This is a genomic window from Pseudomonas sp. BW7P1, from assembly GCF_024981055.1.
Lineage (GTDB): Bacteria > Pseudomonadota > Gammaproteobacteria > Pseudomonadales > Pseudomonadaceae > Aquipseudomonas > Aquipseudomonas bananamidigenes.
Map to the genome: position 1 here is coordinate 5,451,780 of NZ_CP103374.1, position 56,781 is coordinate 5,508,560.

Annotated in this window: 52 protein-coding genes (2 of these 52 running past the window's edge); 24 read left to right on the forward strand and 28 right to left on the reverse strand. The window is 61.1% G+C overall.

The window, feature by feature from the left end; translation table 11 throughout:
* Positions 1 to 939, forward strand: partial view of a methyltransferase gene (locus NWV16_RS24575; RefSeq protein ID WP_260521088.1) — the 3' portion only. The gene continues 186 nt to the left of window position 1, outside the view; 939 of the gene's 1,125 nt are visible here — the last part of the coding sequence; the start codon falls outside the window, past its left edge; the stop codon is at positions 937 to 939.
* A 67-nt stretch (positions 940 to 1,006) separates the two neighbouring features.
* Here the strand turns inward: NWV16_RS24575 and NWV16_RS24580 are convergent, their stop codons facing one another.
* From NWV16_RS24580 to NWV16_RS24590, 3 genes are read right to left on the reverse strand one after another with little or no spacing between them, the layout of a single operon-like run.
* Entirely contained in the window at positions 1,007 to 1,174 is a 168-nt protein-coding gene (locus tag NWV16_RS24580; protein WP_260521089.1) for a DUF2474 domain-containing protein, read from the reverse strand.
* 57 nt (positions 1,175 to 1,231) lie between these two features.
* Positions 1,232 to 2,239 carry a cytochrome d ubiquinol oxidase subunit II gene (gene cydB / locus NWV16_RS24585; RefSeq protein ID WP_065257537.1) on the reverse strand — a complete coding sequence of 336 codons (1,008 nt, stop codon included), beginning with the start codon at positions 2,237 to 2,239 and terminating at the stop codon, positions 1,232 to 1,234.
* Positions 2,240 to 2,242: 3 nt separating this feature from the next.
* Entirely contained in the window at positions 2,243 to 3,679 is a 1,437-nt protein-coding gene (locus NWV16_RS24590; protein WP_260521090.1) for a cytochrome ubiquinol oxidase subunit I, read from the reverse strand.
* Between the two features lie 399 nt (positions 3,680 to 4,078).
* On the opposite strand from NWV16_RS24590, the gene NWV16_RS24595 reads away from it, so the two are divergent.
* Positions 4,079 to 5,317, forward strand: a complete 1,239-nt coding sequence (locus tag NWV16_RS24595) for an MFS transporter (protein WP_260521091.1) — start codon at positions 4,079 to 4,081, stop codon at positions 5,315 to 5,317.
* 50 nt (positions 5,318 to 5,367) lie between these two features.
* Here NWV16_RS24595 and NWV16_RS24600 read toward each other — a convergent pair whose 3' ends face one another.
* Positions 5,368 to 5,817, reverse strand: coding sequence for a YolA family protein (locus NWV16_RS24600; RefSeq protein WP_260521092.1), 450 nt, complete (start codon positions 5,815 to 5,817; stop codon positions 5,368 to 5,370).
* A 220-nt stretch (positions 5,818 to 6,037) separates the two neighbouring features.
* Here NWV16_RS24600 and NWV16_RS24605 point away from each other — a divergent pair, with 220 nt between their 5' ends.
* Positions 6,038 to 7,333, forward strand: coding sequence for an NCS2 family permease (locus tag NWV16_RS24605; protein ID WP_065257543.1), 1,296 nt, complete (start codon positions 6,038 to 6,040; stop codon positions 7,331 to 7,333).
* Complete coding sequence (gene trmA, locus NWV16_RS24610) at positions 7,330 to 8,409, forward strand: tRNA (uridine(54)-C5)-methyltransferase TrmA (protein WP_260521093.1); 1,080 nt, start codon at positions 7,330 to 7,332, stop codon at positions 8,407 to 8,409. The genes NWV16_RS24605 and trmA overlap by 4 nt, the downstream gene beginning before the upstream one ends.
* Positions 8,410 to 8,465: 56 nt before the next feature.
* Here the strand turns inward: trmA and NWV16_RS24615 are convergent, their stop codons facing one another.
* A complete protein-coding gene (locus tag NWV16_RS24615) occupies positions 8,466 to 8,912 on the reverse strand; it encodes a DUF2442 domain-containing protein (RefSeq protein ID WP_260521094.1) in 447 nt (148 codons plus the stop codon).
* Complete coding sequence (locus NWV16_RS24620; RefSeq protein WP_260521095.1) at positions 8,909 to 9,337, reverse strand: DUF4160 domain-containing protein; 429 nt, start codon at positions 9,335 to 9,337, stop codon at positions 8,909 to 8,911. The genes NWV16_RS24615 and NWV16_RS24620 overlap by 4 nt, the downstream gene beginning before the upstream one ends.
* A 203-nt stretch (positions 9,338 to 9,540) precedes the next feature.
* Between NWV16_RS24620 and NWV16_RS24625 the strand changes: the two genes are divergently transcribed.
* The 3 genes from NWV16_RS24625 to NWV16_RS24635 all read left to right on the forward strand — a co-directional run bounded on the left by NWV16_RS24625 (position 9,541) and on the right by NWV16_RS24635 (position 11,884).
* Positions 9,541 to 10,452, forward strand: coding sequence for a LysR family transcriptional regulator (locus NWV16_RS24625; protein WP_260521096.1), 912 nt, complete (start codon positions 9,541 to 9,543; stop codon positions 10,450 to 10,452).
* Between the two features lie 131 nt (positions 10,453 to 10,583).
* The gene (aroQ, locus tag NWV16_RS24630) at positions 10,584 to 11,024 is read left to right on the forward strand and encodes a type II 3-dehydroquinate dehydratase (RefSeq protein WP_260521097.1); all 441 of its coding nucleotides are present in this window, start codon (positions 10,584 to 10,586) and stop codon (positions 11,022 to 11,024) included.
* 5 nt (positions 11,025 to 11,029) lie between these two features.
* Positions 11,030 to 11,884: a shikimate dehydrogenase gene (locus NWV16_RS24635; protein WP_260521098.1), complete on the forward strand. Its 855-nt coding sequence runs from the start codon at positions 11,030 to 11,032 to the stop codon at positions 11,882 to 11,884.
* A gap of 23 nt (positions 11,885 to 11,907) precedes the next feature.
* Here NWV16_RS24635 and NWV16_RS24640 read toward each other — a convergent pair whose 3' ends face one another.
* Both NWV16_RS24640 and quiC read right to left on the reverse strand, forming a co-directional pair.
* Positions 11,908 to 12,585 (reverse strand): TetR family transcriptional regulator, encoded by a 678-nt coding sequence (locus NWV16_RS24640; RefSeq protein WP_260521099.1) that lies wholly within the window; start codon positions 12,583 to 12,585, stop codon positions 11,908 to 11,910.
* Positions 12,586 to 12,687: 102 nt separating this feature from the next.
* Positions 12,688 to 14,589: a 3-dehydroshikimate dehydratase QuiC gene (gene quiC, locus NWV16_RS24645; RefSeq protein ID WP_260521100.1), complete on the reverse strand. Its 1,902-nt coding sequence runs from the start codon at positions 14,587 to 14,589 to the stop codon at positions 12,688 to 12,690.
* Positions 14,590 to 14,861: 272 nt separating this feature from the next.
* On the opposite strand from quiC, the gene NWV16_RS24650 reads away from it, so the two are divergent.
* Complete coding sequence (locus tag NWV16_RS24650) at positions 14,862 to 16,199, forward strand: MFS transporter (RefSeq protein WP_260521101.1); 1,338 nt, start codon at positions 14,862 to 14,864, stop codon at positions 16,197 to 16,199.
* A gap of 42 nt (positions 16,200 to 16,241) precedes the next feature.
* On the opposite strand, the gene NWV16_RS24655 is transcribed toward NWV16_RS24650, so the two are convergent.
* Positions 16,242 to 17,120: a DMT family transporter gene (locus NWV16_RS24655; protein ID WP_260521102.1), complete on the reverse strand. Its 879-nt coding sequence runs from the start codon at positions 17,118 to 17,120 to the stop codon at positions 16,242 to 16,244.
* A gap of 262 nt (positions 17,121 to 17,382) precedes the next feature.
* Between NWV16_RS24655 and NWV16_RS24660 the strand changes: the two genes are divergently transcribed.
* Together NWV16_RS24660 and NWV16_RS24665 are read left to right on the forward strand one after the other, a co-directional pair.
* The gene (locus NWV16_RS24660; RefSeq protein ID WP_260521103.1) at positions 17,383 to 18,270 is read left to right on the forward strand and encodes a neutral zinc metallopeptidase; all 888 of its coding nucleotides are present in this window, start codon (positions 17,383 to 17,385) and stop codon (positions 18,268 to 18,270) included.
* Positions 18,271 to 19,224, forward strand: coding sequence for an alpha/beta hydrolase (locus NWV16_RS24665; RefSeq protein ID WP_260521104.1), 954 nt, complete (start codon positions 18,271 to 18,273; stop codon positions 19,222 to 19,224).
* Positions 19,225 to 19,365: 141 nt separating this feature from the next.
* Here NWV16_RS24665 and NWV16_RS24670 read toward each other — a convergent pair whose 3' ends face one another.
* The 3 genes from NWV16_RS24670 to NWV16_RS24680 all read right to left on the reverse strand — a co-directional run bounded on the left by NWV16_RS24670 (position 19,366) and on the right by NWV16_RS24680 (position 21,499).
* A complete protein-coding gene (locus NWV16_RS24670) occupies positions 19,366 to 19,959 on the reverse strand; it encodes an HAD family hydrolase (protein ID WP_260521105.1) in 594 nt (197 codons plus the stop codon).
* Complete coding sequence (tesB, locus tag NWV16_RS24675) at positions 19,956 to 20,825, reverse strand: acyl-CoA thioesterase II (protein ID WP_260521106.1); 870 nt, start codon at positions 20,823 to 20,825, stop codon at positions 19,956 to 19,958. Before tesB ends, NWV16_RS24670 begins: the two co-directional genes overlap by 4 nt.
* A 104-nt stretch (positions 20,826 to 20,929) precedes the next feature.
* Complete coding sequence (locus tag NWV16_RS24680; RefSeq protein ID WP_065257558.1) at positions 20,930 to 21,499, reverse strand: GNAT family N-acetyltransferase; 570 nt, start codon at positions 21,497 to 21,499, stop codon at positions 20,930 to 20,932.
* Positions 21,500 to 21,581: 82 nt separating this feature from the next.
* On the opposite strand from NWV16_RS24680, the gene NWV16_RS24685 reads away from it, so the two are divergent.
* Positions 21,582 to 22,502 carry a histone deacetylase gene (locus NWV16_RS24685; protein WP_260521107.1) on the forward strand — a complete coding sequence of 307 codons (921 nt, stop codon included), beginning with the start codon at positions 21,582 to 21,584 and terminating at the stop codon, positions 22,500 to 22,502.
* Between the two features lie 175 nt (positions 22,503 to 22,677).
* The gene (locus NWV16_RS24690) at positions 22,678 to 23,919 is read left to right on the forward strand and encodes a TIGR03862 family flavoprotein (RefSeq protein WP_260521108.1); all 1,242 of its coding nucleotides are present in this window, start codon (positions 22,678 to 22,680) and stop codon (positions 23,917 to 23,919) included.
* 38 nt (positions 23,920 to 23,957) lie between these two features.
* On the opposite strand, the gene NWV16_RS24695 is transcribed toward NWV16_RS24690, so the two are convergent.
* Positions 23,958 to 25,295: a DEAD/DEAH box helicase gene (locus NWV16_RS24695; protein ID WP_065261933.1), complete on the reverse strand. Its 1,338-nt coding sequence runs from the start codon at positions 25,293 to 25,295 to the stop codon at positions 23,958 to 23,960.
* 52 nt (positions 25,296 to 25,347) lie between these two features.
* Positions 25,348 to 26,283, reverse strand: coding sequence for a drug/metabolite exporter YedA (yedA, locus tag NWV16_RS24700; RefSeq protein ID WP_260521109.1), 936 nt, complete (start codon positions 26,281 to 26,283; stop codon positions 25,348 to 25,350).
* A gap of 163 nt (positions 26,284 to 26,446) precedes the next feature.
* Between yedA and NWV16_RS24705 the strand changes: the two genes are divergently transcribed.
* Positions 26,447 to 26,923, forward strand: a complete 477-nt coding sequence (locus NWV16_RS24705) for an Lrp/AsnC family transcriptional regulator (protein ID WP_260521110.1) — start codon at positions 26,447 to 26,449, stop codon at positions 26,921 to 26,923.
* Between the two features lie 112 nt (positions 26,924 to 27,035).
* Positions 27,036 to 29,972 (forward strand): P-loop NTPase fold protein, encoded by a 2,937-nt coding sequence (locus NWV16_RS24710; RefSeq protein WP_260521111.1) that lies wholly within the window; start codon positions 27,036 to 27,038, stop codon positions 29,970 to 29,972.
* A 21-nt stretch (positions 29,973 to 29,993) separates the two neighbouring features.
* On the opposite strand, the gene NWV16_RS24715 is transcribed toward NWV16_RS24710, so the two are convergent.
* The 3 genes from NWV16_RS24715 to NWV16_RS24725 all read right to left on the reverse strand — a co-directional run bounded on the left by NWV16_RS24715 (position 29,994) and on the right by NWV16_RS24725 (position 32,078).
* On the reverse strand, positions 29,994 to 30,605 hold the full coding sequence (locus NWV16_RS24715) for a PolC-type DNA polymerase III (RefSeq protein ID WP_260521112.1): 612 nt from the start codon (positions 30,603 to 30,605) through the stop codon (positions 29,994 to 29,996).
* A 17-nt stretch (positions 30,606 to 30,622) separates the two neighbouring features.
* On the reverse strand, positions 30,623 to 31,102 hold the full coding sequence (locus tag NWV16_RS24720; protein ID WP_065259621.1) for an NYN domain-containing protein: 480 nt from the start codon (positions 31,100 to 31,102) through the stop codon (positions 30,623 to 30,625).
* A gap of 217 nt (positions 31,103 to 31,319) precedes the next feature.
* Entirely contained in the window at positions 31,320 to 32,078 is a 759-nt protein-coding gene (locus tag NWV16_RS24725; protein WP_260521113.1) for a DUF2076 domain-containing protein, read from the reverse strand.
* Between the two features lie 178 nt (positions 32,079 to 32,256).
* Between NWV16_RS24725 and NWV16_RS24730 the strand changes: the two genes are divergently transcribed.
* Positions 32,257 to 32,931, forward strand: a complete 675-nt coding sequence (locus NWV16_RS24730; RefSeq protein WP_260521114.1) for a YciC family protein — start codon at positions 32,257 to 32,259, stop codon at positions 32,929 to 32,931.
* Between the two features lie 74 nt (positions 32,932 to 33,005).
* A complete protein-coding gene (locus NWV16_RS24735) occupies positions 33,006 to 34,082 on the forward strand; it encodes an endonuclease/exonuclease/phosphatase family protein (RefSeq protein WP_260521115.1) in 1,077 nt (358 codons plus the stop codon).
* A gap of 2 nt (positions 34,083 to 34,084) precedes the next feature.
* On the opposite strand, the gene NWV16_RS24740 is transcribed toward NWV16_RS24735, so the two are convergent.
* The 5 genes from NWV16_RS24740 to NWV16_RS24760 form a co-directional block, all read right to left on the reverse strand.
* Positions 34,085 to 34,921 (reverse strand): ABC transporter ATP-binding protein, encoded by an 837-nt coding sequence (locus NWV16_RS24740; protein ID WP_065259617.1) that lies wholly within the window; start codon positions 34,919 to 34,921, stop codon positions 34,085 to 34,087.
* A complete protein-coding gene (locus NWV16_RS24745; RefSeq protein ID WP_260521116.1) occupies positions 34,909 to 35,712 on the reverse strand; it encodes an ABC transporter permease in 804 nt (267 codons plus the stop codon). The genes NWV16_RS24740 and NWV16_RS24745 overlap by 13 nt, the downstream gene beginning before the upstream one ends.
* A 10-nt stretch (positions 35,713 to 35,722) precedes the next feature.
* Positions 35,723 to 36,700, reverse strand: coding sequence for an ABC transporter substrate-binding protein (locus NWV16_RS24750; protein ID WP_260521117.1), 978 nt, complete (start codon positions 36,698 to 36,700; stop codon positions 35,723 to 35,725).
* Between the two features lie 389 nt (positions 36,701 to 37,089).
* Positions 37,090 to 38,460: an aspartate aminotransferase family protein gene (locus tag NWV16_RS24755; protein ID WP_260521118.1), complete on the reverse strand. Its 1,371-nt coding sequence runs from the start codon at positions 38,458 to 38,460 to the stop codon at positions 37,090 to 37,092.
* Between the two features lie 32 nt (positions 38,461 to 38,492).
* Positions 38,493 to 39,986: an aldehyde dehydrogenase gene (locus NWV16_RS24760; protein ID WP_260521119.1), complete on the reverse strand. Its 1,494-nt coding sequence runs from the start codon at positions 39,984 to 39,986 to the stop codon at positions 38,493 to 38,495.
* 238 nt (positions 39,987 to 40,224) lie between these two features.
* Here NWV16_RS24760 and NWV16_RS24765 point away from each other — a divergent pair, with 238 nt between their 5' ends.
* Positions 40,225 to 41,139 (forward strand): LysR family transcriptional regulator, encoded by a 915-nt coding sequence (locus NWV16_RS24765; RefSeq protein WP_007958716.1) that lies wholly within the window; start codon positions 40,225 to 40,227, stop codon positions 41,137 to 41,139.
* A gap of 3 nt (positions 41,140 to 41,142) precedes the next feature.
* Here the strand turns inward: NWV16_RS24765 and hrpB are convergent, their stop codons facing one another.
* Positions 41,143 to 43,662, reverse strand: coding sequence for an ATP-dependent helicase HrpB (gene hrpB / locus NWV16_RS24770; RefSeq protein ID WP_260521120.1), 2,520 nt, complete (start codon positions 43,660 to 43,662; stop codon positions 41,143 to 41,145).
* Positions 43,663 to 43,772: 110 nt separating this feature from the next.
* Between hrpB and NWV16_RS24775 the strand changes: the two genes are divergently transcribed.
* On the forward strand, positions 43,773 to 44,192 hold the full coding sequence (locus NWV16_RS24775; RefSeq protein WP_260521121.1) for a polyribonucleotide nucleotidyltransferase: 420 nt from the start codon (positions 43,773 to 43,775) through the stop codon (positions 44,190 to 44,192).
* 15 nt (positions 44,193 to 44,207) lie between these two features.
* Positions 44,208 to 45,104, forward strand: a complete 897-nt coding sequence (locus NWV16_RS24780; RefSeq protein WP_260521122.1) for a cation diffusion facilitator family transporter — start codon at positions 44,208 to 44,210, stop codon at positions 45,102 to 45,104.
* Here the strand turns inward: NWV16_RS24780 and NWV16_RS24785 are convergent.
* On the reverse strand, positions 45,098 to 46,147 hold the full coding sequence (locus NWV16_RS24785; protein ID WP_260521123.1) for a DUF6515 family protein: 1,050 nt from the start codon (positions 46,145 to 46,147) through the stop codon (positions 45,098 to 45,100). The two genes, NWV16_RS24780 and NWV16_RS24785, sit on opposite strands and share 7 nt — an antisense overlap.
* 455 nt (positions 46,148 to 46,602) lie before the next feature.
* Here NWV16_RS24785 and NWV16_RS24790 point away from each other — a divergent pair, with 455 nt between their 5' ends.
* Both NWV16_RS24790 and NWV16_RS24795 read left to right on the forward strand, forming a co-directional pair.
* Positions 46,603 to 47,082: an Lrp/AsnC family transcriptional regulator gene (locus NWV16_RS24790; RefSeq protein WP_008081091.1), complete on the forward strand. Its 480-nt coding sequence runs from the start codon at positions 46,603 to 46,605 to the stop codon at positions 47,080 to 47,082.
* A 157-nt stretch (positions 47,083 to 47,239) separates the two neighbouring features.
* Complete coding sequence (locus tag NWV16_RS24795; protein ID WP_003228500.1) at positions 47,240 to 47,449, forward strand: DUF2788 domain-containing protein; 210 nt, start codon at positions 47,240 to 47,242, stop codon at positions 47,447 to 47,449.
* Here the strand turns inward: NWV16_RS24795 and NWV16_RS24800 are convergent.
* The 4 genes from NWV16_RS24800 to NWV16_RS24815 form a co-directional block, all read right to left on the reverse strand.
* Positions 47,444 to 48,010 (reverse strand): pseudouridine synthase, encoded by a 567-nt coding sequence (locus NWV16_RS24800; RefSeq protein WP_260523583.1) that lies wholly within the window; start codon positions 48,008 to 48,010, stop codon positions 47,444 to 47,446. The genes NWV16_RS24795 and NWV16_RS24800 overlap by 6 nt on opposite strands.
* A 141-nt stretch (positions 48,011 to 48,151) precedes the next feature.
* On the reverse strand, positions 48,152 to 49,651 hold the full coding sequence (gene amn, locus NWV16_RS24805; protein WP_260521124.1) for an AMP nucleosidase: 1,500 nt from the start codon (positions 49,649 to 49,651) through the stop codon (positions 48,152 to 48,154).
* A 191-nt stretch (positions 49,652 to 49,842) separates the two neighbouring features.
* Positions 49,843 to 51,492 carry an acyl-CoA dehydrogenase family protein gene (locus NWV16_RS24810; RefSeq protein ID WP_260521125.1) on the reverse strand — a complete coding sequence of 550 codons (1,650 nt, stop codon included), beginning with the start codon at positions 51,490 to 51,492 and terminating at the stop codon, positions 49,843 to 49,845.
* A gap of 95 nt (positions 51,493 to 51,587) precedes the next feature.
* Positions 51,588 to 53,936 (reverse strand): hybrid sensor histidine kinase/response regulator, encoded by a 2,349-nt coding sequence (locus tag NWV16_RS24815; protein ID WP_260521126.1) that lies wholly within the window; start codon positions 53,934 to 53,936, stop codon positions 51,588 to 51,590.
* A 303-nt stretch (positions 53,937 to 54,239) separates the two neighbouring features.
* Between NWV16_RS24815 and NWV16_RS24820 the strand changes: the two genes are divergently transcribed.
* The 3 genes in view from NWV16_RS24820 to hemL are tightly spaced (at most 18 nt apart) and all read left to right on the forward strand, a layout consistent with a single transcriptional unit that may run on beyond the window.
* On the forward strand, positions 54,240 to 55,037 hold the full coding sequence (locus NWV16_RS24820; RefSeq protein ID WP_260521127.1) for a hydroxymethylpyrimidine/phosphomethylpyrimidine kinase: 798 nt from the start codon (positions 54,240 to 54,242) through the stop codon (positions 55,035 to 55,037).
* 18 nt (positions 55,038 to 55,055) lie between these two features.
* A complete protein-coding gene (gene thiE, locus NWV16_RS24825; protein ID WP_065259606.1) occupies positions 55,056 to 55,679 on the forward strand; it encodes a thiamine phosphate synthase in 624 nt (207 codons plus the stop codon).
* A gap of 10 nt (positions 55,680 to 55,689) precedes the next feature.
* A protein-coding gene (gene hemL / locus NWV16_RS24830) for a glutamate-1-semialdehyde 2,1-aminomutase (protein ID WP_260521128.1) crosses the window boundary here: on the forward strand, positions 55,690 to 56,781 show its 5' portion. 192 nt of this gene lie beyond the right edge of the window; 1,092 of the gene's 1,284 nt are visible here — the first part of the coding sequence; it begins with the start codon at positions 55,690 to 55,692; its stop codon lies beyond the right edge, outside the window.

Consider the following 56,781-nt stretch of genomic DNA (forward strand, 5'->3'; position numbering starts at 1 on the left):
CTTTTGGGCAAAGTGCAGGTCAGCACCAGCGGCGATTCCTTTCTGGCGTTTCAAGGCCTGGAAAAAAACTTGCTGCGCAACGGCCACACATTCGATGCACTGCGCGGCACGCCGGCCAGCGAACCGCTGGTCGGGCCGTTCGACCGGGTGCTGATCCGTGTTCCGAAAACCCTGGCGCTGCTGGAAGAACAACTGATTCGTCTGCAAGGGCAATTGGCACCTGGCGCACAAGTGGTGGCCGCCGCCATGATCAAACACCTGCCCCGCGCTGCCGGTGATCTGCTGGAGCGTTACATCGGACCGGTTCAGGCGTCACTGGCGGTGAAAAAGGCCCGATTGCTGATTTCCACTCCCGAAGCCAAGACTCCCGCGCTTTCGCCCTACCCCAGCCGTTATCGCCTCGAACAACCGGCCATCGAACTGCTCAATCACGCCAACGTGTTCTGCCGTGAAGGGCTGGACATCGGCACCCGTGCCTTCCTCCCGCACTTGCCAACAAGCCTCGGCGCGGCGCGAGTCGCCGACCTCGGTTGCGGCAACGGCGTGCTGGCCATCGCCAGTGCCCTGCAAAACCCCGATGCGCATTACACGCTGGTGGACGAATCGTTCATGGCGGTGCAATCAGCCGCGCAGAACTGGCGCGCAGCATTGGGTGAACGAGAAGTCATCGTGCGCGCCGGCGATGGCCTGGCCGGACAGGAAGCGCAATCCCTGGACGTCGTGCTGTGCAATCCGCCGTTCCATCAACAACAGGTGGTCGGGGACTTCCTCGCCTGGCGCATGTTTCAGCAAGCCCGCGAAGCACTGGTGGTGGGCGGTGCGCTGTACATCGTCGGCAACCGGCACCTGGGTTATCACAGCAAACTGGCGCGCCTGTTCCGGGGTGTCGAGCAGGTCGCGGCCACACCGAAATTTGTCATCCTCAAGGCGCGCAAATAATCCGGACAAAAAACCCTCCGCTCGGAGGGTCAGAAATCCGTGCCGCATGGCGACGGGGTGGGAAGTTTCAGTGCGTGGTCAAGCCCGCGGCGTTCATGAACAGGCGCATCAGGCTGGCGACAATGAACAGCGCGCCGACACTGCCGATCCAGATCATCGCCAGCCAGCCGAGCCGCTGCCACAGCGGCTTTTTTTCGGCTTCGTCAATGTCATGCAGGGAATGTTTGCCGGTCATGATTTCATCCTCCGGTTGAGGGAGATGGCGCCGCAGCTGGCGCCATCCTGATCGTCCCTAGTGATAGCCGTCCTCGTGGGTGACCTTGCCGCGGAACACGTAGTAGCTCCAGAAGGTGTACCCCAGGATGAACGGAATGATGAACAGCGTACCGACCAGCATGAAACCCTGGCTCTGCGGCGGTGCGGCGGCGTCCCAGATCGAGATCGACGGGGGCACGATATTCGGCCACAGGCTGATGCCCAGGCCGCTGTAGCCGAGGAAGATCAGCACCAGGGTCAGCAGGAACGGCATGTAATTGGCATTGCGTGCCACCGCGCGGATCAGACCGTACATCGTTACCAGCACCAGAATCGGTACCGGCATGAACCAGAACAGATTCGGCATGCTGAACCAGCGTGTCGCGATTTCCGGATGGGCCAGCGGTGTCCACAGGCTGACGACACCGATCACCGCCAGCAACACGAAGGCCAGCGGACGCGCCAGATCATGCATCTGCTCCTGCAGCTTGCCTTCGGTCTTCATGATCAGCCAGGTGCAACCGAGCAAGGCGTAAGCCACCACCAGCGCGGCGCCGCAAAACACCGTGAACGGTGTCAGCCAGTCCAGTGAACCGCCCGCGTATTGCCGGTTGACCACCGGCAGCCCGTCAATGAACGCACCCAGCGCCACCCCCTGGAAGAATGTCGCCGCCACCGAGCCACCGATGAACGCCTTGTCCCACAGGTGACGCTTGGCGTCTTTGGCCTTGAAGCGGAACTCGAACGCCACGCCACGGAAAATCAGCCCGATCAGCATGAAGATCAACGGCAGGTACAACGCCGACAGCACCACCGAATAGGCCAGCGGGAACGCGCCGAACAATGCCGCGCCGCCCAGTACCAGCCAGGTTTCATTGCCGTCCCACACCGGGGCCACGGTGTTCATCATGACGTCGCGATCCGTCTTGCCGGGGATGAAGGGGAAGAGAATCCCGATCCCCAGGTCGAAGCCGTCCATGACCACGTACATCATGATGCCGAAGATGATGATCACGGCCCAGATCAGCGGAAGATCAATACCCATGGTTCAAATCTCCTTGGTCAGGGTGCGGTCGTGTTCGGCGCCTTCGTCATCGGCAGCAGACAACGGACGGGCCGGTGTACGTTTCTGGCCGGGACCTCCGTCGTTGGTTTCCTTGCCTTCGTCGGTCTTCGGCCCTTTGCGCACCAGACGCATCATGTAGCCCAGTCCCGCACCGAACAGCGCGAAATACACCACCACGAACATGATCAGCGTGATGCTCATCTGCATGAAACTGTGGTTGGACGACGCATCCGCCGTACGCATCAGCCCGTAGACCACCCAGGGCTGACGGCCGATTTCGGTGGTGAACCAGCCGGCCAGGATCGCGATCAGCCCGGACGGCCCCATCCACAACGCCAGGTACAGGAACGGCCGCGAGGTGTAGAGCGTGTCGCGCTTGCGCAGCCACAGGCTCCAGAGTCCGGTGAAGATCATCAGGAAACCGAGGCCGACCATGATCCGGAACGACCAGAACACGATGGTCGAATTCGGCCGGTCCTCAGGTGGGAACTCCTTGAGCGCCGGTACCTGTTTGTCCAGCGAGTGGGTCAGGATCAGGCTGCCGAGATACGGGATCTCCACGGCATATCTGGTTTTCTCTTCCTTCATGTCAGGCCAGCCGAACAGGATCAGCGGCGTCGCTTCATTGCCGACGTTTTCCCAGTGGCCTTCGATTGCAGCGATTTTCGCCGGTTGGTGTTCGAGGGTGTTGAGGCCGTGGAAATCACCGATCACTGCCTGGATCGGTGCAACGACCAACGCCATCCACATCGCCATCGACAGCATGGTGCGAATGGCCGGGTTGTCCTTGCCGCGCAGCAGGTGCCACGCCGCCGACGAGCCGACGAAGAACGCCGTCGCGACGAACGCGGCAGTCGCCATGTGCATCAGGCGATAAGGGAATGACGGGTTGAAGACAATGGCCAGCCAGTCGGTCGGGATCACCTGGCCGTTGACGATCTCGAACCCCTGCGGTGTCTGCATCCAGCTGTTGGACGCCAGGATCCAGAACGTCGAGATCAATGTACCGATGGCCACCATGACCGTGGAAAAGAAGTGCAGCTTGCGCCCGACCTTGTTCCAGCCGAACAGCATCACCCCGAGGAAACCGGCTTCGAGGAAGAACGCCGTGAGCACCTCATAGGTCAGCAAAGGCCCGGTGACTGAACCGGCAAAATCCGAGAAACGGCTCCAGTTGGTGCCGAACTGATAGGCCATGACCAGCCCCGAGACCACGCCCATGCCGAAGTTGACGGCAAAGATCTTCGACCAGAAATGGTAGAGATCGCGGTACGTGTCGTTGCCGGTTTTCAGCCACAGACCTTCCAGCACCGCAAGATAGCTCGCAAGACCGATGGTGATCGCCGGAAACAGGATGTGGAACGAGATGGTGAACGCAAACTGGATTCGGGCGAGATCGAGTGCCTCTAAACCGAACATAAGCTTTCCTCTGTCAGATAACGGTTCCAGGGCTGGCGACCTTGAACCACTGCCCCCACGGGTATGGAGTGCGGCGAACTCGGATTCGTTCTTCTTTTTACAGGCATCGCGACGCAGGGAGTCTGCCGACGGGTCACGGATCAGTTCCGCGAAGGGTCTTGATCTGGATCAATCAACGTAGAAAGAGTAGTCCCATTTCCGACGAGAAACCGCGTGGTCTATTGCCGCGTGACAAGTTGCCTCACAGTCCCGGCAACGCTCTGAAATACATCCCTGGCCGGTTCGATGTCCTGACGGCGGAAATTCGATGTCTGGCTAACTAAATTTTTCATCATGGCAACTCCCTGTTACAGACTGGTGATAATCTCGCGGTTCCCCTCGATCAAGACCGGCCCGCAGATGCCCAGCCAAGAGCCCTTGCTGTTACGTCACCACCGTCCATTTCTCGCGTTCTGGCTGGCCCGGATCTTCACCGCCAGCGGTTTTCAGATGCTCACCGTGGCGATTGGCTGGAACCTCTATCAACTGACTGGCAACGTGCTCGACCTGGGCCTGGTCGGGCTGGTGGAATTCGCGCCGCGGGTGCTGTTCATGCTGCACACCGGGCATGTCGCCGACCGCTACGATCGACGCAAGGTCGCTGCAATCTGCCAGTCGCTGCAGGCATTGATCGCGCTGTCTCTGGCCATTGGCAGCGCCACCGATCATGTCACCCGGGAAATGATTTTTATCCTGGCGTTCCTGCTCGGCGCCGCGCGCTCGTTCGAGATGCCGACCACTCAGGCATTGCTCCCAAGTATTGTGCCCGGCGCCCTCTTCCCACGGGCAGTCGCCGCCGCGCAGTCAGCACAGCAATCGGCAACCATCGTCGCCCCGGCGCTTGGCGGTCTGCTTTATGCCTTCGGCAGCGTCTGGGTGTATGGCCCGACCGTGGTGCTTTATGTGATTGCCTGCACGCTGATGCTCAACCTGCCTGCCCGACAGACTCCGCTGAACAAGGGCAAGGCGACCCTGGACTCACTGCTGGCGGGAATTCGCTTCATCCGTAGCCGCCCGGACATCCTCGGGGCGATTTCACTGGATCTGTTCGCCGTACTGCTCGGCGGGGCTACCGCACTGTTGCCGGTGTTCGCCAAGGACATTCTGTTGACCGGACCGTGGGGGCTGGGTTTGCTGCGTTCGGCGCCGGCGGTGGGCGCGTTGATGATGTCGCTGTTCCTGGCACGCTTCGCCGTCGAGCGCAATGTAGGTCGGGTGATGTTCACCGCCGTCGGCGTATTCGGCGTCGCCACCATCGCCTTCGGCCTGTCGACGTCGTTCTGGTTCTCATTGGCGGTGCTGGTGGTGCTCGGCGCGGCGGACATGATCAGCATGGTGATCCGCGCCTCGTTCGTGCAACTGGAAACCCCGGACGAAATGCGCGGCCGGGTCAGCGCGGTGAACGGCCTGTTCATCGGTGCGTCGAACCAGTTGGGCGAGTTCGAATCCGGCCTCACCGCCCACTGGTTCGGCACCGTGCCGGCGGTAGTGATGGGTGGCATCGGCACGCTGGTGGTGACCGGGACCTGGATCAAACTGTTCCCGACCCTGGCCAGTCGCGACCGGATGCATGTGCCGATGGACGAGGTGAAGGCCTGACGTCGCCTGCACAGACAGGATGTCAGGCACAAGCCCGCCGGCCTCTTTCGTTATTTGATGTAAAGCTGCGTCGACAATGTATTGCGCGGGGCGTTGATCGACGTGTTGCTGAACGTGAACGTGCCCTCCTGGCGACCTGCCAGATCGAAGGTATACAGAGAGCCGACGGTTTTGCTGCCGGGCGTGCACTCGGTCAGGTTGCCGTTATCGAAGGCGCACACCGGGCTTCGCGTACCGTTCACTTCAAACCCGTCCAGTGCCGCCCGAGGCTGGCTCTGGCCATAGCCGATTTCCAGCACGTAGACCTTGATGCCCGGGCCGCCGTGATCGCAACGGGTCTGCACCTGACCATCGGTAATGTCCTCGAGACCGCAGGACGATGACTGCACCTTGATGACTTTCACTTCGCTCAGCGGCGGTGCCGAGGCGGCAAGTGCAGCGCTTGTTGTGCTCATCAGCAGTGCGATCAGCCCGCAGGCCTTCATCCAACCCTTGTTCATGCCATCCATCCCCGAAAAAACAGCGCGCAGTATGGCGCACTTGGTCGTGGTGCAAAACTTCGCCGACGATCGACGCCAACATCCGCCATATTCCTCACGCTGCTGGTATGATGCGCGGCTTTTTCCGGCCCACCACAATTTCCCAGACGCCTGGTACGGTCTGTGCTTTGCTGTTGAGGTCGATACATTCACGGCGCCACGCGCGCCACGGGGAGCAGACATGCTGGAAAGGCTGTTTCAACTCAAGGCACACAACACCAACGTGCGGACCGAGATTCTGGCGGGCGTCACGACCTTCCTGGCCATGGCCTACATTCTGTTCGTCAACCCGAGCATCCTCGGCGAGACCGGCATGGACAAGGGCGCGGTGTTCGTCGCCACGTGTCTGGCGGCCGCCATCGGCTCCACGGTCATGGGCCTGATCGCCAACTACCCGATCGCCCTCGCGCCGGGCATGGGTCTGAACGCCTTCTTCACTTACACCGTCGTGCTGCACATGGGCCACACCTGGCAAGTGGCGCTGGGTGCCGTGTTCATCTCGGCCGTGTGTTTCTTCCTGCTGTCGATCTTCCGCATCCGTGAGTGGATCATCAACAGCATCCCGCTGCCGCTGCGTTCGGCGATTGCCGCCGGTATCGGCCTGTTCCTGGCGCTGATCGCCCTGCACAACGCCGGTATCGTGGTCGGCAACCCGGCCACCATGGTCGGCCTCGGTGACCTGAAACAACCGGCACCGATTCTCGCCACCCTCGGCTTCGCGCTGATCGTAGCCCTTGAAGCCCTGAAAGTGCGCGGCGCGGTACTGATCGGCATTCTCGCCGTGACCATCGTTTCGATCGTGATGGGCTTCACCCCGTTCGGCGGCGTGACCTCGATGCCACCTTCGCTGGCCCCGACCTTCCTGCAACTGGACATCAAGGGCGCACTGGACATCGGCCTGGTCAGCGTGATTTTCGCTTTCCTGTTCGTCGATCTGTTCGACAATTCCGGCACCCTGATCGGCGTCGCCAAGCGTGCCGGCCTGATGGGCAAGGACGGCCACATGCCGAAGATGGGCCGTGCGCTGATCGCCGACAGTACCGCTGCGATGGCCGGCTCGCTGCTGGGCACCTCGACCACCACCAGCTACATCGAATCCGCCGCCGGCGTAAGCGCCGGGGGCCGTACCGGCCTGACCGCGATCGTCGTGGCGATCCTGTTCCTGCTGGCGCTGTTCTTCTCGCCGCTGGCCGCCAGCGTACCGGCCTTCGCCACCGCGCCGGCGCTGCTGTTCGTCGCCGTGCTGATGACGTCGGGCCTGGCGGAAATAGACTGGGAAGACATCACCGTTGCCGCGCCGGTCGTGGTCACCGCCCTGGCAATGCCTTTCACCTATTCCATCGCCAACGGCATCGCCTTTGGTTTCATCGCCTGGACTGCAATCAAACTGCTGTCCGGCCGCGCCCGTGAGCTGAACCCGGCGCTGGTAATCCTGTCGATTCTGTTCGTGATCAAGCTGGGTTGGTTCAACGCATGACTTTTGATTCCCAGGCCTACGCCGCACAACTTGAAGACAAGGTAACGCGCCTGCGTGACCTGCTGGCCCCGTTCGATGCACCGGAACCGGCGGTGTTCGACTCGCCGCTGCAGAACTTCCGCCTGCGCGCCGAGTTCCGCCTGTGGCGCGAGGCCGGTGAACGGCATTACGCGATGTTCTCCCAGGACGACAAGCGCACGCCGATCCTGATCGAGGAATTCCCGATCGCCAGCCTGCGTATCAATCAGTTGATGCCGCAATTGAAAGCAGCCTGGCAGGCCAGTGCGGCGCTGAGCCACAAGCTGTTCCAGGTGGAGTTTCTGACCACCCTGGCCGGCGACGCGATGATCACCCTGTGCTATCACCGTCCGCTGGACGAGCACTGGCACGCGGCGGCCACCCAACTGGCGGCGGACCTGGGCGTCAGCATCATCGGTCGCTCCAAGGGTAAGCGCGAAGTGCTCGGCCTCGATTATGTGGTCGAGAAACTGGAAGTCGGCGGACGCACCTTCAGCTATCGCCAGCCGGAAGGCGCGTTCACTCAGCCCAACGGTACCGTGAACCAGAAGATGCTCAACTGGGCATACGAAGCCTTGGGCGATCGCAGCGACGATCTGCTGGAGTTGTACTGCGGCAACGGCAACTTCACCCTGCCGCTGGCGACGCGGGTGCGCAAAGTGCTGGCCACGGAAATCAGCAAGACTTCGGTCAACGCTGCGTTAAGCAATCTGGCCGAAAACGCTGTGGATAACGTCGCCCTGGTGCGCCTGTCCGCCGAAGAGCTGACCGAAGCCCTGAACGAAGTGCGGCCGTTCCGTCGCCTGCACGGTATCGATCTGAAGAGCTACGAGTTCGGCAGCGTGTTCGTCGACCCGCCACGGGCCGGCATGGACCCGGACACCTGCGAACTGACCCGTCGCTTCGATAACATCCTGTACATCTCCTGCAACCCGGAGACGCTGGCGGCCAACATCGCGCAACTGCACGACACCCACCGCATCACCCGCTGTGCGCTGTTCGACCAGTTCCCGTGGACTCACCACATGGAGTCCGGTGTGCTGCTGACCCGGCGTTGATCTGCAGGTGCCAGAAACAAGAAAGCCGTCCTGACCGACGGCTTTTTTGTACCTGCTCACGGCACGGGATCGATCTTGCGCGGGCGCCCGCCCTTCCTGCCGTTGGCCCGTGCCGCTTCAGCCTTCGCAGTGCTGCTCTGACGTCCGTTGCGTGAGGCGATCACCGATGCAGCCATCGACATCAAGGGCTGACTGGCCGAGATCATGCCGGCGATGGATATCTGCAGATCCTTGCCTTCATGACAAAGGGCGGTACCGGCAAAACCGATTTTCAGCTGTGCAAAGTCATCCGGTTCGAAGTCATCGAACTCGGTATAAAGACTCACAGGCAACAGTAAGCCACTGCCGTCTTCGAAGTGGATCGCAATGCATGGTTTCTGAAACGTTACCGCTACGGCTTGCAAGCTGCTGCGACGACGCAGCCCTCCGCGATCGACAGCTTCATCGAGACGTTTTTCCGTGACCGGTCGATCAGCATGCAAACCGGCTTTTACTGTTTTCATAGTTCGATCTCCACACCTTCCCGAGCACCGACCAGGGCCAGCAGGGTTTTGTTTTCTTCCGGTTCGTAATACGCCGATCCGATTCTGAAAGTCGCACCGGTGACTTCGCGCATGACGGCCACTTCGTTCGAGTCCCCGTCCCACCATTGGTGATCGAGACAGGCGGTCTGCAGACGGGTCCACCAGATTCGACGGGCCCGCCGCAGATGATCCGTTTCGCGCAGCGACTGACGAAGCCCCTCAAGCACTACAATCGGTGGCCGACGCGACAGGGGCACCACATCCCACAGCTCCACGCCGTTGTGCCAGAAGCTGAATTTGAAGCGGGCACTCCATGCACCTGAATCTACGTGCGCATGGGGCGGACAATGTTCATCACGCAACATGATCACCACAGACAGCCCTTTGTAACTGCATACCTTCATGCTAACCCATCCGTTAGGTTCAAGAGTTTCAACATTTGCCATTCCCTGGCAAATCCGATTGCCGGCGCCGACGCTTGCGGTGGTCGCTACCTTTCGAGCCTAGTGCGGGCACGGCTCAAGCCACGGGAAAAATGGTAAGCAGTTCTTTCGCAATGTCCGCGCATTTGCTACACACGAAGACTCATTCCCCGGTGTAATCAATCATGCAGCGACACTTCGACGATCTTCAGCTGGGCAGCATCGAGTTGTTTTGTCTGGCGGCCGAGTGCGGCAGTTTCACCGCTGCAGCGCAGGCGGCTTCGGTGACGCCTGCCGCGGTCAGCCGCTCGGTGTCGCGCATGGAGGAACGCCTGGGGGTGCGATTGTTCGCGCGAACCACCCGCAGCGTGAAATTGACCGACAGTGGCCGGCGCTACTACGAAGAATGCCGTCAGGCATTGGCTCAATTGGTGGAGGCGCAACGGGAGGTCATGGGCCGGCAGCAGGAACCGTCCGGCACCCTGCGCATCAGTATTCCCACGACCTATGCCCACCATCGGATCCTGCCGATGTTGCCGGCCTTTCATGCGCGTTTTCCGCAAGTGAAGGTCGACATGCACATCAGTAACCGCAACATCGACTTCGTCGGTGAGGGTTACGACATGGCGATCCGCGTGCGGGCGATTCCCGATTCGGGTCTGATCGCCCGGCATCTGGAAGACGCAGCGTTGGCGGTGGTTGCCAGTCCCGACTACCTCAAACGCGCCGGCATGCCGCAGACCCTCGAAGACCTCGGGCAGCACGAGTGCATTCAGTATGAATTGCCCAGCAACGGGCGGCGGATCACCTGGCTGTTCTATGACGAAGACGCGCCACGGGAAATCCTCGCCGAGGGAAATTTCTGTTGCTCCGATGACGTGCTCGGTGGCGTGACCCTGGCCAGACACGGCGCCGGTCTGTTCCAGACTTATCGCTTCATCGTCGAGAAAGAACTGGCCGACGGTTCGCTGGTGGAAGTGCTCAAACCCTACAGCGGACGTTCGCGACCGTTCACGTTGCTGTATCCCCAAAACCGCCATATGCCGCTGCGCGTCCGGGCGTTCATCGATTTTCTGGTCGAGCAGTTGCCGCAGTAACGTCCGATCACCGCACACAAAACAGGACTGTCGATGTCGAGCAATTGATTAAAGTAACCATCTAGTACAATTTAGCTCCACAAGCCGAAATCCTCGGCCCAAGCCAACAACAATAAGTGGAGTTTTCCCCCATGCCCCCTATCGTTCTGGTGCTCAACGGCCCGAACCTGAACCTGCTCGGCACCCGTGAACCGGCGACCTACGGTCACGAAACCCTGGCCGACATTTCTGCCCTGTGCGGGCGCGCCGCCGAAGAATTCGGCCTGGCCGTGGAGTTTCGTCAGACCAACCATGAAGGCGAACTGCTCGACTGGATTCACGGCGCCCGCCAACGCTGCGCCGGCATCATCATCAACCCGGCGGCCTGGACACATACCTCGGTAGCGATCCGCGATACCCTGGTCGCCAGTGAATTACCGGTCATCGAAGTGCATCTTTCCAACGTCCACGCACGCGAGCCGTTCCGTCATCACTCGTTCGTGTCGGCCATCGCCACGGCCGTCATGTGCGGCTTCGGCAGCCACGGCTATCGCCTGGCCCTGGAGCATTTCAGCCAGCGGTTGAAGGGGTGAACCGCATGAACCGCAAAAACGTGATACTCGCCGGGCTGATCGGCGCCGGCATTCAGGCCTCCCGCACCCCGGCACTGCATGAACATGAGGGTGACGAACAGGGGCTGCGTTACCTGTACCGTTTGATCGACCTCGATCAACTGCAACTGGACAGCCGTGCCCTGCCCGATCTGCTGCTGGCCGCCGAGCGCATGAACTACACCGGGCTGAACATCACCTTTCCGTGCAAGCAGGCCATTATCCCGCTGCTCGATGCATTGTCTCCGGAAGCCCGAGGCATCGGTGCCGTGAACACGGTGGTGCTCAAGGACGGCCAACGCGTCGGCCACAACACCGATTGCCTGGGTTTCGCCGAGGGTTTTCGTCGTGGCCTGCCAGACGTCGCCCGCGAGCGTGTGGTCCAGATGGGTGCCGGTGGCGCCGGCGCGGCGGTGGCTCACGCCTTGTTGAGCGAAGGCGTGCAGCAATTGAGCATTTTTGATGTGGATGCGGAGCGCGCCGAAAGCCTGGTCAACAACCTCAATCAGCATTTCGGCACTGGTCGCGCCTTGGCCGGGCATGATCTGGCAAGCACGCTGAGCCACGCTGACGGGCTGGTGAACACCACACCAGTGGGCATGGCCAAGCTTCCGGGCACACCGGTACCGGCGGCGTTGCTGCGCAAGGACCTGTGGGTGGCGGAGATCGTGTATTTCCCGCTGGAAACCGAATTGCTGCGCAACGCCCGTGCTCTGGGCTGTCGTACCCTGGATGGCGGCAGCATGGCAGTGTTTCAGGCGGTGAAGGCGTTTGAACTGTTCAGTGGCGTGGCGCCGGATGCGCAGCGAATGCTGGCACATTTTCAAAGCATGAACGGATAGGGGGCAACGCCCCCCATTAGCGCTCAGGCTTGCAGATAGCGCAGCACCGACTCGCAAATCATCTCGCGATGGCGCTGCTTGATGGATTCGTCCGGCAGGTCGATCTGAAAGATCTCACCGAACGTGTGGCGGTTCGACACACGATAGAAGCAGAACGAACTGATCAGCAGATGCACATCCAGCGCATCGAGCCCGGCGCGGAAGACGCCTTCAGCGGCCCCCCGCGCCAGGATCTCCCCAAGCGAATCCAGAATCGTGTTGTTCATTGCCTTGATCGCATCGGAACGCTTCACGTACTCGGCGTTGTGGATGTTTTCGATGCAGACGATACGCACGAAATCGACATTGCGGTCGTGATGATCGAAGGTGAATTCCACCAGGCGCCGGATCGCCTCTACCGGCGGCAGTTCGGCCAGATGCAGGCGGTTCTCGGTGCTGCGAATATCGCCGTAGAGCTTCTCCAGCACCTCGACGTACAGCTGCTCCTTGCTGCCGAAGTAGTAATAAATCATGCGCTTGGAGGTGTGGATACGTTCGGCGATCGCATCGACACGAGCACCGGACAGACCTTGCTGCACGAACTCGACGATCGCTTCCTGAAGGATGTTCTCGCGGGTTTTTTCCGGGTTGTTCTTGCGACTCTTGCGCGGCTCTACCACTGGTACGACGGGGGCTGCGGAAAGTTCTGAAGTCATTGTCATTGCGGGCTCACGGCCATCACTGCACAGGCAGGCGATTATGGGCCGCGCGGCACAGTGAAGGAAGCCGCGAGGCCCGTGTTTAATCCCGCGTTTACGAATTTCCTACAACTTCGCCTGGCGAACGGCGCCACTGCGTGCTTTGGCCATCGCCGCCAGCCGCACCGCCACGTTGGCCGCGCCATAGCCGGCGTAACCACTCTTGCGCTGGATGATCTCGAAGAAGAAACGCCCTTCGAACGGCTCGGTATAAACGTGAAACAACTCGCCGCCCTGAGCATCGCGGTCATAGAGCACGTTGTAGTAAGCCAGTTCACTGAGAAACTCGTCATCGAAATCGAAACGCGCCGCGAGGTCATCGTAATAGTTGAGCGGAATATCCAGCAGCAGCACGCCCGCCTCTTTCGCGTGGCGGACCTGAGCAAAAATGTCATCACAGTCGAAGGCGATGTGATGCACCCCGGAGCCGCGATAACTCGACAAGGCGTGTGAGATTGCGGTGTTGCGGTTTTCGGAAATGTTCAGCGGCAGACGAATCGAGCTGTCACGACTGCGCAGCGCCCGGCTCTTCACCAGACCGTATGGATCGGGCAACACCACTTCGTCATCGGCCTCGAAATCCAGCAGGCTCTTGTAGAACAACACCCAACTGTCGAGGCTGTCCGCCGGCAGCGCCATGGCCATGTGGTCGATGCGCTTGAGTCCGCACCGGTTCACCACGCCCGGCAGCAGATTGAAGTCGGTGCCATAGACATCCGCGTCCTCATCCACCAGATAAATCAGGCTGCCATCCGGCGCACGCACAGCTGCCAGCTCCAATTCATTGGGACCGACCAGTCCGCGATAGGGCTGACCTTTATAGGCGACGGCGCGGGCCAGGGCACTGGCACTGTCCTTGACCCGCACGGCGATGGCGCACAGCGAAGGGCCGTGGGCTTCGAAGAAACTGTGACCGAAGGAATAAGGCTCCGAGTTGAGAATCAGGTTGATATCGCCCTGACGCAGCAGGCTGACGCTCTTGGAGCGATGCTGCCCGGCCTTGACGAAGCCCAACCGTTCCAGCCAGTTCGACAGCTTGGCACCGAGTGCTTCATCGACGGCGAACTCCAGAAACTCGATGCCGTTGTATTCGCTGGCCTTCGGTGTCTCGAAGAGGATTTCACGGTTATCCACCGGGCGGATGTCCTGCTCCAGACGTTGCCGGGTTTTCTCTTCCAGATACAGCAGCGAACGCAAACCGTCGGCGGCGTTGGCCCGAGGTGGCGCGGCGCGGAAGCCGTCGTTGAAGATCTCCAGCGACAGCGGCCCGGTGTAACCACTTTGAATGATCGGTGAGAGAAACCCCGCCAGATCGAATTCGCCCTGTCCGGGGAAGCAACGGAAATGCCGGCTCCACTCCAGCACGTCCATCGCCAGGATCGGCGCGTCAGCCATTTGCACGAAAAAGATCTTGTCACCGGGAATCTCGGCAATCGCCCGTGGATCGCCCTTGAGCGACAGTGTGTGAAAGCTGTCGAGCAATACGCCGAGGCTTGGGTGATCGGCTTGGCGCACGATGTCCCAGACCTGTTGATAAGTATTGACGTGCCGACCCCACGCCAGCGCTTCATAGCCGATGCGCAGGCCGCGAGCACCGGCGCGCTCGGCCAGCAGTCGCAAGTCATCGATCAGGATCTGCCGATCGCCGATGCTGTCGGGGGAAGCATTGCTGCACACCAGCACCAGGTCGGTGCCCAGCTCCTGCATCAGGTCGAACTTGCGCTCGGCCCGCTCCAGATTGCGCTCCAGCCGGTCACGGCGACAGCCTTCGAAATCGCGAAACGGCTGGAACAGAGTGATGGCAATTCCGAGGTCGGAACACATCTGCCTGATTTCCCGGGGACTGCCGTCGTAATACAGAAGATCGTTCTCGAAGATTTCCACCCCGTCGAACCCGGCGGCGGCAATGGCTTCGAGTTTTTCCGGCAGGGTTCCGCTAAGGGAAACGGTGGCAATGGATCGCTGCATGTTTCAACTCCCGGTGGAAACGTCGGCTACGGGGATTGCGCCGCTTTTATAAGGTGGGCGAATTATTGGTCCCGGTTTTTCAATGAGCAATTTAAACTGTACTACCCGGTTAGTTTTGCGTGCGATTATCGAACACAATGCCGGTCCGGCGAATTGACGATTTTTTGCCCACTGCCCAACATCCCTTTCACCTTGAGTCCGGATCTGAAGCACCGGTCGCAGCGTGCACAAAAAAGCACACCAAATAACAAATCCAAAAACGGGTGGAACACATGATCCCTTCACAGACTTCCCGCATGGCCCCGGCCATGAGCACTGCCACCGGTGGCATCGGCGACAAGCTCCGCGGCGCCATGGCCGTCGGCAAGACCCGCTGGGGCATGCTGGCGCTGGTGTTTTTCGCCACCACCCTGAACTACATCGACCGCGCCGCCCTCGGCGTCATGCAGCCGATCCTCGCCAGGGACATGAGCTGGACGGCGATGGATTACGCCAACATCAACTTCTGGTTTCAGGTCGGCTACGCCATCGGCTTCGTGCTGCAAGGACGGCTGATCGACCGGGTCGGCGTCAAACGCGTGTTCTTCTGCGCCGTGCTGCTGTGGAGCCTGGCGACCGGCGCCCATGGTCTGGCGACCTCGGCAGCGGGCTTCATGGTCTGCCGGTTCATCCTCGGCCTGACCGAAGCGGCCAACTACCCGGCCTGCGTGAAGACCACGCGCCTGTGGTTTCCGGCCGGCGAACGTGCGGTAGCCACCGGCATCTTCAACGCCGGCACCAACGTCGGTGCGATGTTCACCCCGATGCTGCTGCCGTTGATCCTGCATGTGTGGGGCTGGCAGGCCGCGTTCCTGTGCATGTCGGCACTGGGCGGGATCTGGCTGCTGTTCTGGGGCCTGAAGTATTTCAACCCGGAAGATCACCCGAGCGTGAAACAGTCGGAGCTGGACTACATCCAGAAAGAAGTCGAACCGGAACAGGCCGGCGTACCGTTCTCGCGCATCCTGCGCATGCGCGGCACCTGGGCCTTCGCCCTCGCCTACGCGCTGACCGCGCCGGTGTTCTGGTTCTACCTGTACTGGCTGCCACCGTTTCTCAATCAGCAATACAACCTGGGCATCAATGTCACCCAGATGGGTATTCCGCTGATCATCATTTACGTCACCGCTGACTTCGGCAGCGTGGGCGGCGGGATTCTGTCTTCGTTCCTGATCGGTCGCGGCATGAACTCGATCAAGGCGCGGCTGCTGTCGATGTTCCTGTTCGCCTGCTGCATCATCGGCGTGGTGATGGCTGCCGGATCCGCCAACCTGTGGATCGCCGTCGCCGCCATCTCCCTGGCCATCGGCGCGCATCAGGCCTGGACAGCGAACATCTGGAGTCTGGTGATGGACTACACGCCCAAGCACATGATGAGCACGGTGTTCGGTTTCGGCGGCATGTGCGCGGCAATCGGCGGGATGTTCATGACCCAGATCGTCGGCCACATCCTCACCGTCACAAACAACAACTACACCGTGTTGTTCACCCTGATCCCGGCGATGTACTTCATAGCGCTGACCTGGATGTACTTCATGGCACCGCGCAAGATTCCTGCCGTCACGGAGTAATCGTCCTGTATCGACCGGCCTGACCTCAGGCCGGTTTTTCTTTCAGCGCCGGCTCTGCTGCCACGCTGCCGCCAGCCCGCTGCAACAGATCACCGCAATTCCGATCACCGTCATCAGAGTCGGCGTGTGCGCGAACAGCAGCCAGCCCAACAGCCCCGCAAACACGATCTGGCAATAGCCGAAGGGCGCCAGCAGCGCCGGTGCGGCATGGCGGAACGCCTGGGTCAGAAACAGGTGCGCCGTCATCCCGCAGGTGCCCAGCGCCAGCATCAACAAACCATGGCCAAGGCTCGGCACCTGCCAGAAGAACGGCACCAGGGCAGTCATCACCAGCGTGTTGCACAACCCGGCGAAAAAGTTGCTGGTGGTGGGGCTGTCGAACTCGCTGAGCTTGCGTGTCAGCAATTGATAGAAGCAGAAAAACAGCGCCGAGCAGAACGGCAACAGCACCGCCGGGGTGAACAGTTCACCGCCGGGATGGACGATGATCAGTACGCCGATGAACCCGCAAATCACCGCAATCCATTGGCCCCGGGTCACCCGTTCCTTGAGCAGCGGCACCGACAATGCCGTCACCAGTACCGGTGCGAGAAAGTTGACCGCCGTGGCCTCGGCCAGCGGGATATACAACAGTGCCGTGGTAAAAAACAGGCTGGTGCCCAGCAGGCACAACGCCCGTGCCACTTGCCACAGCGGACGCCGGGTGCGCAAAACTCGCAGACCGGATTGCGGCAGGAAAATCCCCGCCATCAAGAGTGTGTGCACCAGATACCGCGCCCAGACCACCATGACAATCGGATAAAAACCGGAGAGGTATTTCGACAGTGCATCGTGGCTGGAGAACAGAAACGTCGCCACGACAATCAGCAGGATCCCCTTGAAGGGTTGGTTGACGCCGGAAAGGGGGGTGCTGACGGTCATGAGACCTCCATGTAGAGACTGCGCAACAATCTAGAGCCAGCGCTGTGGCGCTTACAGATAACATTCGAAATACCGGGCGAACAACGCACAACTTCGCTCGGGCAGAACTTTTGCTGACGCACGGTTATAGTCCGCATCAGTCCCATGCCCCTTGACCGGACCATCGAACTGCCGACACCGTTCCAGTGTCTGACGACCGGACTGGCGCCACACTGACTGACCAGCAACACTCATCACCACATACACGAACGAGGATTCCCGCATGCTATGGAGAAAAGGCCGACGCAGTGACAACGTCGTCGACGCCCGTGGCGATGACATGGGCGGTGGCGGTGGCATGCGCTTCGGTGGCGGCAAGGGCCTGAGCCTCGGGGCGATTCTGCTGATCGTCGGTATCGGCTGGATCACCGGACAGGATCCGCTGCAGATCCTCGGTCAACTCACCGGACAGATGACCGAACAATCGGCCCCCTCTTCGCAAACCCGCAAGGCTCCACCGGCCAACGATGAGCAGGCTGAATTCGTGCGCTCGATCCTGGGTGACACCGAAGACACCTGGGGTGCGATTTTCCAACAGGCCGGTCGCCAATATAAAGACCCGACCCTGGTGCTGTTCAGCAATCGGGTCAACTCGGCCTGCGGCATGGCCACTTCGGCCACCGGCCCGTTCTATTGCCCGGCGGACCAGAAGGTCTATCTGGACATGGCGTTCTTCCAGGAAATGGCCCAGCGCTTCAAGGCGGCCGGCGACTTCGCCCAGGCCTACGTGATCGCTCACGAAGTCGGACATCATGTGCAGACGCTGCTGGGCGTCTCGGCAAAAATTCAGGCCGCCCGCCAGCAGGGTCGGCAGATGCAAGGCGATGGCGGACTGCTGGTGCGCCAGGAACTGCAGGCCGATTGCCTGGCCGGCGTCTGGGCCTACCATGCGCAGAAACGCCTGAACTGGCTGGAGCCGGGCGACGTCGAAGAAGCCTTGAACGCAGCGAATGCCATCGGTGATGATCGCCTGCAACAACAGGGTCAGGGCCGTGTGGTGCCGGACTCGTTCACTCACGGTACGTCGGCGCAAAGGGTGCGCTGGTTCAAAACCGGATTCGCCCAGGGCCAGGTCGGCCAGTGCGATACCTTTGCGGCGAAAAACCTGTAAATGCATAGATGGCTGTTGGCTTTACTGTTGATCGGTGGCACCGCGCAAGCGGCCGGCGTTGACGCAATCAGTCCCGGGCGCCTGCAATTGCAGGCCGGTGAAATGGCGGTGGGCATCGGCCCGGCACCGGCAAAAATCGAGCGGGTGCTGATCGTCATTCATGGCAAGTTGCGCAACGCCGAAACCTATCGCAAGAGTGGCGAGAGCGCCGCCGAACTGGCCGGGCAAACCGCCAACACCCTGGTGATCGCCCCGCAGTTTCTCAATGAAAGCGATGTCGCGCTCTACTCATTGCCAGCCAGCGTGCTGCGCTGGAAAGGCAATGAATGGATGGGCGGCGGGTTATCCACAGGGCCGAACCCGCTGAGTTCCTACGCTGTGCTGGATGAAATCGTCGGGCGACTGACCGATCGCAAGCAGTTTCCGGACGTGAAGCAGATCGTGATCTTCGGCCATTCCGGCGGTGGTCAGGTGGTGCAGCGCTATGCCCTGCTCGCCCGCGAACAACCGGCACTCAAGACCGAAGGCATTCGCCTGCGTTATGTGGTGGCCAATCCGTCGTCCTACGCCTACTTCAACGAGCAACGGCCAGTGGCGTTCGATCATGCGCAGTGTCCGGGTTTCAATCGCTGGAAGTACGGGCTGGTGGATCCGCCCATTTACTCGGGTGGACAAACGCCCGCGCAGCTCGAAGGCCGCTACATCAAACGCGAAGTGGTTTATCTGCTGGGCCAGCAGGACACCGACCCGCAACACCCGGCGCTGGACAAGAGTTGCGCCGCCGAAGCGCAGGGCGCCTATCGCCTGATGCGCGGAAAAATGTTTTTCAGTTACCTGCTGCGCCGGCATCCGGAAGGGGTGAATCAGCGTCTGGTGGAAGTGCCCGGCGTCGGACACAACGGCGACGGCATGCTGACCTCGCCGGAAGGTCAGAAAGCCATCTTCGACCAATAAATCCAGTGGGGATTGATCTGGCCCCATCGCTGGCAAGCCAGCTCCCACAGGGAATTTGTAGCGGATACAGAATTTGCATTCGCGCAAGTCATTGTGGGAGCTGGCTTGCCAGCGATGGGGCCCGCTCCGACAACCGATGAATCAAGCGAACAACATCCGCCGCAACTCGACACAATCCTTCGCATGCCAGTCGCTCAGCTCCGGCCAGGGATTGTCCGGCAGGTTCACCAGCACCGTTTGGCTACCCGCTGCCCGACCGCAATCGAGATCGAAGCGGTAGTCGCCAACCATCACCATCTCGCTCGCCGGCACTTGCCAGGCAGCGGCCAGTTTCAGCAGGCCACCAGGATGCGGTTTCGGCGGTGCTTCATCGCGGCCCAGCACATCCTCCACTGCAAAGCAGTCAGCCAGCCCGATGGCCTCCAGCGTCACATGGGCCAGCTCTCGCGCATTGCGGGTCAGGATGCCAAGACGATAACCCCGTGCGTGCAGGTCGCGCACCAGCTCCACCGCACCGACTGCCGGGGTCGAGCCGAGCGCCAGATCCCGCTCATGCTCCAGCAACCATGCATGTTTTGCCGCTGCTTCATCGGCAGGCAACGCGGCGAGGTGAGTGAGGATGTCGTCCTCGGGCGGGATCGACAGCGCCACACGGATCGCCGCGAAATCATGCACGGCGACGGTCAGGGTACCGTCCATGTCGAACACCCAGTGCCGCACATTCGCAAGGCTCATGCCCAATCCTTGCGATGACGGATCAGACCTTCCTGAGTCACCGATGCCACCAGTTGCCCGGCACGGTTGAACACGCTGCCACGGGAGAACCCGCGGGAGTTGCCGGCCCATGGGCTGTCCATGGCGTAGAGCAACCAGTCATCGGCGCGCAGATCGTTGTGGAACCACAAGGCGTGGTCGAGGCTGGCGACCTGCATGTCCTTCTGCCAGACCGATTTGCCGTGAGGCAGCATCGACGTGGTCAGCAGACCGAAGTCCGAAGCGTAGGCCAGCAGGTATTTGTGCAGCGCCGGAATGTCGGCCAACGCGCCGTCGGCGCGGAACCACACATATTTGATCGGGTCCGCCGGCTGCGGGTTGTACGGGTCCTTTTCGGTAACCGGGCGCACTTCGATCGGTTTCGGGCACAGCAGTTTTTCGCGCATGTGTTCCGGGCTCAAGTGTGCGCGTTGCTGGGTCAGTTCCAGCTCCGACGGTAGGTTCTCCGGACCGACCACTTGCGGCATCCGGCTCTGGTGTTCGAAGCCTTCTTCGTCGTACTGGAACGAAGCGCTGCAGGTGAAAATCGGGTGGCCCTTCTGGATCGCGGTCACGCGGCGGGTGCTGAAACTGCCGCCGTCACGCACGCGGTCAACCGAGTAGACCACCGGCAACTTGGCATCGCCCGGACGCAGGAAGTAACCGTGCATCGAATGCACATGACGTGCTTCCTCAACCGTCTGACTGGCCGCCGACAGCGACTGGCCGAGCACCTGGCCGCCGAACAACTGGCGAAAGCCCAGATCCTGACTGCGACCACGGAACAGGTTTTCCTCGATCGGTTCGAGGGTCAGCAGATCCACCAGATCTTCCAACACTTGGCTCATTCAGACTCTCCTCACACAACGCTATGCCGCGCAGCCGGGCTGCGGCGGCCAATTCAGGTTCCGGCGCGAGCCTTGGTCGCGCCCTTGTAAACGTCCGTGTCGGCTTAGCCATGCAGGGTCTGCAGCCATTGCTCCCTGGTAATGCGGTACAACAGATGTCGACGCAACGGGTGGTCGACCGCCAGTTTCGGGTGATCGAAATCATCGGCCGGATCGTGATGCATGCCGATGGCCTGCATGACTTTTTCCGACGGCAGATTGCTTTGCGCGGTGAAGGACACGATCTCCTCCAGAGCCAGCCGGTCAAAACCGCAGCGCAGTGCCGTCCACGCCGCTTCGCTGGCATATCCCAGCCCCCAGTGTTCCTTCGCCAGACGCCAGCCGATCTCCACCGCCGGAGTGAAAGGCGCATCGAAACCGACTACGCCGAGCCCGGTGAAACCGATGAATTGGCCAGTGTCCTTGCGCTCCAGCGCCCACAATCCGAAACCGTGCTCGGCGAAATGGCCACGGACACGGCCGATCAGTGCTGCGCTTTCCAGCCTGCTCAAAGGCGCCGGAAAGTAGCGCATCACCTGTGGATCGGCGCACATCGCCGCAAATGCCGGCAGATCCGTGTCTTGCCACTGGCGCATCAGCAACCTTGCGCTTTCCAGCTCCAGTATCGGTTCCATCCCGCCCCTCCGCTTGATGCCGTCAGTCTACATCGCTGTTAGGCTTTGCACTCTTTCCGCAGCCTTTTATGAATTGCCCACCATGCCGTTGCCGCTGATCTACCACGAAGACTACAGCCCGGAATTTCCGGCGGATCACCGCTTTCCCATGGACAAGTTCCGCTTGCTGCGCGATCACCTTGTGGACAGCGGCCTGACCCGCGACGAAGACCTGCTGCGCCCTGAACTGTGCCCCGCCGACATTCTTGCCCTGGCCCATGACCGCAGCTACATCGAGCGTTACATGAGCGGCGAACTGTCTCGCGAAGACCAGCGCCGGTTGGGACTGCCATGGAACGAAGCCCTGGCCCGACGTACGGTGCGGGCCGTGGGCGGCTCGATTCTGGCAGCGGAAAAAGCGCTGGAACATGGCCTGGCCTGTCACCTGGCCGGCGGCACCCACCACGCCCACTACGATTACCCCGCCGGGTTCTGCATCTTCAATGATCTGGCGATCATCAGCCACTACCTGCTGCAGAGCGGCCGGGTGAACCGGGTGCTGATCTTCGATTGCGACGTGCATCAGGGCGACGGCACTGCACGGATTCTGCACGACACCCAGGAAGCCATCACTGTTTCCCTGCATTGCGAAAAGAACTTTCCTGCACGCAAGGCCCAGAGCGACTGGGACATTCCGCTGCCCAACGGCATGGGCGATGCCGACTACCTGAAAGTCGTCGACGATGCACTCAACTATCTGCTGCCGCTGTACCAGCCGGATCTGGTGCTGTACGACGCGGGTGTCGACGTGCACAAGGACGATGCTCTCGGTTATCTGCAACTGACCGACGAAGGCGTTGCCGCCCGTGACGAAAGCGTGATGCGCCATTGCCTGGGCCGTGACATCCCGGTGGTCGGTGTCATCGGCGGCGGTTACAGCAAGGACCGCCTGGCCCTCGCTCGGCGTCACGGCATCCTGCATCACAGCGCGCAGCGTGTCTGGCAGTCATCCGGTTGTCATTGAGTTGTGCTGCGTTACCCACAATGGCTGTGGAACGGCCTGTGGATAACCTGAGCGAAAGGGACTACAGCCCACGCTGAACATGGCCCGCAGCGCACTGGTTGTTTTTTGATCAGGCCTGACGATGGCCGCTGCTGCTAGAATGCGCGGCTTATTCCGCCACGCTGTTGCCGCTGCCATGACCCAGACTTCCGCCGCCCTTCCCGCTCACGTCGCCATCATCGGCGGTGGCCCCGCCGGCCTGATGGCCGCCGAAGTGCTGAGCCAGGCGGGAATGCGCGTCGACCTGTACGACGGCATGCCTTCGGTGGGCCGCAAGTTTCTGCTGGCCGGGGTCGGCGGCATGAATATCACCCATTCCGAGGCTTGGCCGGCCTTCCTCTCCCGCTACGCCGAACGCGCCCCGAACATCGCCCCGCTGCTGCGCGCGTTCGATGCCGACGCCCTGTGCCGCTGGATTCACGACCTCGGCATCGAAACCTTCATCGGCAGCTCCGGCCGGGTGTTCCCCACCGACATGAAAGCCGCGCCGTTGCTGCGCGCCTGGCTCAAGCGCCTGCGCGACAGCGGCGTGGTTATCCACACCCGCCACCGCTGGCTCGGCTGGGATGAAAACGGCGCGCTGCGCATCGACAGCCCGGAAGGCGAGAAAACCCTCAGTCCCGAAGCCACCCTGCTCGCCCTCGGCGGCGGCAGTTGGTCGCGGCTGGGTTCCGACGGTGCGTGGATGCTGGCGCTGGAGCAGCGCGGCGTAGGACTGGCGCCTTTGCAACCGAGCAATTGCGGCTTCGAGGTGCAGGCCTGGAGCGAATTGATGGTCAGCAAATTCGCCGGCGCGCCGCTGAAAAATATCGCCATCGGTTTGAACGACGACATTCCGCGTCTGGGCGAGTGCGTGATCACGGCGACCGGCATCGAGGGCAGCCTGATTTACGCCCTGTCGGCGCCGATTCGTGAAGCAATCAATCAATATGGCGCGGCTGTCATTCACATCGACCTGCTGCCCGGCCGACCTGTGGATAAATTGCAGGCGGCCTTGAGCAAGCCCCGGGGTTCGCGCTCGATGGCCAAGCATCTGCACAGTCAGGTCGGGATTGACGGGGTGAAAGCGGCGTTGCTGCGTGAACTCACTGACGCCGCGACGTTTGCCGATCCGGCGTTGCTGGCCCGGGCGATCAAGGCTCTGCCACTGACGCTGGTGAAAACCCGTCCGCTGGATGAAGCGATCAGCAGTGCCGGCGGCGTGACGTTCGAGTCGATGGATGAGCGCTTGATGCTCAAGGCATTGCCAGGAGTGTTCTGTGCGGGGGAAATGCTGGACTGGGAAGCGCCGACGGGCGGGTATCTGCTGACGGCGTGTTTTGCCAGTGGCCGGGCGGCCGGAATTGGCCTGCTGGACTGGCTGAAACAGCGTAACTGATCGTTCCCGCATCGCGCGGGAACGATCCGATCTGACGCTTAAGGCTTGCGCTTGCGCGGCCCGGTATTGAACGCCGGTACTTTACGCACAGGCTTGATCGAAGGTTCCGGCGCCTGGCTATCCCCGCTGTCCACCCACTTGCCCAGATTGCGTTTGCCACCACCACCGGACGCTTTCGGCTTTTTCGGTTTCTTCGGCTTCTTGATCACCTGACCGCTGGCATCGGTTTCCGGCACGCGGTGATCAGGCTCGAAGTCCGGCTCGTTCTGACGCTTGAGGGTCTGACGGGTCAGCATCTCGATGGCCGACAGCAGATTCACTTCATCGGCACACACCAGCGAAATCGCCTCACCGGTCGAGCCCGCACGGCCGGTGCGACCGATACGGTGAATGTAATCCTCGGCCACGATCGGCAGATCGAAGTTGACCACCAATGGCAGGTCTTCGATATCCAGTCCACGGGCCGCCACGTCGGTGGCCACCAGAATCTGCACTTCGCTCAGTTTGAAACGGTCCAGCGCGCGCTGCCGGGTGGCCTGGGGTTTGTCGCCGTGGATACCATCGGCGTTCACGCCCAGGCCCTGGAGTTTTTCCACCAGCGCGTCCACACCGTTGCGGGTCTTGGCGAACACCAGCACCTGCTTCCACTTGTTCTTGCGCATCAGATGCACGAACAGTTCCGGCTTGCGCTTCTTGTCCACCGTGACAATCCACTGCTTGACGGTGTTGGCGGCCACGTTGCGCGGGCTGACTTCGATGCTCAGCGGATCGTTGAGCATCTGCCCGGCCAGCAGGCGGATGTCATCGGAGAAAGTCGCGGAGAACAGCAGCGTCTGACGTTTTTTCGGCAGCGCGCGGTAAATGTTCGCCAGCTCTTCAGTGAAACCCAGATCGAGCATGCGGTCGGCTTCGTCCAGCACCAGGGTTTGCAGCTGATTGAACTTCAGCGCGTTCTGACGGAACAGGTCAAGCAGACGGCCCGGGGTCGCGACCAGCAGGTCGACACCGCCACGCAGCTTCATCATCTGCGGGTTGATGCTGACGCCGCCGTACACCGCATAAGTGCGCAGCGGCAGATTTTCGGCGTACTGACGCACGGCTTCGTGGACTTGTTCGGCCAGTTCACGGGTCGGCACCAGGATCAGCGCGCGCACCGAGTTGGCAGCGACTTTCGGCCCTTCCATCGCCAGCAATTGCAGCAGCGGCAAAGCGAAACCGGCGGTCTTGCCGGTCCCGGTCTGGGCGGCGGCCATCAGGTCACGACCGGCCAGCACCGCCGGAATGGCTTGCGCCTGCACCGGCGTCGGGGTCTGGTAGCCGAGCTTCTCGAGGGAGCGCAGCAAGGGTTCGATCAGGCCAAGGGTGGCGAAAGTCATGGGAGTACCGTAGGAAAAATCAGGGCAAGTGTGCGATGGCGCGCAGTTTACCCTAATTCGCACGCTGCTCCGTCGCAATGCCATCGGGCTCGCAGACCTCTGCCGGTGCCGGACGCCGCCACTGCGGCAGACCGATCAGCACCACTGCGCCAATGATCACCAGCATTGCCAGCGCCTCTTCGATCCCGATGGTCTCGCCGACGAACACGATCCCCAACAGCACCGCCACCGCCGGGTTCACATAGGCATAACTGGTGGCCGCCGCCGGGCGGACGTTTTTCAACAGGTACATGTAGGCGTTGAAGGCGATGATCGAGCCGAAGAAGATCAGGTACGCCAGCGCCAGCCAGCCTTCCAGCGGCGGCATGGCCTCCAGCTGCTCGCCGCTGACTGCGCTGCCGATCAGCAGCACCACGCCACCCACCAGCATTTCCACGGCACTGGCCATTGCGCCCTGGGGCAGCGGCAAGTGCTTGCTCCACACCGAGCCGAAGGCCCAGCTCGCCGCCGCGAAAATCAGCAACGCCGCGCCCAGCGGACTCGATTGCAGGTTGGAACCCATGTTGAGCATGGCGATGCCGACAATCCCCATCGCCACCCCGGCCCATTCCAGACGGGTATTGCGCGCGCCCCAGAAATATCCACAGAGCAAGGTGAACAACGGCACCGTCGCCACCGCCAGTGCAGCGACCCCCGATGCCACGCCCGTGTGTTCAGCCAGCGTCACCGCTCCGTTACCGAAACTGAGCAACAGAATCCCGATGATCCCCGCCGCTTTCCACTGCGCCCAGGTCGGCGCCGGAGCCCCGCGCCAGCGCAGGAAGGCGTACATCAGAGTGCCGGCAATTACAAAGCGCACGCCGCCCAGCATCAGCGGCGGCCAGTATTCAACGCCGATGCGGATCACCAGATAGGTCGATCCCCAAATCACGTACAACGCAAAGAACGCAGCAATCAACGGCAAGGAAAAACGACGCAAGGCAGACATGGGCAGCTCGAAAGTCAGACTCAGGGGATGGGTTATTCTAGAAAGGCCAACCGCTAAAAATAAGTTACAAAACCTGTTTATAGCGCCGGTACACTTTTGAAAACACGGAGATCGACGGCCCTAACCGCGATTTCGAAAGTCTGGCATTTTCAGGAGTCCGACCTTGGACAGATACGACCGCATGCTGCTCGGCGCCCTGCTCGAAAACGGTCGCGCGTCCTACGCCGACCTCGCCCGCAAAGTGAACCTCTCCGCCCCTGCCGTCGCCGAACGCGTGGCCAAACTCGAGGCCAGCGGCGTGATCACCGGTTACTCGGCCAAGGTCGACATGGCCAAACTCGGCCTGCCGATCCAGTGCGTCATCGAACTGCGCCTGAACCAGCATGGCAACCCGAAGGTGTACGACGAACTGATCAGCATCCCGCAACTGACCGAATGCCACCGCGTCACCGGCGACCCCTGCGTGATCATGCAGGCCGCCGTAGGCTCGATGACCGAGCTGGAGGAGCTGATCAACCGGGTGGCGAAATTCGGGTTCAGCAAGACGTCGATCGTGTTGTCGAGTGCGATAGAGAAGCGGGTGCCGTTGGGGCATATCGAAGGGGACAGCGAAAAAAAAGGTCGACTGAGCAAGCGTTGAAGTCTTCGTCGCTTGGGTAAACGCTTGGGCGCAGATATCATTCTGATATCACATTCGAGGGCCATCGCCTTCGGCACCCGACACGGCAATTGAACATTTACAAGGAAAGAGAATGCGCTTCTCGGAATACTGCAAAGGACTGCGGGCCAGCGAAATCACTCCACTCCTGCAATTCTTTCTCTCAGGCATCCTCGTTGGCGAGGCCTGGGCCATGGGCCGGATCATAGGGGTTCTGTTAAACAAACATCTCGATTCGTTGCAGCTGGATTTCTGGATCATCGGGATTATGGCATTTATTGTCATCGCCTCATGTCTGATCTATGCCGCCAGCAGAAATGCACTCGACACATCGTACAAGCTGATCAAAAGCTGTCGTATCGACTTGCTGCTCGTCACTCTTCTCGGCTTCTACCTTTCATTCAGCAGCGATGGGTTTGGCAACGAATTCTATGCAAAATACTTGGAAAAACTGAATTTCTCGCAACTCGCCTGCATGTCTGCCTCCCCAGTGTTCATCGCGTGGGTAGCGATGAGCAGAGCCTTCGTGCACACGTTCAAGAGAGGCGAATCCCACCCTTATTTCATCAGCGACCGGGTGATCGAGGAGTCTGAAGAAGATTTGCTGAACGTCAAGGAACAGGCTGACATCTTTGCCGAACGCGTGCTCAATGGAGGCTCGTCAGAAAGCCTGGTGTTCGGTATCGATGCGCCTTGGGGGGCAGGAAAATCGAGTTTCGTGAATCTCTGCTGTAAATACTGGAAAGAGAAGAAGCGGCAAAGCATCATCGTCCATCACTTCGAACCCTTGCGTTATGAAGACGGCACAGACCTCACAGAAAAATTCATCGACGATCTCATAAGCAACATTCAACAACATGTTTTCGCACCGTCACTACGACCGCTATTCAAACGCTACGAAAACCTGGTCAAGGACAAGAAAAAAACTTCCTTGCTCGATATAAAAGCAACACTCTCCCTCAACAACGACTCAATCGACTCCACCCTGGAGGAAATTGAGAATGTTTTAAACAACATCAATACCAGAATCATTGTCATCGTTGACGATCTTGATCGAATGCATTGGTCATCTGCCAAAAGCATTTTGTTTTCAATCAAACGCAGTTTCAGGTTACCCAACATCAGCTACGTCATCTGCTATGACACTTCAAAGATAAATATCACACCGGAAAACCCTGACTCCGAAAAAACCCATGAATTTCTCGAAAAGTTCATCAACATCAAAACAAGTATTTTCCTCAACGCCCAAGATCTCACGTCCTTTGTCACACGTTATTTCGAGAGCGTACTTAGCAAGACGCTTAACGTTTCCAGTGACGGCGCCAACGAACTCAAACTGATATCCCTTGAACTGATCAATCTGTTCAACGACAAGGATTTTCATCATTACACGCCTTTCATCGGCGACATTCGTAAAATCAAGCGGCTCATCAACACTCTGGTATTGCTGGACATCGAAAAAGTCGACTTCCACAACAGTGATTTCAATAAACGCGATATCCTCCTCCTGACGCTGATCTTCCTTTATTCGCCTTCGACTTTCCGGAAGATCTATGAGAGTGAGACCAGCGGAAAATCCGGGGCTTTCAGCTGGATTCAAGAAGGCAACAGCCTGAAAAATTCCGAATTTTACAATTCCTTCAAAGCAAATCTTTCCGACAGTCCCAATATACAATTCCTGCTATCCAGATTGTTTGACGCGCCGGTTCAGAGCGCTGATCATTTTCCAGAGTCCGAGCGGCGCTCCAGGGCTGTATTTCAGGACAAGAGCCGTCCTCTGGAGAAGCACCTTCACCTCATCGCCAGACTTTCCAAACCCATTTCATCGGAGTCCCATCGTTTTCTCCTGAACAAGAAAGACGAATTGTTCAAGACCAACGCCATAAAGCCCTTTCTCGATCAGATATTCGCGCTTCCTCCTTTGGACAATGAGTCAGGGCTACATGAGTTCTGGCGAATTGTCACAAGCCATAGCGGCGCGCTTGAGACAGAGAAAGCCGTCACGATCATTGAATATCTGATCGATACATTGCCCAATCACTCCCTGCTCAACGGTGAAGAACTCAATGATTTCCGCAGTACCGCTGTCCGATACGTCTCGAAATTCCTTGACGAGAACATCACCAGCCAAGAAAAAAGCACCGTTTCGCATCTGTCTGCGGCGGAGTGCGCCATCATCAAACTTGTCTATGGAGACGAAAACGGATACACCGGGATCATCGCGAAACTGGCTCCTCCCGAGCGAGGTGCTTTGGGTCTGCATGACTTGATGACGTTCAGGAATCACTGCACCACCAGAACCAAGCGCGAACGGCTTTGGCAAGCGCTCATGCTGCACGGCAATGAAAAGACTTTGCATTCAACCAGTAGTGAATTGGCGAAAGATCAAGCACGAGGAATCAGTCAGGCCATATTCAGCCTGTTCAAAAAGCAATACATTGAAACGGGTAAAAACATACTTGAAGAAATCAATGCTATGGATCCACTCGTCCTCGTCGGGCGTTATCAAAGCACCTTCACCAACTCAAAAGACGCCGCAAAACTGGAAGAAAAAGCAAATCGCAAAAAACAAGAAATAAAAGACACAATAATCTCCAATTTCGGAAATCTAATTATTGGTGACTCCGGAATCTTCGATGAACTCGGACTTGAAGATAAACATGGTATTTCCAAGGCATTTTCCGAGTATCTGTTCTCGGTTTGCTTCAACCCGGAAACCCTCAACGGCCCAGTTCATTTCGCTGAATATCTATTGAATTTCGCAAATAACATCTTGCAGGACATCAACAATCCAGAGGATAAGGCCAACCTTTCGGCACTCTTACACAACCTCGACAATTCACAACTTAGAAATTATTGGCAGCATAACCATCAGACCATCAAAGCCAGAACAGCCGTAGATAAGGACAGGATGATCTACAAGCCCTACTCGCAACCGTCCTTCCGCATCGACTTGCCACTTGCATTCCGCACTCTGGATAGTCTGTTCCTGACGGAAATCCCCAGCGGTGCCGAACGAAAAACCCTGTGACCTCACTCCTCGCCCGCTGCGCTACCTCATCCGGCAGCGCTGCAAATGCTCGCCAACCTTGGCAGCCGGGACTTTCTGCAATTTGCACAGCAGGTCGTGCGACAACTCCCGCACGCCGTGCTTGTGCCGCAACTCATCCGCCAGGTGCGCCAGCAGGTTCGCCGCCATCTCCGCATCCGCCATCGCCCGGTGCGCCTGGCCGGTGTGCGGCAGTTGGGCGAAGGTCGTGAGCGTGCCGAGCTTGTGGTTCGGCGCCGCTGGCATCAGGCGTCGGGCCAGCAGCAGCGAGCAGGCAAAGTTCTGCAAACGGGTGCGTTTGATCCGGCCCAGTTCGAAGTCCCAGAACTTCTGGTCGAACGCGGCGTTGTGCGCCAGCAGCGGCGTGCAGCCGACGAACTCGTTGACTTCGTTCATCACCTGTTCAGCCGACGGCGCGCTGCGCAACATGGCGTTGCTGATGCCGGTGAGTTGTTCGATGAAGGCCGGGACGCGTACGCCGGCGTTCATCAGGCTCTGGTAACGCTCGACGATGCGGCCGTTTTCCAGCATGACCACGGCGATTTCCGTGGCCCGGCAGCTGCTGCTCGGCGAAATGCCGGTGGTTTCAAAGTCGATGACTGCAATGCGTTCCAAACCGGGTTCAACTCCGTTCAATTCTTCAGCAAAAGTGTGCCTTCGATCGGCACATAACGGCTGGCGGCACGGATCAGCGAGTTGGCGGTCAGGCCGGGAACGCCGTAGGCCACCGCTTGTACACCGTGTTTGTTGATGATGCGTTCGAGCAGCATGTCGAAATCGCCATCACCGGAGGCCAGGACGATTTCATCGACATGGTCGGCGGCGTCCATGATGTCGAGGGTGATGCCCACATCCCAGTCGCCCTTGGCCGAGCCGTCGCTGCGCTGGATGTAGGGTTTGAGTTTCACGGTGAAACCGAGGTTGCGCAGGATCTGCTGGAACTGCTGCTGTTTGCTGTCGCCCCGGTCGATCGCGTAGGCGTAGGCCTCGACGATCTGCCCGTGCCGGCTGACATCCGCCCACAGCGCCGCGTAGTTGAAGTGGCAACCATAGGCCTGGCGGACGGTGTAGTAGAGGTTCTGCACATCGGCGAACACTGCGATTTTTTTCACCGGAGTTCCTGTGAGCGCTGACGCGCATGAGCCGGATCAGGCACCAGGCCCGAAAAAAGGCGCTCAGTATGCCAGTAAAAAGCAGTGTGGCGAGGGAGCTGGCTCCCGCTGGACTGCGCAGCAGGCCCATCCTCTTGAAGACGGATTTGCTGCGCGGCTCAGCGGGAGCAAGCTCCCTCGCCACGGAGTGGGGTATTGCCCGGTGACTTACCGTTTATCAGACAAAGGAATCATCGTCATCGTAGAACGATGAGTTGTCATCGCTGTAGTCGGTGTCGGTGAAGCCACCCTGGTTGTTGCCCCAGGAGTCGTTGTTGGCCATGCGCTGGTCATCGCCCCAGCCATCATTGCCCTGATCGTTGACCTGGGCCGGCTCTTCCTTGATCACTTCGACGATTTCCTGCGGCTGCTGGTTGTGATGGAACAGGCTGCTGATGCCCTGTGCCAGCATCACGCCACCGGCCACACCGGCTGCGGTTTTCAGGGCGCCGCCGAGGAAGCTGCTGCCGGCAGCCGGAGCCGCTTGTGGCTGGCCATAACCCGCCGGTGGCGCGCCGAAGTTCTGTTGCGGTGCGGGGGCACCGAAGTTCTGCTGCGGAGCCGGTTCACGCCAGCCGCCGGTGGAGGCCGGGGCGCTCTGGGTCGGTGCCGGGCGCGGGCTGCTGCTCCCGAAGATGCTCGACAGGAAACCGCCGCCGCTCGACGCCGGGGCCGCGCTTTGCGCCTTGGCCGATTGCAGTTCGGCCTGCAGTTGCTGAACCTGTTGAGTCAGTTGCTTGTTCTGTTCGTCGAGGCTCTTGATCGCGGCCTCCTGCACCAGAATCGCCTGGGTCATGAAATAGCCTGCGGCCGGCTGGCGCGTCAGGTGTTCCTTGATCCGCGCCTCGGCCTGGGCGTCGCGCGGGGCTGCCTCCGTTTCGGCCTGTTGCAGCCGGGAAAACAGTCCATCGATCAGGGTTTGCTCTTCGCTGTTCATGGCGACCTCGTAGATTGCCGGAGATAACGTTGCCCTCGTCCACGGTGGAGGAGGCGCACCTACGTAATGGAGGCAGTGACAGAATGTTTCAATGGTCTTTACCGAACGTTTACGTTTGCGCCCCGCAGCACTTCATCGGTTAAAGTGAGCCACTGTTTTTGACCTGCGATACCGACTGATGAATGCCTTCGATGTGCTGCGTGACTCGCTGTATTTCTTTAAACGCAATCTGGCGCGGATCGTCCAGCTGTGCCTGCCGCTGGTGATCTTCGAAGCCGCGCTGCAACAAGTGGTCGATCACGCCAGTGACCCGGACGGTTATTCGGCCATCAGCGTGATCGTCGGCCTGCTGGTCTACCCGCTGTACACCGCCGCGCTGATTCTGTTTCTCGACGCCCGCACCCGTGGCGAATCCCCGCAGACCCTCGACTTGCTGGCGATGGCGGCGCGTCTGTGGCCACGTTTTGCCGTGCTCACTGCGCTCAATACACTGTTGATCCTGCTCGGTCTGTCGTTGTACTTCCTGCCGGGCCTGTGGCTGATGGTCACCCTGGCCTTCGGCGAGTACCTGCTGGTATTGCGCGGCTACGGCCCGTTGCAGGCCATGAAGGAAAGCCTGCGCCTGAGCCGTGGGCATTTCCTGCGGATTCTGGTGTGCATCCTCTGTGTGATGGGGCCGCTGTGGCTGCTCAAGGGCCTGACGTTGCAGGTCTATCCCGATCCGCAGAATCCGTTGATCGCCGTACTGATCGACAGCGGTCACAGCTTCCTGCAACTGTTCACCAGCGTGGTGCTGTTCCGCCTGTTCATGCTGATCAGCGAATTGCCCGACAAACGTGACGGAAGGGTCTGACCGCTCCGGGCTTGGGCCGAGCGACGGGTCTCGGGTATGCTCGGGACCACTTCCGTATCGCTACAAGCCGAGCCATGACCCGTCTACTGCGCTACATCCTGCTCTCTGTGCTGCTGGCCGTCGCCCTGATCGGCGTGATGATTTTCAGCCTGACCTGGCGCCCCGACGCCCGGGAGTCCCTGCCGGTCAGTTGCACCGGGCAACCGCCGACGCTGGTGCCCGGCCAGGCGCTGAAGGTCATGACCTGGAACGTGCAATACCTGGCGGGCAAGCGTTATGTGTTCTGGAACGACCTGGCCCGTGGCGACGACGAAGCCCCGACCACGGAAGACATGGCCTTCAGCCTCGATGAAGTGGCCCGGGTGATCCGCGACGAACAGCCCGATGTGGTGCTGATCCAGGAACTGGATGACGGCGCCAAGGCCAGCGACTATCAGAACCAGCTCAAGCTGTTGCAGGAACGCCTCACCGACCTCTACCCGTGCAGCGCACACGCCTTTGACTGGAAGGCCGATTTCGTCCCCGATCCACATATCTTCGGCAGCGTCGGCCGACAGCTCGCCACCCTGAGCCGCTACCGCATCGAACACGCCGAACGCGTGCAATTGCCGGTGCAGCCGCTGAATGTCATCAGCCGCCAGTTCCAGCCGAAAAACGCCCTGCTCGCCACCACCCTGCCGTTCAGCGATGGCGGGCAACTGGTGGTGTTCAACACGCATCTGGATCGTGCCATGCAGCCGGACGAAACCTTGCAGGCGCAGGTGATGGCGGTGGCCAAGGTGCTCGACAAACACGAAAGCCATGGCACGCCGTGGCTGATCGGGGGCGACTTCAACCTGTTGCCGCTCGGCCAGTACCGGCGTCTGCCGGTCGAACAGCGCACGCCCTACTCCGTGGACAGTGCGCTGCATCTGTTGTGGGACAAGTACCCGATGATCCCGACCAACAACGAAGCCGGCGGCATCGACCGTGCCAGGTGGCTGACCCACTACCCCAACGACCCCGGCCTCAACGGCCCGGACCGCACGGTCGACTACCTGTTCTACAGCCCGAAAATCAAACGGGTCGAAGCCACGGTGCGGCAGGACGATACCTTGCGCATTTCCGATCATCTGCCGGTGATTGCGAAGTTCCTCCTGCCACCCAACTGAACTCAGTGAGCCTCTTCGAGATCGTCGTGCAACAGCCCGAAGATCTGCCGCTTCATGTCGATGAACGAGCGCTCCATGACCATGTCCAGCGAACGCGGACGTTCGATCGGCACATCGAGAATCTGCTTGATCCGCCCGGGCCGCGCGCCCATCACGTACACCCGGTCACCCAGCAGGATCGCCTCATCGATATCGTGAGTGACGAACAGCACGGTTTTCTTGCTGTTGCCCCACACCCGCAACAACAGCTGCTGCATTTGCAGACGGGTCTGGCTGTCGAGGGCGCCGAAGGGTTCGTCCATCAGCAGAATCTGCGGGTCGTTGGCCAGGGCCCGGGCAATCGCCACCCGCTGCATCATGCCGCCGGACAACTGCTTGGCGTAGTTGTCGGCAAATCCTGACAAGCCGACTTCATGGACGTAGTGATCGACGATTTCCTTGCGCCTGGCCGCCGGCATGCCTCGACGCTTGAGGCCGAACTCGACGTTCTGCCGCACCGTCAGCCACGGAAACAGCGTGTAGCTCTGGAATACCATCCCGCGATCCGCGCCGGGGCCCTGCACTTGCTGACCGCCGACGTAGATCTCGCCGGAGGTCGGCTCGGCCAGGCCGGCAGTGAGGTACAGCAGACTCGACTTGCCGCAGCCCGACGGCCCGACCAGCACCGCGAATTGCTGGTCCGGCACCTCGAACGACACTTCCTCCAGCGCGGTGAAGGTTCCGCCGCCGGGTTTGCTGTAACGCAGGCTGACCTTGTCCACCTGCAACCTGGGTGCGGCGTGTGCCGGTGCGGCGACCGGCTCGATGAAACGACGGTTGGCAGCGGTTACTGAGCCCATGCGGCAATCCTCAAACGCAAGAAGCGGAACAGTTGATCGGTGACCAGGCCGAGCAGGCCGATGATCGCGATGGCGAGAAAAATCACATCCACCTGAAAGCCGCGCATGGCCTTGAGGCTCAAGTAGCCGAGGCCACTGGATGCGGCGACCAGTTCGGCCACCACCAGATAGGTCCAGGCCCAGCCCATGGTCACCCGCAAGGTGTCGAGTACGCCGGGCAGCGACGCCGGGGCGATCACGTGCAGCACCGCGTCGCGCCGGTTGGAACCGAGGGTGTAGGAGGCGTTGATCAAGTCCTTGGAAATGCCTTTGGACACGTCCGCAACCATCACCAGTTGCTGGAAGAACACGCCGAAAATGATCACCGACACCCGCTGCTCCAGACCGATGCCGATCCAGAGGATGAACAGCGGCACGAACGAGGTCACCGGCAGGTAGCGGATGAAATTGACCATCGGTTCGAGGAATGCCTGGACGATGCGGAAGCTGCCCATCAGCAGGCCCAGCGGCACCGCCACCAGCGACGAGACGATGAAGCCGACCATCACCACTTCGACACTGGCCCAGACATGCTGGCCGAGGGTGCCGTCACGACTCAGGCGCAGGGCCGCTTCGACCACCGCACCGGGCGTCGGCAGGAACATACCCGGCACGATGCCGCCGTAGGACAATCCGGCCCACAGGCCGACCAGCAACACCCAGGCCAGACCGCTGGCGCTCCACACCACCGACACCGGCAATCCGGTCTTCGGCGTGATGCAGCGGCTCAGCCATGAATTGCGCTTGAACATGAGCAGTCTCCTAGAGCGGGCTGACGAAACGGTTATCCACCAGATCGTCATTGCTGACGTTGTAGGGCTTGCCCTGCAATTCGCTGGCGGTTTCGTTGGCCAGTTTGATCAGCGGTGCGCTGTCACCCGGCGCGCCCGGTTTGCCCAGCAGCTTCTCACTCATGGCCTGATCGTAGAAACGCACGCCTTGCGCGGCGGCGGCCAGTTCCTTCGGATCGGACAGGTAACCGCCGACACCCCTGGCCATGATTTCGTAGGCTTTCTGTGGATGATCCTTGGTGTACTGCACCGCTTTGTAGAGACCGGCGACCAGCGCCTTGACGTCTTCCGGCTGCTTCTCGATCACCGTGCAGTTGAGCGCCACCACATCGACGATCACGCCCGGCGTACTGCTGCTGTCGATCAGCACTTTGCCCTGCTGCTTGTCGCGCACCATCGACAGATGCGGCTCCCAGGTCACGGCGGCCGGCACGCGACCGGCGATGAACGCGGTGGCGGCATCGTCGGCGGTCATGTTCTGCACGGTGATGTCGCTCATGCTCATGCCGTTCTTTTTCAGCAGGTACGAGAGCCAGAACTGCGAAGTCGAACCCTCGTTGACGGCCACCGCCTGGCCCTTGAGCTCTTGCAGGCTTTTCACATTCTTGCCGACCAGCACGCCGTCGCCGCCATGGCTGTCATCCAGCGCGGCCACGGCCTTGAAGCAGAACTGCGGGCGGTACTTGAGCACTTCGTCGATGGTCGAAGCCGAGCCGGACAATTGCCCGGACGCCTGAGCGGCCATGTACATCGAGGCTTCCTCGACGACCGGCAATTCGACGGTCAAGCCGTTTTCCTTGAAGTAACCCAGATCCTGGGCCAGATACAGGGTGCCGTAACCGACCCACGTGGTGTGGCCGATCGACAAGGTGCCGGCCTGGGCGCCGGTGACCGAAAGGACGGAAATCGCCAGAGGACATGCAAGACGGGTAAACAAGGACTTGTTCATGGAGCACTCCCAACGCTGTTGATTTAGTTGTCATGGGCAGTACGGCCAGCCGTGGTGTCGCGATCGCACGCTGCGGTCTCTGCTGGACTCTGGCGGGCAATGCCTTGGCTGGCGAAATCGATGTTGACCCAGGCCCGGCGTCAGGAAAACGAGGAAATAGTTAGACGCGAACGATGAAAAAACTGGGTAGTGCGCACCACGAAAGGGCGCGTCGGGCGGGGGTGCACGGAGGGGGTGCAAGACAGCTGAAACAGTGGTGAATCGACTGACGCAAATCGCGAGCAGGCTCGCTCCCACAGGAATCCCGAAAGTACACAATATTTGTGTTAGCCGAGAAACCTGTGGGAGCGGGCGTGCCCGCGAAGGGGCCCTTGAGCTTTACGAATTTCTCAGAGCCGGCCGTACTCCTGCGCCGTACGATCAACCGCTTTCAGGGTCTTGCCCACCAGCTCGTCAATTTCTTCACGACTGGCAATCAGCGCCGGCGCCATGATCATCCGCCCCAGGGTCGAACGAATGATCACCCCCTCTTCAAAACCGATCGTGCGGCAGCGCCAGGCCATGTCGTTTTCATTGGCGAAGCGTTTGCGGGTCGCTTTGTCTTCAGCCAGCTGCAACGCCGCGACCATGCCCGTGCCCTGGATATCGCCCACCAACGGGTGATTGCCGAACACCTCGCGCAGGCACTGTTGCAGGTACGGGCCGATGTCATCCTTGACCCGCGTTACCACGCCCTCATCGCGCAATGCCTTGAGGTTGGCAATCGCCACCGCCGCCGCCACCGGGTGCCCGGAATAGGTCAGGCCGTGGGCGAACACACCGCCCTGCTCCACCAGCACGTCAGCCATTTTTTTCGACAGGATCAAGCCACCCATCGGGATGTAACCGGAGGTCAAACCCTTGGCAATGGACAGGGTGTCCGGCTCGAAACCGAAGTATTCGTGAGCGAACCATTCGCCGGTGCGACCGAAGCCGCCGATCACTTCATCGGCACACAACAGCACGTCGTATTTGCGGCAGATGCGCTGGATTTCGGGCCAGTAGCTTTCCGGCGGAAAGATCATCCCGCCCGCGCCCTGGAACGGTTCGGCGATGAAACCGGCGACCTTGTCGGCGCCCAGCTCGAGGATTTTCGCTTCCAGTTGCTGCGCCGCCCTCAGGCCGAATTCCGCCGGGGTCAGATGGCCTTCGTGGGCGAAGAAGTACGGCTCGTCGATGTGCGCGATGTCGGGAATCATCCCGCCCATTTCGTGCATGAATTTCATGCCGCCGAGGGCCGTCGCCGCCAGGGTCGAACCGTGGTAGCCGTTCCAGCGACCGATCATGACTTTCTTCTCGGGCTTGCCCAGCACCTGCCAGTAACGGCGCACGGTGCGGATCAGCACCTCGTTGGCTTCGGAGCCGGAGTTGGTGTAAATCGCGTGGCTGTAGTGCCCCGGCAGCAGGCTGAACAGCAACTCGGAGAGTTCGATGACCTGCGGGTGGGTGGTGTGAAAAAACATGTTGTAGTACGGCAACTGCTCCAGTTGCCGGCTCGCCGCCGCGTTCAGATCCTTGCGCCCGTAACCGAGGTTGGTGCACCACAGCCCGGACATGCCGTCGAGGTAGCGCCGACCGTCGTTGTCCCAAAGATGCAGGCGTTCACCGCGCACCATCACCCGTGGGCCTTCGTCGTTGAGGGCCTTCTGGTCGACGAACGCATGAATGTGGTGCGCTGCATCGGCGGCCTGGTAGTCGCGGGTTTCACGTGAGGTGGTCATCGCCGGATCTCCTTTTTTGTTGTGAGCGGCTGTCATGAGCGCAGTTGAAACCAGGTGGTTTTCAACTGGGTGTATTTGTCGAACGAGTGCAGCGACAGATCGCGGCCGAAACCCGATTGCCTGCCGCCGCCGAACGGCACGGTCACGTCCAGCGCATCGACGCTGTTGACCGACACCGTACCGGCTCGCAATTGCCGCGCCACCCGATGGGCACGGTGCAGATCATCGGTCCACAGCGACGCGGCCAGACCGTAGACGCTGTCATTGGCCAGTTGCAAGGCGTGGGCTTCATCATCGAACGGAATCACCGCCAGCACCGGGCCGAACACTTCTTCGCGAAACAGGGTCATGTGCGGCTGCACGTCGGTGAAAATCGTCGGCTGAACGAAGTTGTCCGAACCGTTGAAACTCAGCTGCTGCCCGCCACAGACGCGGCTCGCGCCTTCACGCTCGGCCTGGTGGATGAAGCGCAGAATGCTCTCGGTCTGACGTGCGTCGACAATCGCTCCCGCCGCACTTGCCGGGTCCAGCGGGTTACCCGGTTGCCAGCGTTCGGCCTGCACCTTCAGACGTTCGACGAACTCATCATGAATCGAGCGTTCCACCAGCAACCGCGAGTTGGCCGAGCAGACTTCGCCCTGATTGAAGAAGATCCCGAACGCGGCTTTCTGCGCCGCCAGATCCAGATCCTTGCAGTCGGCGAACACCAGGTTGGCGCTCTTGCCGCCGCACTCCAGCCACACCTGTTTGAGGTTCGACTGCGCGGAGTACTGCATGAAATATTTGCCGACCTGGGTCGAACCCGTGAACACCAGACAATCGACATCCGGGTGCAGGCCCAGGGCTTTGCCAGTCTGCTCGCCGAGCCCCGGCAGCACGTTCAGCACACCGGCCGGCAACCCCGCTTCCAACGCAAGCTCAGCCAGGCGCAATGCAGAGAACGGCGATTGCTCGGCGGGTTTGAGGATCACCGAGTTGCCCGCCGCCAGCGCCGGAGCGAGTTTCCACGCGGCCATGTCCAGCGGGAAATTCCACGGCACCACGGCGGCGACCACGCCCAGCGCTTCGCGGGTGATGGTCGCCAGCACGTTCGAGGCGCTCGGTGCGACTTGATCGTAGAGTTTGTCGAGGCTTTCAGCGTACCAGCGGAACACCCCGGCGGCGCCCGGTACGTCGATGTTGTAAGCGTCCATCACCGGCTTGCCCATGTTCAACGAATCGAGCAGCGCCAGTTCTTCGCGATGGGCCAGGATCAGATCCGCCAGACGCAGCAGCACTTGTTTGCGCTCGGTCGGTGAACGCCCGGCCCAGATGCCTGCCTCGAACACCTGCCGCGCATTGCGCACCGCCGCATCGACATCGGCTTCACCACACGCGGCCACATCGGCCAGTAGCCTGCCGGTGGCCGGGTCGATCGCGGCAAAGGTCTGCCCCGACTGCGTGTCACACAACTTGCCGTCGATCACGGCCTGGTATGGATAGCTCAATTCAGCGGCCTTGCGCTGCCAGTCTGCAAGTTCGAACACGGTGGATGCTCCCTGGACTTTTATTCTTTTATAAACAGCTTCAGTCGATAGTCGCTCAGGCCCGCGCGGGGCAAAACCAGTAAAAATGTCTTCGCAGACAATAAAAAAGGTAACCAGCCGATGGCCCCCTCGCGCACGTATGGGGCTATTGTTCAGGGACAAAAAAACCGCCGACAGAACGGAGGCCGGCGGCTTACAAATTGCTTGGATGTGAAATCCGTTCGCTTTGAGGTTCACCGTGGCCGCTTACAACCTGCGTCAGTTGAAATACTTCATCACCACCGTCGAATGCGGCAGCGTCGCCGAAGCCTCGCGCAAGCTGTACATCGCGCAACCGGCGATTTCCACGGCGATCAAGGGGCTGGAAGACAGCTTTGGCGTGCAACTGCTGATCCGCCATCACGCCCAGGGCGTATCCCTGACGCCGAGCGGCGCGCGGTTCTTCCGCAAGGCCCAGGAACTGCTGCGCATGGCCAAGGAGTTCGAACAGAACGCCCTTGCCGATAACGACGTGGTGGCCGGGCAGATCGATATCGGCTGTTTCGAAACGGTCGCTCCGCTTTACCTGCCGCAACTGATTGCCGGCTTCTCGGCGCTGTATCCGGGGGTGAAGATCCGCATCCGCGACGGCGAACAGCAGGAACTGGTGCAAGGCCTGACCTCGGGCACCTTCGACCTGGCGATCCTGTACAAGCACGACCTCGACGCCACCATCGAAACCGAACCGCTGATGCCGGCCCAGCGGCCTTACGCCCTGCTCCCGGCGGATCACCGCTTCGCTCAGCTCAAGCAAGTATCGCTGCGGGATTTGTGCCTGGAGCCGATGATCCTGCTCGACGTGCAACCGAGCCGCACCTACTTCGTCAGCCTGTTCGAAGAACTCGGGCTGTCGCCGCGCATCGAATTCAGCTCGCCGTCGATTGAAATGGTGCGTGGCATGGTCGGCCAGGGTTTCGGCTTCTCGATCCTGGTGACCCGCCCGCATTCGGAATGCACCTACGACGGCAAGAAGGTCGTGTGCGTGGACATCGTCGAAGACGTCACCGGCTCAGGCCTCGTGGCCGCGTGGCTCAAACGCGGACAACTGACCAAACCGGCGCAGCTGTTTGCCGATTACTGCCGGGAGCAGTTGACGGCGAAGGCCAGCCGCTGACTCTCAAGTACCCCGCGGTTTGGCCCGTGCGGTCGCTTCAGCCACCAGCGGGTCATCCGGCCAATAATGCTTCGGATACCGCCCCTTCAGATCCTTCTTCACTTCGGCATAGGTGCTGCGCCAGAAGTTGGCCAGATCCTGCGTGACCTGCACCGGACGTCGTGCGGGCGACAGCAGGTGCAGCTTGACCACTTGCCGCCCGCCGGCGATGCGCGGTGTGTCGGCAAGGCCGAACAGCTCCTGCAAACGCACCGCGAGGATCGGTGGCTGCTCGCTGTAGTCGAGGCGAATCGACGAGCCTGACGGTACGCTCAAGTGATGCGGTGCCTGCTCATCAAGCTGCTGCGGCAGTGGCCATGGCAGCAGATTACGCACGATGCTCGACAGGTCGAGGTTGGCGAAATGGCTGAGGCGCGAGACCTTGCCCAGATAAGGCATCAGCCAGTCTTCGAGGGTTTTCAGCAGCATCACGTCGCTGACATCCGGCCACTGGCTGTCGCCTTTGGCGTCCAGGTCGAGCTGGCGCAGCAACGCGACTCGCGCCTGCCACTGGCGCAGTTCCGCAGTCCACGGCAACAGCTCCAGCCCCTTGCGCCGCACCAGATTGACCAGTGCCTGACTGCGGGCGTTTTCGTCGAGACCGGTCAGCGGTTCACGGCTGAGGATCAGTTCGCCGACCTTGCGCTGGCGCTCGGCGCGCAGCACGCCTTCACGTTCATCCCAGTCCAGTTGATCGACGCTGTGCACCTGCTCGGCCAGCACTGAATCGAACAGCGCCGGGTCGAAATCCGCCGCCAGATAAATCCGTTCCTCGCGCTGGCCCTGACGGCTGCCGAGGTCGGCAATCACGATCCACGGTTCTTTCATCAGACTGTCGGCTTCAGCGAACAGCGCCGCCCGGCCGTTGGCCAGACGATATTCGGCACCACCGGCACGCCGCTGCTGGGCGACACGATCCGGATAGGCCAGCGCCAGCAAGGCGCCGAGCCAGCGTGGGTGATCGGGATCGCTGACCGGTTCGATCGGCTGGCCGCGCAGCAAGCCGCGATATTGCCGCGCCAGTTGCCGGGCGCGCTGCACGCCGCCCTGAGCGCCGCGGGCCGCGCGCTCTTCGCCGGACAGCAGCACCAGACGGCTGTGCAGATCCGCCCCGGCGCCGCGCAAGATATCCCTCTCACCCAGCAACGCGGCGACGTCACACGCCATGTTCGCCAGCCCCAACGTCTGACCGCGCAACAGTAAATGAGCGATGCGCGGATGGGCCGGCAATTCAGCCATGGCCTGACCGTGACGGTTCAGGGTTTCACCGTCCAGCGCACCGAGGCGCTGCAACAGATCCTGAGCCTGTGCATAAGCGGCGGCGGGCGGTACGTCCAGCCAGATCAGATCACCCGGCGCCACGCCCCAGCGCCCGAGTTGCAAGGCCAGGCCCGCAAGATCCGCCGAGAGAATTTCCGCACTGCCATAAGCCGCCAGTTGTTCGTGCTGATCCTGCGACCACAGCCGATAACACACGCCCGGTTCCAGACGCCCGGCCCGGCCTGCGCGCTGGGTGGCGCTGGCTTTGGAGATGCGTTGAGTGTCGAGGCGGGTCATGCCGCTGCCCGGATCGAAACGCGGCACCCGCGCCAGCCCGGCGTCGATCACTACGCGCACGCCGTCGATGGTCAGGCTGGTCTCGGCGATGTTGGTGGCCAGCACCACTTTGCGTTTGCCATGCGGTGCCGGGTCGATGGCGGCGCGCTGGGCATTCAGATCGAGTTCGCCGTGCAACGGGCAGAGCAACACATCGCTGCGCTCACCGATGGCGTCAGCCAGTTGCTGATGGACCCGACGGATTTCCGCCTGCCCCGGCAGGAACACCAAGAGGCTGCCGGTTTCATCGTGCAGGGCTTCGAGCACCGTTTGCGTGACGCGTTGATCGATGTATTCGCCGGGCTGGAACGGTCGGCCCCAGCGCATCGTCACCGGGAACATCCGGCCCTCGCTGCGCAGGATCGGCGCGTCGTCAAGCAAACTGGCCAGACGTTCGCCTTCAAGGGTGGCGGACATCAACAGAATCTTCAGCGGTTGTTCAGCTCGAAACAGCTCGCGACCGTTCAGACTGAGGGCCAGTGCCAGATCGGCGTCGAGGCTGCGTTCGTGAAATTCGTCGAAGATCAGCAGGCCCACGCCCTCCAGCGCCGGGTCGTCCTGCAAGCGCCGGGTGAGAATACCTTCGGTGACCACCTCGATGCGCGTATTGGTGCCCACCTTGCTGTCGAGGCGGATGCGATAACCGACGGTTTCACCGACCTTCTCGCCCAGCTCGCTGGCCAGCCGCTCCGCCGCTGCGCGCGCGGCCAGCCGACGGGGTTCGAGCATGAGAATGGTCTGCCCGTTCAGCCATGCTTCATTGAGCAGGGCCAGGGGCACGCGGGTGGTTTTACCGGCGCCGGGCGGTGCTTCTAGCACGGCTTCGTGGCGTGTCGCGAGGGCTTCACGCAGGGCGGGTAAAACTTCGTCGATCGGCAAAGAAATCATGCTGGCTCCCAAACAGAGCGGCGAGTATAACGGCGAACTGCCGGGTGTTTGTCGGGGTCTTAATTCCACACGACGATGCTTCGTTTTCAAATGACTCAGGAGTTATCTACATGCGCTTACCTTTTCGCCTGATCGGCGGTGTACTGGTTGCCACCCTGCTCACTCAGATCACTGCGTGCGGGTCGATTTTCTATCCCGACCGGCGCGGCCAGATCGACGGCAAGATCGACCCGGCGATTGCCGTGCTCGATGCCGTGGGCCTGCTGTTCTACATCATCCCTGGCCTGATCGCGTTTGCCGTGGACTTCACCACCGGCGCGATCTATTTCGAACCGGGCCACACGGCGCAGGTCGATCCGGCCAAACTCAAGCAAGCCATCGGCCCGGACGGCCAGGTCGATAACCTCAAGTTGCAGGCTATTCTCGAAACAGAACTGGGCCGCCATCTGCCGCTGGACGACCCGCGCCTGATCCAGCACAAGGGCAGCACCCAGCAACTGGCGATGTTCGGCCTGCAACCTGCCGCATAAGGAATCGACGCACCCATGACCTCCAGCCCCGAACACGCCCGCCTGCTGCGGCTGGCGACCCGCGCCTCGGTGGCGGTGGCCTGTACGCTGATCATCGCCAAAGCCATCGCCTGGTGGCTGAGCGGTTCGGTGAGCATGCTCGCCGGCCTCACCGACTCGGCCCTTGATGGCGTCACTTCATTGCTCAATCTGCTGGCGGTGCACTACGCGCTGCGCCCGGCGGATGACGATCACCGCTATGGTCACGGCAAGGCCGAATCCCTGGCGGGCATGGCGCAGGCGCTGTTCATTGGCGGCAGTGCGGTGCTGATCGCATTGCAGGCTTACGAGCGCATCCAGCGACCGGAACCGCTCGGCGCGCCCTGGATCAGCATCGGCGTCATTGTGTTTTCATTGGTGCTGACGGCGACGCTGCTGATGCTGCAGCACCGGGTGATCAAACAGACCGGCTCCAACGCGGTGCGGGCTGATTCGTTGCATTACCGTTCGGACATGTTGCTCAACGGCAGCATCCTGATTGCCCTGATCCTGGCGGGCCTGGGTTTTCATCAACTGGATGCCTGGTTCGGTCTGGGGATTGCCGTGTACATCCTGTGGAGCGCGATCCAGATCGCCCGGGAAAGTTTTTCGGTGCTGATGGATGAAGAGCTGCCGGTGGCTGTCAGTCAGCACATGCTCGAACTGGCCTGCGCTGTGCCGGGCGTTTTGGGCGCCCACGATCTGCGTACGCGGATTTCCGGCAATCACTGGTTCGTGCAATTGCATCTGGAGCTGCCGGGGGAACTGACGCTGTCAGTCGCCCACGGCATCAGCGATCAGGCCGCCGATGCGATCCATGCGGCCTACCCGCGGGCCGAAGTGCTGGTGCACGCCGACCCGCAGGAAGTGGTGCAAGCTGCCCGTGCTCAGTAGTTGACCTGATAACCGCGACTGCTCAGGCAATTGCCCTGGGCCTGGCGGTAGGCCTGCACCACCTCGGGCGCTGGCTGATAGGTTGCGGTACGCGGATCGAAGCCGCTTTGCTGCACCGCATACTGGTAGCACTGATAGCCGTCCTGCTGGACCTGCTCCGGCGACTGGCCGTTGGCGGGATACGCTTCCACGTCGTAGCCGTTGCCCGTCGGTTGCGGCGGTTGCTGCACCGGCGGCTCGACGACCACGTAATCCTGGGTCGCTTCCTGATAGGCGTAGTACGAGCCTGCCGCCAGGAACAACAGCGAACCGCCGATCCACACCTCACGGGCGTAATCCGGCAGGTACTGGATACGGATCCCCCGTGGCGGCTGAACCACGACATAACGCGGACCTTGCGGGCGATACCAGTAGCCGCCGGAATAGAAATAATCCTGACCGCGATACGGCACGCGGAAATCACGATCCGGGAAGCGGTCGATCACATGCCCCGGCCGGTATTGCGGGCCGGGACCCCAACCATTGCCATGCCCATCGGGACGACCCGGCCAGCGGTTGTCGTTGGGACGGTTGCCGGTTTGCCAGTTCTGGTGATAACCATTCTGCGGACGCTCGTCGCGGTAGTAACCCTGACGCGGTTCCTGGGTCTGGCGCACGGTGTCGGGACGCGGCTGGATCGGCAGGTCATTGGCCGGCAGTTGCGGCGGCGGTGGCGGCTGGCGTACCGGGTTGGGGTTGTACGCCGGACGTGGCTGGTTCTGGTTCTGCCACTGGCCGTTGTTCGGTTGGCCGTGGTTCTGCTGACCGTTGTGCTCGAACTGACGGCTGTTGTCGCCACGAATGATGTCGTTGTTCTGCCGCTGCGGATTATTCTGGCCGCGCTGCTGACCACCGCCGCCATGTCCCTGATTGTTGCCCTGATGCTCCGGCCCGCGTCCGCCGCCGTCGGGGCCACGATTCTGCGGTTCATCGGCCAGCACCTGGGCACAGACACTCACACACAGCAAACCAACACTGGCCACACGCCAGATACGCGACTTCATGAAATTCCTCACTGCGGGCCAAAGCCTGTCATTAAGAGTGCCTGTAGCTAAGACCGGGAAGGGGCACACCGGGTTCTGCAACAGGTTATCAGTCACGCCATTTATTTATTGAGCGGGAGAGGTCAAATCGCGGGCGAGAAAAAAGGGAGACCCGTCGGCCTCCCCTTCAGAGAACTTCGTCCTGGCTCGACGCTTTTGACGCCGGCTCACCTCACGCCGTCTTCTGGACAGTGTGCAGCTCGGGGGCCGGCACGTCCCCGGTGGGGGCGGCGGCCGCGGCGGGCCTGATTGGGCGGGCCGCAGTGGACTGTGTTACCGAGCAGTGATTCTGGTGATAAGGATAGGCCTGAGGCTGCGACAGATGATTGCGAAGATTGCTCAAATAAACATCACTTGCGCAATTTTTAACCCCGGATAGATAATCCGCCGCAATAGTCAGGACAAAGGACAGATTCATGAGCAAACTCGACCGCTACGACCTGAGCATTTTGGCGGAATTGCAGCGCGACGCCCGCATCTCCAACCAGGAACTGGCCGAGCGCATCGGTCTGTCACCGTCCCCATGCTCGCGTCGGGTCAAACAACTGGAGGACGACGGCTACATCTCGCGGCAGGTGGCCCTGCTGGACCGCAAGATGCTCGGACTGAGCCTGACGGCCTACGTGCTGATCGGCATGGACCGGCATACACCGGAGCGTTTCGAGAACTTCGAAGCGGCCATCCGCACCTTGCCGCAGGTGCTCGAATGCAGCCTGGTGACCGGGGTCGATGCCGACTATCAACTGAAGGTGGTGGTGCCGGACATGGACCACTATCAGAAGCTGCTGTTGGGGCACCTGACCCGCATCGAAGGCGTGACCAGCGTGCGTTCGAGCTTTGTGCTGAATCAGGTGCTCAACAGCACCGAACTGCCCTTGACGCATCTGCGCAACTGAAACCGTCTTCGCGAGCAGGGGAATGCATTGCAAACGCGAAGGAGCCAGTACAGGCGACGAATGACTGCGGCACACCGACGCAGGTCAATGCCGCGTCAAGCCTCGCTGGCGTATACTCCCCGCCGCCCTTTCTGCCGCACAGTGCCGGAGATGCCCGATGGATCCAGCCGTATTTGAAGAGTGGATGATGACCGGTCTGGTCAGCATCCTGATCATTTTCATGGGTTTCATCGTCTGGGATCTGGCGAAGAAGTCCAAGGCCGGGCGCTTCGGCTCGTTCATTCTGTTTTTCGTGCTGGGCCTGGGCGTGGCCGCGTTCATCATCAAGAGCGTGGTGATCGGCCTGATCGAATCCGGCGCCTTATAAGCGTGCCGGCACTTCCTTCCATTGGCCCTGATCGAGCCCTTCGATCGTCCAGTCACCGATCCTGACCCGCACCAGCCGCAACGTCGGCAGCCCGACCGCTGCCGTCATCCGCCGCACCTGACGGTTGCGTCCTTCGCGAATCACCAGTTCCAGCCAAGTTGTCGGAATGGTTGCGCGAAAGCGTACCGGCGGATTGCGCGGCCACAGCTCGGGCTCATCCAGTTGCCGCGCTTCGGCGGGCAGGGTCATGCCGTCATTCAATTCGACACCGTCACGCAGACGCTGCAACTGCTCGGCCGTCGGCACGCCTTCGACCTGCACCCAATAGGTTTTCGCCAGTTTGTGCTTCGGGTCGGCGATCCGCGCCTGCAACTGGCCGTCGTTGGTCAGCAACAGTAAACCTTCGCTGTCACGATCCAACCGCCCGGCCGGATAAATGCCAGGAATATCGACGTAATCCTTGAGCGTCGCCCGCCCTTCGCCGTCGCTGAATTGCGTCAGCACATCGAACGGTTTGTTGAACAGGATCAGCTTCGGCTCGGCGGGTGGTGCCTTGGCCACACGGCGCGGGGCTGAAGAGGACGGCTTCGCGCCGGGGCGGCGGGAAGGTGGACGTTGAGGACGGGACATGGCGAAAAGAACATCTAACGGTCGGGGCTGACAATGCTAGTGCCCCGACCGCCAAATGACCACGACAAACCGTTAGCGGAACGGCGGCTCGTCGAAGCTGCGCAGTTTGCGCGAGTGCAGCGAATTGAGTTCGGTGCGCAGCAGGTCCACCGCTTCGATACCGATCTTCAAATGCTGGCTGACCGCGCGCTCGTAGAACGCGTTGGCCGAACCCGGCAGCTTGATTTCACTGTGCAGCGGTTTGTCCGAAACGCACAGCAACGTGCCATAGGGCACCCGCAGGCGATAGCCCTGGGCGGCGATGGTGCCGCTTTCCATGTCCACCGCCACGGCGCGGGACAGGTTGATCAGCGGTCGCTCCTGGGCCCAGCGCAATTCCCAGTTGCGGTCGTCGTAGGTCAGCACGGTGCCGGTGCGCAGGCGTTTTTTCAGCTCTTCGCCCTTCTCGCCGGTGATGTTGGCCGCCGCTTGCTGCAGCGCCAGTTGCACTTCGGCCAGAGCCGGGATCGGAATGTTCGGCGGCACCACCCGGTCGAGAATCCCGTCGCGACGCATGTAAGCGTGGGCCAATACGTAGTCGCCGATGGTCTGCGACTGACGCAGGCCGCCGCAGTGACCGATCATCAGCCAGCAATGCGGACGCAGTACCGCCAGGTGATCGGTGATGTTCTTGGCGTTGGACGGGCCGACGCCGATGTTCACCAGGGTCACGCCGTGGCCATCGCTGGCGATCAGGTGATAGGCCGGCATCTGGTAACGGTGCCAGACCACGCCGGCCGCTATGGCCGAGGCTTCGCCGTGGTCCATGCCTTTTTCGATGATCACGTTGCCCGGCAATACCATGCGCACGAAGCGCGGGTCGCGGCGCAATTGCTCCAGACCGTGAACGATGAACTGGTCGACGTAACGGTGATAGTTGGTCAGCAGAATCCATGGCTGTACATGGCGCCAGTCACTGCCGGTGTAGTGCACCAGACGACGCAGCGAGAAGTCGACGCGCGCCGCATCGAACAGCGCCAGCGGCAGCGGATGGGTGTTCTCCCAGTCGTAGAGACCGTCGGCGATGCCGTCGGTGGCGGCAGACAGGTCGGTACTCGGGAACACCCGCGCCAGCACGGCGGCGGTGACACCGGAGCCGGCCAGTTCATCACCCTGCTCGACCACGTAGGGGTAAGGAATATTCTGCTCGCTGACACCGACTTCGACGGTCACCGTGAAGTCGTGCATCAGCGGCGTAAGCTGCTCCAGCAGATATTTGCGAAACGCCGTCGGGTGGGTGACGGTGACGCTGTAGGTGCCCGGCAACTGCACCTTGGCGTAAGCACGGGTGGTCTGCGGGACTTCGCCCTGGCAGTGGTAGGTCAGACGCAGTTCGGGATAACGGAACAGGGCTCGTTGCCCGGCGTCGGGCTCGACGCGATCCTTGAGATAACGCTTGAGCGCCGAGTTCAGCGCCGTGGTGGCCCGCTCATGCAGCTCGGCCAGACGATCCACGGCCTGTTCGGCGGTTTGAACGACAATAAACGCTTCGGTCACGATCAGCTTCCTGTGTTCTGACTTGCAGAGCTTCATCTTGCCTGCATCGTGGCTTCACGGAAACAGTGGCGTTGTGGCTATTCATCAATCTGACAGGTACAGGCGATCCCTGTGGGAGCGGGCTTGCCCGCGATGAGGCCATCACATTCAACATCGATGTTGACTGACAGGCCGTCATCGCGGGCAAGCCAGCTCCCGAAAGGACTTTCGGTGCCTGGACATTGCAGTCAGAAACCTTGCGGCGTCGAGCGGGCGACGATCGCTTCGACCTCCAGCCCACGGGGCAACGCGCCGTAGACCCGGCCGCCGCCACTCAGGCGACTGGCAATAAAGGCATCGCTGACCACCGAATTCCCGGCCTCCAGCAACAGCTTCGCCTGCAACCCCAGCGCGATGTCTTCGGTCAGTTGCCGCGCCCGGTATTGAATGTCGCCGGTGTCCTTGAATGACGCCTGCAATTGCTGGATATGTGCAGCCAGCCGCTTGTCGCCATGGCCGTCACCCAGTTCGTTGAACAGCACATCGAGAACGCCCGGCTCTTTCGACAGCGCACGCAACACATCCAGGCATTGCACGTTGCCGGAACCTTCCCACGTCGAATTCACCGGCGCTTCGCGGTACAGGCGCGGCAGGATGCTGTCTTCGACATACCCGGCGCCGCCCATGCATTCGGCGGCTTCATTGATCATCCCCGGCGCACGTTTGCAGATCCAGTATTTGCCCACCGCCGTCACCAGCCGGGCGAATTGCGCCTCATGGCGATCAGTCAGATGATCCAGCGCCTTGCCCATGCGCAGGCTCAGGGCCAGCGCGGCTTCGCTTTCCAGTGCCAGATCGGCCAGCACGTTCTGCATCAGTGGCTGTTCGCTCAGCAGTTTGCCGCCGACCTTGCGGTGGGCGCAGTGATGGCTGGCCTGGGTCAGCGCCTGACGCATCAGCGAGCTGGAACCGACCATGCAGTCGAAACGGGTCATGGCCACCATCTCGATGATGGTCGGCACGCCGCGCCCTTCTTCACCGACCATCCACGCCAGTGCGCCCCGGAACTCCACTTCACTGGAGGCGTTGGACTGATTGCCGAGCTTGTTCTTCAGGCGCTGGATATAGAACTGATTGCGCGTGTCATCCGGACGATGACGCGGCAGCAGGAAACAGGTCAGGCCCTTGTCGGTCTGCGCCAGCGTCAGGAACGCGTCGCACATCGGCGCCGAACAGAACCACTTGTGGCCCACCAGCTCATAAGCCTGGCCCGGGCCGCTGGCCCCCACCGGATAAGCCTTGGTGGTGTTGGCCCGCACGTCGGTGCCACCCTGTTTCTCGGTCATCGCCATGCCAATGGTCACACCGGCCTTGTGGGCCATGCCGACATTTCGCGGGTCGTATTCGGTGGCGAGGATTTTCGGCAGCCATTGCTCAGCCAGATCAGGCTGCAAGCGCAGTGCGGGAACACTGGCGAAGGTCATGGTCAGCGGGCAACCGCTGCCCGCCTCGGCCTGGCTGTGCAGGTAAGTCATGGAGGCCCGGGCCACATGGGCACCGTCCTGTGGATGGGCCCAGGGCAACGACGTCAGGCCATGCTCGATGGCCGTGCGCATCAGCTCGTGGTAGGCAGGGTGGAATTCCACCAGATCGATGCGATGACCATAGCGGTCATGGCTGGCGAACACCGGTTTGTTCTGGTTGGCGAGAAACCCGGCTTCCATCAGCGGACCACCGGCCAGCGCACCGTAGGCATCGATCCGCGACTCGGCCCAACCGGCGCCGAACCGCCGCGACCATTCCTGCAACGGCAGGTCGATGCGGTACAGGTTGGTGCCGTCCAGCGACGGTGGCTGGTTGGTCACTTCGTGGGTTTCGGCGAATTGATGCAGGTTCATGACGGGGCTCCTTGATCGGCCAGAGCTTCAGTTAAGCACCGCCCCCGGACCGATCAAAGTGTCATATCGGCCTAAATCGCGGCGCTTTCACCCCATCAACAACTCAATACCCGTCGCCGCATGGCGACCTGCAAGTCCTCGAATTTCACCGGTTTGCTCAAGTAATCGATCACCCCGCCCGACGCACAGTGCTCGCGATCCGCGCCCTGCGCGATCATGAACACCGGCAGATGGGTGCAGCCCGGCAAGTCATGGATCTGGCAGCACAGCGACACACCATCAAGCGGTGGCAACTGGCAATCGATCAGCACCGCATCGAACGGCTCGCGCTGCAGGCATTCGATGGCTGCGGCACCGTGGTCGGCGGTGCGCACGCGGAAACCGAGTTTGAGCAGCATGCCGCGCATCACCAGTTGATTGACGCTGTTGTCGTCCACCAGCAACACGGTGCAGTCCTGCGGTGCGCGTATGGCATCGCGAACAAGCGTCGGCGCGGCTTCAACCGCCGGCAACTCGAACTCCACGTCCAGTTGAAAACGGCTGCCGCGCCCCGGCTCGGAACGGTGCGTGAGCTTGCCGCCGAGCAATTCCACCAGCTGTCGGCAAATCGCCAGACCGACGCCCAAACCGCCGTACTCGCGAGTCATTGAACCGTCGAGCTGGAAAAAGCGCTGATACAGCGTGGCTTCGCCCAGATCGGTAAAACCGATGCCGGTGTCGATCACGGCGAAAGACAGCGCCAGGCGATTGTCCGTCGACGGCTTGCCGGTGACCCGCAAGGCGAGACCGCCGACCCGGGTGAACTTGATCGCGTTGTCCAGCAGACACTCCAGACATTGCACGAGTTTGGCGCTGTCGCCATTCAATCGATCCGGCAGTGTCGGCAGCACGTCGACCTTGAAGTCCAGCGACTTGCTCGAGGCGTTGCCTTCGAACTGCACGCGCAGCGCCTCCACCACCGCCCTCAGGCTGAAACTGCCCGGCGTGGCCTTGAGCTTGCCGGCCTGCAATTCGGTCAGGGTGAGGATACCGTTGACCATGCGCATCATGTCCCGCGCCGAACCGGCGGCGGTCTGCTGGTATTGCTCCAGCTCCGGATCCAGTTCGACGGTCTGCATCAACTCCAGCGAGCCGATCACTCCGTTCATTGGCGTACGCAGTTCGTGGGTCAGGGTCGCGAGGAATTCGTCCTTGAGTTTGTTGCTGTGGGCCAGTTGCTGGTTGAGCACTTCGAGTTTCTGGCCGGCGTCGAACAGCGTCTGAGCCTGCTGCTCGCGCATCGCGTTGATACGGTCGGCCAGCGCCAGCGACAGCAGGGCCACCTCGATGGCCGAACCGATCTGGCTGGCGTACATGGTCAGGAACACATTCGGCAGCAAGCCCAGCACCATCATCGTGTTGACGATCCCGCCGAGCAGAAACGCCGACCAGGCGATGATGAAGTAGCGCGCCACGCGCAGACCGCGCCACCAGGCAAGAATCCCGGCGGCGAAGATCACCACGGTAAAGGTCAGTGCCAGTGTCGTCGCCAGGCGCAGGGCCAGGGCGTAACTGGTCATCAGCGACAGGCCGATCACCACGGCGCCGAAGATGATCAGGGCGATCAACAGACGGTCGAGCCAGCGACTGTGGTTCTTCGTCTGCAGGAAACTGCGGGCGAACTGACTGCCGAACAGCCCCGCGCAACCAATGAAGAACGGTGTGGCAGCGTTGGCCCACCAAGGGTTGTCGGGCCAGAAATACTCGACCGCCGCACCATTGACCGACAGCTGGTAGAGGCCGAACGATGCGATATAGAAGATGTAATAGAGGTAACTGGTGTCGCGCACGCTGAGGTAGATAAACAGGTTGTAGACCAGCATCCCCAGCAGCACGCCATAAATCAGGCCCAGCACGTAAAGACGCAACGGCTGATCTTCGAGGTACGCGGTGCTCGACCACAACGTCACCGGGGCCTGGATGGAACCTTCGCTGGACAGTCGCAAATACACCGTCTGCTGCTGATCAGGCTTGAACGTGAGATTGAACAGGTAATTGTTCTGTCGGATCTCGCGACTGGCGAACGGCAACGCGTCCCCGGTCTGACGCACCAGACGATACTCGCCGGTGGCATCGGGCAGATACAGGTCGAGGTGATCGAGCGGCGGATAGGCCAGCTCCAGCAGCCAGGTGCGCTGCGCCGCCGGATTGCTCGGGCGGTAATGCAGGTCGATCTTCAGCCAGAACACCGAACGTGAGTAACCGGCATTGAGCGTGGCTTTATCGTGTTTTTTGAATTGTCCGGCAGCGGCCTGCGCGCGGACGTCGGCAATGCTCGCCTGACCGCTCGGGTCTTCGAACACTTGCAGGGATCGACCCAGCGGGAGGCTCTGGGTGAACTCGTCGAACTCGACGGCGTTTGCCAGGAGGGGCAAACAGAACAGCAACATCAACAAATAGCGCATTGAAGCCCCAGCGTGGCTTGTCCGGTTGCGTCAGGAAGCCCCCCATTCCCTTTGAGATGACGTAAAACCGATATTACCTGTTATTGGTTTGGATCCACTCTAGCATAGCCGTTGATGGCCATTGAGCACCATGGAAATTTTTCCGACAAAGGCTCTAGAACGGGCGTTTCAGAGCAAAGTACCGAGCTAGAGCTGTCGGATCGGTCGGTTGCAGGATGCCGCTCGGCGCCGGATATCCGGGTTATCGGCCAAGGGCTGCGCCACAACACCCGAAAAACAGGTTTGGTGGTAAGCTCGCGCACCATGAATATCTACAGCTCCCGCCCCGTTGTCCTCTGTCTCTCCGGCCACGACCCCAGTGGTGGCGCCGGCCTGCAGGCAGATATCGAAGCCCTGCTCGCTCAGGGTTGCCATGCGGCTCCGGCCGTCACCGCCCTGACCGTGCAAGACACCGTCAACGTCACTGACTTTCGCGTCCTCGACCGTGAGTGGGTACTGGCCCAGGCCAATGCCGTGCTCAACGACTCCGACGTTGCGGCTGTGAAGCTGGGCATGCTCGGTTCCCTGGAAATGGTCGACACCGTTGTCGAGCTGCTCCAGGCGCACCCACACTTGCCTGTAGTTTGCGACCCGGTGCTGCGCGCCGGCGGCGGCGGACGCCTGGGCAAGGACGAGGTCGGCTACGCCATGCGCGAACGCTTGCTGCCGCTATCGATCATTGCCACCCCCAACCTTCCCGAAGCCCGGATCCTCGCCGAACTGCCAGAAGGTACCGCGGACGAGTGCGCTGAAAAACTGTTGCCGTTCATCAAAAATCTGCTGATCACCGGCGGCCACGGCGACGAAACCGAAATCCACAATCGCCTGTACAGCCGGGACGGCCTGCGCGAAACCTTCAAGTGCCAGCGCCTGCCGGGCAGCTATCACGGCTCCGGCTGCACCCTCGCCAGCACGCTCGCCGGTCGACTGGCTCAGGGCGAAAACCTCGCCAGCGCCGTGCGTACCGCGCTGGATTACACCTGGCGCACCCTGCGCGATGCCGAACGACTGGGCAAAGGCCAGTTCGTACCGCGTCGCCTGCCGCTGGATTTCTGCTCGTAATGTCGTGAGGTGTGCCTGATGAAACTACGTGGCCTGTACGCCATTACCGACGGTCCGTTGCTGGCCGGCAAGTTCCTGCCGTATGTGGAAGCCGCGCTGGAAGGCGGCGTCACCCTGCTGCAGTACCGCGACAAGAGCAGCGACGAAGCCCGCCGCCTGCGTGAGGCCGAGGCCTTGCGTGATCTGTGCGAGCGCTACAAGACCCGGTTGATCATCAACGATGACGCCGAACTGGCCGCGCGCCTGAACGTCGGCGTACACCTGGGCCAGACCGACGGCCCGCTCTCACCGACCCGCGCCCTGCTCGGTTCCAAAGCGATCATCGGTTCGACCTGCCACGCCCGGCTTGAACTGGCCGAACAGGCTGTCAAAGAAGGCGCGAGCTACGTCGCCTTCGGTCGCTTCTTCAATTCCAATACCAAACCCGGCGCACCGACCTGCAGCCTCGACCTGCTCGATCAGGCCCGCCAGACGCTGCACCTGCCGATCTGCGCGATTGGCGGCATCACCCTCGACAACGCCGCGCCGCTGGTGGCCCACGGCGTCGATCTGCTGGCCGTGGTCCATGGCCTGTTCGGCGCCGACAGCACCGCCGAAGTCACCCGCCGCGCCCGCGCATTCAACGAATTACTAAAAGTCTGAGAGCCCGATCATGTCTCGTTCCGAAACCTTGTTTGCCAATGCCCAGAAACACATTCCCGGTGGCGTGAACTCGCCGGTTCGCGCGTTCAGGAGCGTTGGCGGCACTCCGCTGTTCTTCAAGCACGCCGAAGGTGCCTATGTCACCGACGAAGACAACAAGCGTTACGTGGATTACGTCGGTTCCTGGGGCCCGATGATCCTCGGCCACAGCCATCCCGAGGTGCTGGACGCCGTGCGTGACCAGCTGCAGCACGGCCTGTCCTACGGCGCGCCGACCGCGATGGAAACCGAGATGGCCGATCTGGTCTGCTCGCTGGTCCCGTCGATGGAAATGGTGCGCATGGTCAGCTCCGGCACCGAAGCGACCATGAGTGCGATCCGCCTGGCCCGTGGCTTCACAGGCCGTGACAGCATCATCAAGTTCGAAGGCTGCTACCACGGTCACTCCGACAGCCTGCTGGTCAAGGCCGGTTCCGGCGCCCTGACCCAGGGCGTGCCTAGCTCGGCTGGTGTACCGGCCGCCTTCGCCAAACACACCCTGACCCTGCCGTTCAACGACATCGACGCCGTTGAGAAAATGCTCGCCGAGGTCGGCCAGGACGTGGCGTGCATCATCGTCGAGCCGGTGGCCGGCAACATGAACTGCGTGCCGCCGGCGCCGGGTTTCCTCGAAGGCCTGCGCTCGCTGTGCGACAAACACGGCGTGGTGCTGATTTTCGACGAAGTGATGACCGGTTTCCGTGTCGCCCTCGGCGGCGCCCAGGCTCACTACGGCGTGACTCCGGACCTGACCACCTTCGGCAAGATCATCGGCGGCGGCATGCCGGTCGGCTGCTTCGGCGGCAAGCGTTCGATCATGGAGCGCATCGCGCCACTGGGCCCGGTCTATCAGGCGGGCACGCTGTCGGGCAACCCGCTGGCGATGGCCGCCGGCCTGACCACCCTGCGCCTGATCAGCCGTCCGGGTTTCCACACCGAGCTGACCGACTACACCACTCGCCTGCTCGACGGCTTGCAACAGCGCGCCGACGCGGCGGGCATTCCCTTCGTGACCACCCAGGCCGGCGGCATGTTCGGTCTGTACTTCAGCGGCGCTGACGAC

Excerpts from the sequence above, each read along its gene's own strand:
- NWV16_RS24580 (WP_260521089.1), bottom strand. The coding sequence starts at position 1,174 with ATGACCGGCAAACATTCCCTGCATGACATTGACGAAGCCGAAAAAAAG.
- cydB (WP_065257537.1), bottom strand. The coding sequence starts at position 2,239 with ATGGGTATTGATCTTCCGCTGATCTGGGCCGTGATCATCATCTTCGGC.
- NWV16_RS24590 (WP_260521090.1), bottom strand. The coding sequence starts at position 3,679 with ATGTTCGGTTTAGAGGCACTCGATCTCGCCCGAATCCAGTTTGCGTTC.
- NWV16_RS24595 (WP_260521091.1), top strand. The coding sequence starts at position 4,079 with ATGCCCAGCCAAGAGCCCTTGCTGTTACGTCACCACCGTCCATTTCTC.
- NWV16_RS24600 (WP_260521092.1), bottom strand. The coding sequence starts at position 5,817 with ATGAACAAGGGTTGGATGAAGGCCTGCGGGCTGATCGCACTGCTGATG.
- NWV16_RS24605 (WP_065257543.1), top strand. The coding sequence starts at position 6,038 with ATGCTGGAAAGGCTGTTTCAACTCAAGGCACACAACACCAACGTGCGG.
- trmA (WP_260521093.1), top strand. The coding sequence starts at position 7,330 with ATGACTTTTGATTCCCAGGCCTACGCCGCACAACTTGAAGACAAGGTA.
- NWV16_RS24615 (WP_260521094.1), bottom strand. The coding sequence starts at position 8,912 with ATGAAAACAGTAAAAGCCGGTTTGCATGCTGATCGACCGGTCACGGAA.
- NWV16_RS24620 (WP_260521095.1), bottom strand. The coding sequence starts at position 9,337 with ATGAAGGTATGCAGTTACAAAGGGCTGTCTGTGGTGATCATGTTGCGT.
- NWV16_RS24625 (WP_260521096.1), top strand. The coding sequence starts at position 9,541 with ATGCAGCGACACTTCGACGATCTTCAGCTGGGCAGCATCGAGTTGTTT.
- aroQ (WP_260521097.1), top strand. The coding sequence starts at position 10,584 with ATGCCCCCTATCGTTCTGGTGCTCAACGGCCCGAACCTGAACCTGCTC.
- NWV16_RS24635 (WP_260521098.1), top strand. The coding sequence starts at position 11,030 with ATGAACCGCAAAAACGTGATACTCGCCGGGCTGATCGGCGCCGGCATT.
- NWV16_RS24640 (WP_260521099.1), bottom strand. The coding sequence starts at position 12,585 with ATGACAATGACTTCAGAACTTTCCGCAGCCCCCGTCGTACCAGTGGTA.
- quiC (WP_260521100.1), bottom strand. The coding sequence starts at position 14,589 with ATGCAGCGATCCATTGCCACCGTTTCCCTTAGCGGAACCCTGCCGGAA.
- NWV16_RS24650 (WP_260521101.1), top strand. The coding sequence starts at position 14,862 with ATGATCCCTTCACAGACTTCCCGCATGGCCCCGGCCATGAGCACTGCC.
- NWV16_RS24655 (WP_260521102.1), bottom strand. The coding sequence starts at position 17,120 with ATGACCGTCAGCACCCCCCTTTCCGGCGTCAACCAACCCTTCAAGGGG.
- NWV16_RS24660 (WP_260521103.1), top strand. The coding sequence starts at position 17,383 with ATGCTATGGAGAAAAGGCCGACGCAGTGACAACGTCGTCGACGCCCGT.
- NWV16_RS24665 (WP_260521104.1), top strand. The coding sequence starts at position 18,271 with ATGCATAGATGGCTGTTGGCTTTACTGTTGATCGGTGGCACCGCGCAA.
- NWV16_RS24670 (WP_260521105.1), bottom strand. The coding sequence starts at position 19,959 with ATGAGCCTTGCGAATGTGCGGCACTGGGTGTTCGACATGGACGGTACC.
- tesB (WP_260521106.1), bottom strand. The coding sequence starts at position 20,825 with ATGAGCCAAGTGTTGGAAGATCTGGTGGATCTGCTGACCCTCGAACCG.
- NWV16_RS24680 (WP_065257558.1), bottom strand. The coding sequence starts at position 21,499 with ATGGAACCGATACTGGAGCTGGAAAGCGCAAGGTTGCTGATGCGCCAG.
- NWV16_RS24685 (WP_260521107.1), top strand. The coding sequence starts at position 21,582 with ATGCCGTTGCCGCTGATCTACCACGAAGACTACAGCCCGGAATTTCCG.
- NWV16_RS24690 (WP_260521108.1), top strand. The coding sequence starts at position 22,678 with ATGACCCAGACTTCCGCCGCCCTTCCCGCTCACGTCGCCATCATCGGC.
- NWV16_RS24695 (WP_065261933.1), bottom strand. The coding sequence starts at position 25,295 with ATGACTTTCGCCACCCTTGGCCTGATCGAACCCTTGCTGCGCTCCCTC.
- yedA (WP_260521109.1), bottom strand. The coding sequence starts at position 26,283 with ATGTCTGCCTTGCGTCGTTTTTCCTTGCCGTTGATTGCTGCGTTCTTT.
- NWV16_RS24710 (WP_260521111.1), top strand. The coding sequence starts at position 27,036 with ATGCGCTTCTCGGAATACTGCAAAGGACTGCGGGCCAGCGAAATCACT.
- NWV16_RS24725 (WP_260521113.1), bottom strand. The coding sequence starts at position 32,078 with ATGAACAGCGAAGAGCAAACCCTGATCGATGGACTGTTTTCCCGGCTG.
- NWV16_RS24730 (WP_260521114.1), top strand. The coding sequence starts at position 32,257 with ATGAATGCCTTCGATGTGCTGCGTGACTCGCTGTATTTCTTTAAACGC.
- NWV16_RS24735 (WP_260521115.1), top strand. The coding sequence starts at position 33,006 with ATGACCCGTCTACTGCGCTACATCCTGCTCTCTGTGCTGCTGGCCGTC.
- NWV16_RS24740 (WP_065259617.1), bottom strand. The coding sequence starts at position 34,921 with ATGGGCTCAGTAACCGCTGCCAACCGTCGTTTCATCGAGCCGGTCGCC.
- NWV16_RS24745 (WP_260521116.1), bottom strand. The coding sequence starts at position 35,712 with ATGTTCAAGCGCAATTCATGGCTGAGCCGCTGCATCACGCCGAAGACC.
- NWV16_RS24750 (WP_260521117.1), bottom strand. The coding sequence starts at position 36,700 with ATGAACAAGTCCTTGTTTACCCGTCTTGCATGTCCTCTGGCGATTTCC.
- NWV16_RS24755 (WP_260521118.1), bottom strand. The coding sequence starts at position 38,460 with ATGACCACCTCACGTGAAACCCGCGACTACCAGGCCGCCGATGCAGCG.
- hrpB (WP_260521120.1), bottom strand. The coding sequence starts at position 43,662 with ATGATTTCTTTGCCGATCGACGAAGTTTTACCCGCCCTGCGTGAAGCC.
- NWV16_RS24775 (WP_260521121.1), top strand. The coding sequence starts at position 43,773 with ATGCGCTTACCTTTTCGCCTGATCGGCGGTGTACTGGTTGCCACCCTG.
- NWV16_RS24780 (WP_260521122.1), top strand. The coding sequence starts at position 44,208 with ATGACCTCCAGCCCCGAACACGCCCGCCTGCTGCGGCTGGCGACCCGC.
- NWV16_RS24785 (WP_260521123.1), bottom strand. The coding sequence starts at position 46,147 with ATGAAGTCGCGTATCTGGCGTGTGGCCAGTGTTGGTTTGCTGTGTGTG.
- NWV16_RS24790 (WP_008081091.1), top strand. The coding sequence starts at position 46,603 with ATGAGCAAACTCGACCGCTACGACCTGAGCATTTTGGCGGAATTGCAG.
- NWV16_RS24795 (WP_003228500.1), top strand. The coding sequence starts at position 47,240 with ATGGATCCAGCCGTATTTGAAGAGTGGATGATGACCGGTCTGGTCAGC.
- amn (WP_260521124.1), bottom strand. The coding sequence starts at position 49,651 with ATGAAGCTCTGCAAGTCAGAACACAGGAAGCTGATCGTGACCGAAGCG.
- NWV16_RS24810 (WP_260521125.1), bottom strand. The coding sequence starts at position 51,492 with ATGAACCTGCATCAATTCGCCGAAACCCACGAAGTGACCAACCAGCCA.
- NWV16_RS24815 (WP_260521126.1), bottom strand. The coding sequence starts at position 53,936 with ATGCGCTATTTGTTGATGTTGCTGTTCTGTTTGCCCCTCCTGGCAAAC.
- NWV16_RS24820 (WP_260521127.1), top strand. The coding sequence starts at position 54,240 with ATGAATATCTACAGCTCCCGCCCCGTTGTCCTCTGTCTCTCCGGCCAC.
- thiE (WP_065259606.1), top strand. The coding sequence starts at position 55,056 with ATGAAACTACGTGGCCTGTACGCCATTACCGACGGTCCGTTGCTGGCC.